This is a genomic window from Halomonas terrestris, assembly GCF_049166755.1.
Classification (GTDB): domain Bacteria; phylum Pseudomonadota; class Gammaproteobacteria; order Pseudomonadales; family Halomonadaceae; genus Halomonas.
In genome coordinates, this window is the sequence record NZ_JBMHFZ010000023.1 from 1 (window position 1) to 53649 (window position 53649).

At 68.7% G+C, this 53649-nt stretch carries 58 protein-coding genes and 1 other RNA gene (1 of these 59 only partly in view); 34 read left to right on the forward strand and 25 right to left on the reverse strand.

All coding sequences use genetic code 11. The annotated features are described in order from the left end of the window. The coding region (locus ACOMD9_RS17865; RefSeq protein WP_421417333.1) for an aldehyde dehydrogenase at positions 1–1283 on the forward strand (1283 nt) is incomplete at its 5' end. A gap of 68 nt (positions 1284–1351) precedes the next feature. On the opposite strand, the gene aguA is transcribed toward ACOMD9_RS17865, so the two are convergent. The 3 genes from aguA to ACOMD9_RS17880 all read right to left on the reverse strand — a co-directional run bounded on the left by aguA (position 1352) and on the right by ACOMD9_RS17880 (position 4321). Beyond that, complete coding sequence (aguA, locus tag ACOMD9_RS17870; RefSeq protein ID WP_421417334.1) at positions 1352–2464, reverse strand: agmatine deiminase; 1113 nt, start codon at positions 2462–2464, stop codon at positions 1352–1354. 419 nt (positions 2465–2883) lie between these two features. Then, the gene (locus ACOMD9_RS17875) at positions 2884–3855 is read right to left on the reverse strand and encodes a helix-turn-helix transcriptional regulator (RefSeq protein ID WP_421417403.1); all 972 of its coding nucleotides are present in this window, start codon (positions 3853–3855) and stop codon (positions 2884–2886) included. A 16-nt stretch (positions 3856–3871) separates the two neighbouring features. Beyond that, positions 3872–4321, reverse strand: a complete 450-nt coding sequence (locus tag ACOMD9_RS17880) for a hypothetical protein (RefSeq protein ID WP_421417335.1) — start codon at positions 4319–4321, stop codon at positions 3872–3874. Positions 4322–4572: 251 nt separating this feature from the next. On the opposite strand from ACOMD9_RS17880, the gene ACOMD9_RS17885 reads away from it, so the two are divergent. Beyond that, positions 4573–4743, forward strand: a complete 171-nt coding sequence (locus ACOMD9_RS17885; protein WP_421417336.1) for a DUF6435 family protein — start codon at positions 4573–4575, stop codon at positions 4741–4743. A 12-nt stretch (positions 4744–4755) separates the two neighbouring features. On the opposite strand, the gene ACOMD9_RS17890 is transcribed toward ACOMD9_RS17885, so the two are convergent. Genes ACOMD9_RS17890 through gatC form a run of 4 tightly spaced genes read right to left on the reverse strand, consistent with a single transcriptional unit; the run spans position 4756 to position 8633 of the window. Continuing rightward, the gene (locus ACOMD9_RS17890) at positions 4756–5307 is read right to left on the reverse strand and encodes a cupin domain-containing protein (RefSeq protein ID WP_421417337.1); all 552 of its coding nucleotides are present in this window, start codon (positions 5305–5307) and stop codon (positions 4756–4758) included. Between the two features lie 42 nt (positions 5308–5349). Beyond that, a complete protein-coding gene (gene gatB, locus ACOMD9_RS17895) occupies positions 5350–6804 on the reverse strand; it encodes an Asp-tRNA(Asn)/Glu-tRNA(Gln) amidotransferase subunit GatB (protein WP_421417338.1) in 1455 nt (484 codons plus the stop codon). Beyond that, positions 6804–8294 carry an Asp-tRNA(Asn)/Glu-tRNA(Gln) amidotransferase subunit GatA gene (gene gatA / locus ACOMD9_RS17900; RefSeq protein WP_421417339.1) on the reverse strand — a complete coding sequence of 497 codons (1491 nt, stop codon included), beginning with the start codon at positions 8292–8294 and terminating at the stop codon, positions 6804–6806. Before gatA ends, gatB begins: the two co-directional genes overlap by 1 nt. Positions 8295–8345: 51 nt before the next feature. Beyond that, positions 8346–8633 carry an Asp-tRNA(Asn)/Glu-tRNA(Gln) amidotransferase subunit GatC gene (gene gatC / locus ACOMD9_RS17905; protein ID WP_421417340.1) on the reverse strand — a complete coding sequence of 96 codons (288 nt, stop codon included), beginning with the start codon at positions 8631–8633 and terminating at the stop codon, positions 8346–8348. 181 nt (positions 8634–8814) lie between these two features. On the opposite strand from gatC, the gene ACOMD9_RS17910 reads away from it, so the two are divergent. From ACOMD9_RS17910 to tldD, 7 genes are all read left to right on the forward strand, one after another. Next, positions 8815–9852 carry a rod shape-determining protein gene (locus ACOMD9_RS17910; protein WP_421417341.1) on the forward strand — a complete coding sequence of 346 codons (1038 nt, stop codon included), beginning with the start codon at positions 8815–8817 and terminating at the stop codon, positions 9850–9852. Positions 9853–9921: 69 nt separating this feature from the next. Further along, the gene (gene mreC / locus ACOMD9_RS17915) at positions 9922–10806 is read left to right on the forward strand and encodes a rod shape-determining protein MreC (protein ID WP_421417342.1); all 885 of its coding nucleotides are present in this window, start codon (positions 9922–9924) and stop codon (positions 10804–10806) included. Further along, complete coding sequence (mreD, locus tag ACOMD9_RS17920) at positions 10806–11294, forward strand: rod shape-determining protein MreD (RefSeq protein WP_421417343.1); 489 nt, start codon at positions 10806–10808, stop codon at positions 11292–11294. The genes mreC and mreD overlap by 1 nt, the downstream gene beginning before the upstream one ends. Before the next feature lie 10 nt (positions 11295–11304). After that, positions 11305–11919, forward strand: a complete 615-nt coding sequence (locus ACOMD9_RS17925; protein ID WP_421417344.1) for a Maf family protein — start codon at positions 11305–11307, stop codon at positions 11917–11919. Between the two features lie 33 nt (positions 11920–11952). Beyond that, on the forward strand, positions 11953–13416 hold the full coding sequence (rng, locus tag ACOMD9_RS17930) for a ribonuclease G (RefSeq protein WP_421417345.1): 1464 nt from the start codon (positions 11953–11955) through the stop codon (positions 13414–13416). A 4-nt stretch (positions 13417–13420) separates the two neighbouring features. Further along, positions 13421–17281, forward strand: a complete 3861-nt coding sequence (locus ACOMD9_RS17935; RefSeq protein WP_421417346.1) for a YhdP family protein — start codon at positions 13421–13423, stop codon at positions 17279–17281. Next, complete coding sequence (gene tldD / locus ACOMD9_RS17940; RefSeq protein ID WP_421417347.1) at positions 17278–18732, forward strand: metalloprotease TldD; 1455 nt, start codon at positions 17278–17280, stop codon at positions 18730–18732. The genes ACOMD9_RS17935 and tldD overlap by 4 nt, the downstream gene beginning before the upstream one ends. 343 nt (positions 18733–19075) lie before the next feature. Here the strand turns inward: tldD and yjgA are convergent, their stop codons facing one another. Beyond that, a complete protein-coding gene (gene yjgA / locus ACOMD9_RS17945; RefSeq protein WP_421417348.1) occupies positions 19076–19606 on the reverse strand; it encodes a ribosome biogenesis factor YjgA in 531 nt (176 codons plus the stop codon). A 117-nt stretch (positions 19607–19723) separates the two neighbouring features. Between yjgA and pmbA the strand changes: the two genes are divergently transcribed. Next, positions 19724–21064 carry a metalloprotease PmbA gene (gene pmbA, locus ACOMD9_RS17950; protein ID WP_421417349.1) on the forward strand — a complete coding sequence of 447 codons (1341 nt, stop codon included), beginning with the start codon at positions 19724–19726 and terminating at the stop codon, positions 21062–21064. On the opposite strand, the gene ACOMD9_RS17955 is transcribed toward pmbA, so the two are convergent. From ACOMD9_RS17955 to ACOMD9_RS18005, 11 genes are all read right to left on the reverse strand, one after another. After that, complete coding sequence (locus ACOMD9_RS17955; protein WP_421417350.1) at positions 21061–21330, reverse strand: HPr family phosphocarrier protein; 270 nt, start codon at positions 21328–21330, stop codon at positions 21061–21063. The two genes, pmbA and ACOMD9_RS17955, sit on opposite strands and share 4 nt — an antisense overlap. A 3-nt stretch (positions 21331–21333) precedes the next feature. After that, positions 21334–22251, reverse strand: a complete 918-nt coding sequence (gene rapZ, locus ACOMD9_RS17960; protein ID WP_421417351.1) for an RNase adapter RapZ — start codon at positions 22249–22251, stop codon at positions 21334–21336. Positions 22252–22300: 49 nt separating this feature from the next. Then, positions 22301–22771 carry a PTS IIA-like nitrogen regulatory protein PtsN gene (gene ptsN, locus ACOMD9_RS17965; protein WP_421417352.1) on the reverse strand — a complete coding sequence of 157 codons (471 nt, stop codon included), beginning with the start codon at positions 22769–22771 and terminating at the stop codon, positions 22301–22303. A 6-nt stretch (positions 22772–22777) separates the two neighbouring features. Next, positions 22778–23086: a ribosome hibernation-promoting factor, HPF/YfiA family gene (gene hpf / locus ACOMD9_RS17970; RefSeq protein WP_102628493.1), complete on the reverse strand. Its 309-nt coding sequence runs from the start codon at positions 23084–23086 to the stop codon at positions 22778–22780. A gap of 157 nt (positions 23087–23243) precedes the next feature. Then, a complete protein-coding gene (locus ACOMD9_RS17975; protein WP_421417353.1) occupies positions 23244–24656 on the reverse strand; it encodes an RNA polymerase factor sigma-54 in 1413 nt (470 codons plus the stop codon). A 148-nt stretch (positions 24657–24804) separates the two neighbouring features. Then, positions 24805–25530, reverse strand: a complete 726-nt coding sequence (gene lptB, locus ACOMD9_RS17980; protein ID WP_421417354.1) for an LPS export ABC transporter ATP-binding protein — start codon at positions 25528–25530, stop codon at positions 24805–24807. 8 nt (positions 25531–25538) lie between these two features. Continuing rightward, positions 25539–26072 carry a lipopolysaccharide transport periplasmic protein LptA gene (lptA, locus tag ACOMD9_RS17985; protein ID WP_421417355.1) on the reverse strand — a complete coding sequence of 178 codons (534 nt, stop codon included), beginning with the start codon at positions 26070–26072 and terminating at the stop codon, positions 25539–25541. Continuing rightward, complete coding sequence (lptC, locus tag ACOMD9_RS17990; protein WP_421417356.1) at positions 26069–26671, reverse strand: LPS export ABC transporter periplasmic protein LptC; 603 nt, start codon at positions 26669–26671, stop codon at positions 26069–26071. Before lptC ends, lptA begins: the two co-directional genes overlap by 4 nt. 4 nt (positions 26672–26675) lie before the next feature. Next, positions 26676–27233, reverse strand: coding sequence for a KdsC family phosphatase (locus tag ACOMD9_RS17995; RefSeq protein WP_421417357.1), 558 nt, complete (start codon positions 27231–27233; stop codon positions 26676–26678). 25 nt (positions 27234–27258) lie between these two features. Then, positions 27259–28251 (reverse strand): KpsF/GutQ family sugar-phosphate isomerase, encoded by a 993-nt coding sequence (locus tag ACOMD9_RS18000; protein WP_421417358.1) that lies wholly within the window; start codon positions 28249–28251, stop codon positions 27259–27261. 52 nt (positions 28252–28303) lie between these two features. Continuing rightward, complete coding sequence (locus ACOMD9_RS18005) at positions 28304–29263, reverse strand: calcium/sodium antiporter (RefSeq protein ID WP_421417359.1); 960 nt, start codon at positions 29261–29263, stop codon at positions 28304–28306. 143 nt (positions 29264–29406) lie between these two features. Between ACOMD9_RS18005 and ACOMD9_RS18010 the strand changes: the two genes are divergently transcribed. The 9 genes from ACOMD9_RS18010 (at position 29407) to hisD (ending at position 36311) form a co-directional block, all read left to right on the forward strand. Beyond that, complete coding sequence (locus ACOMD9_RS18010) at positions 29407–30219, forward strand: ABC transporter ATP-binding protein (protein ID WP_421417404.1); 813 nt, start codon at positions 29407–29409, stop codon at positions 30217–30219. Continuing rightward, the gene (gene mlaE / locus ACOMD9_RS18015) at positions 30216–30998 is read left to right on the forward strand and encodes a lipid asymmetry maintenance ABC transporter permease subunit MlaE (RefSeq protein ID WP_421417360.1); all 783 of its coding nucleotides are present in this window, start codon (positions 30216–30218) and stop codon (positions 30996–30998) included. The genes ACOMD9_RS18010 and mlaE overlap by 4 nt, the downstream gene beginning before the upstream one ends. Before the next feature lie 37 nt (positions 30999–31035). Next, complete coding sequence (mlaD, locus tag ACOMD9_RS18020; RefSeq protein WP_421417361.1) at positions 31036–31500, forward strand: outer membrane lipid asymmetry maintenance protein MlaD; 465 nt, start codon at positions 31036–31038, stop codon at positions 31498–31500. Positions 31501–31547: 47 nt separating this feature from the next. After that, positions 31548–32204: an MlaC/ttg2D family ABC transporter substrate-binding protein gene (locus ACOMD9_RS18025; protein ID WP_421417362.1), complete on the forward strand. Its 657-nt coding sequence runs from the start codon at positions 31548–31550 to the stop codon at positions 32202–32204. Next, complete coding sequence (locus ACOMD9_RS18030) at positions 32201–32533, forward strand: STAS domain-containing protein (protein ID WP_421417363.1); 333 nt, start codon at positions 32201–32203, stop codon at positions 32531–32533. The genes ACOMD9_RS18025 and ACOMD9_RS18030 overlap by 4 nt, the downstream gene beginning before the upstream one ends. A 148-nt stretch (positions 32534–32681) precedes the next feature. Then, positions 32682–32936, forward strand: coding sequence for a BolA family protein (locus ACOMD9_RS18035; RefSeq protein ID WP_421417364.1), 255 nt, complete (start codon positions 32682–32684; stop codon positions 32934–32936). A 12-nt stretch (positions 32937–32948) separates the two neighbouring features. After that, positions 32949–34211: a UDP-N-acetylglucosamine 1-carboxyvinyltransferase gene (gene murA / locus ACOMD9_RS18040; RefSeq protein ID WP_421417365.1), complete on the forward strand. Its 1263-nt coding sequence runs from the start codon at positions 32949–32951 to the stop codon at positions 34209–34211. Positions 34212–34245: 34 nt separating this feature from the next. Then, positions 34246–34908, forward strand: a complete 663-nt coding sequence (gene hisG / locus ACOMD9_RS18045) for an ATP phosphoribosyltransferase (RefSeq protein WP_421417366.1) — start codon at positions 34246–34248, stop codon at positions 34906–34908. 80 nt (positions 34909–34988) lie between these two features. Further along, on the forward strand, positions 34989–36311 hold the full coding sequence (gene hisD / locus ACOMD9_RS18050; RefSeq protein ID WP_421417367.1) for a histidinol dehydrogenase: 1323 nt from the start codon (positions 34989–34991) through the stop codon (positions 36309–36311). A gap of 84 nt (positions 36312–36395) precedes the next feature. On the opposite strand, the gene ACOMD9_RS18055 is transcribed toward hisD, so the two are convergent. Continuing rightward, positions 36396–37616: a Do family serine endopeptidase gene (locus ACOMD9_RS18055; RefSeq protein WP_421417368.1), complete on the reverse strand. Its 1221-nt coding sequence runs from the start codon at positions 37614–37616 to the stop codon at positions 36396–36398. Between the two features lie 101 nt (positions 37617–37717). Between ACOMD9_RS18055 and ACOMD9_RS18060 the strand changes: the two genes are divergently transcribed. Further along, complete coding sequence (locus ACOMD9_RS18060; RefSeq protein ID WP_421417369.1) at positions 37718–38476, forward strand: Nif3-like dinuclear metal center hexameric protein; 759 nt, start codon at positions 37718–37720, stop codon at positions 38474–38476. A gap of 41 nt (positions 38477–38517) precedes the next feature. Here the strand turns inward: ACOMD9_RS18060 and ACOMD9_RS18065 are convergent, their stop codons facing one another. After that, the gene (locus ACOMD9_RS18065; RefSeq protein ID WP_421417370.1) at positions 38518–38961 is read right to left on the reverse strand and encodes a Z-ring associated ZapG family protein; all 444 of its coding nucleotides are present in this window, start codon (positions 38959–38961) and stop codon (positions 38518–38520) included. Positions 38962–39153: 192 nt separating this feature from the next. Between ACOMD9_RS18065 and zapE the strand changes: the two genes are divergently transcribed. From zapE to ACOMD9_RS18105, 8 genes are all read left to right on the forward strand, one after another. Then, positions 39154–40338 (forward strand): cell division protein ZapE, encoded by a 1185-nt coding sequence (zapE, locus tag ACOMD9_RS18070; protein ID WP_421417371.1) that lies wholly within the window; start codon positions 39154–39156, stop codon positions 40336–40338. 248 nt (positions 40339–40586) lie between these two features. Continuing rightward, positions 40587–41015 carry a 50S ribosomal protein L13 gene (rplM, locus tag ACOMD9_RS18075; RefSeq protein WP_421417372.1) on the forward strand — a complete coding sequence of 143 codons (429 nt, stop codon included), beginning with the start codon at positions 40587–40589 and terminating at the stop codon, positions 41013–41015. A 13-nt stretch (positions 41016–41028) separates the two neighbouring features. Continuing rightward, positions 41029–41418 (forward strand): 30S ribosomal protein S9, encoded by a 390-nt coding sequence (gene rpsI / locus ACOMD9_RS18080; protein ID WP_421417373.1) that lies wholly within the window; start codon positions 41029–41031, stop codon positions 41416–41418. Between the two features lie 219 nt (positions 41419–41637). Further along, the gene (gene petA, locus ACOMD9_RS18085) at positions 41638–42228 is read left to right on the forward strand and encodes a ubiquinol-cytochrome c reductase iron-sulfur subunit (protein ID WP_421417374.1); all 591 of its coding nucleotides are present in this window, start codon (positions 41638–41640) and stop codon (positions 42226–42228) included. After that, positions 42228–43487, forward strand: a complete 1260-nt coding sequence (locus ACOMD9_RS18090; RefSeq protein ID WP_421417375.1) for a cytochrome b — start codon at positions 42228–42230, stop codon at positions 43485–43487. Before petA ends, ACOMD9_RS18090 begins: the two co-directional genes overlap by 1 nt. After that, a complete protein-coding gene (locus ACOMD9_RS18095) occupies positions 43487–44254 on the forward strand; it encodes a cytochrome c1 (RefSeq protein WP_421417376.1) in 768 nt (255 codons plus the stop codon). Before ACOMD9_RS18090 ends, ACOMD9_RS18095 begins: the two co-directional genes overlap by 1 nt. Before the next feature lie 182 nt (positions 44255–44436). After that, entirely contained in the window at positions 44437–45063 is a 627-nt protein-coding gene (sspA, locus tag ACOMD9_RS18100) for a stringent starvation protein SspA (RefSeq protein ID WP_421417377.1), read from the forward strand. A gap of 50 nt (positions 45064–45113) precedes the next feature. Next, complete coding sequence (locus tag ACOMD9_RS18105; protein WP_421417378.1) at positions 45114–45611, forward strand: ClpXP protease specificity-enhancing factor; 498 nt, start codon at positions 45114–45116, stop codon at positions 45609–45611. Positions 45612–45694: 83 nt separating this feature from the next. Here the strand turns inward: ACOMD9_RS18105 and ACOMD9_RS18110 are convergent, their stop codons facing one another. Genes ACOMD9_RS18110 through ACOMD9_RS18125 form a run of 4 tightly spaced genes read right to left on the reverse strand, consistent with a single transcriptional unit; the run spans position 45695 to position 49086 of the window. Continuing rightward, a complete protein-coding gene (locus ACOMD9_RS18110; protein ID WP_421417379.1) occupies positions 45695–46273 on the reverse strand; it encodes a BON domain-containing protein in 579 nt (192 codons plus the stop codon). Positions 46274–46278: 5 nt separating this feature from the next. After that, the gene (locus ACOMD9_RS18115) at positions 46279–46872 is read right to left on the reverse strand and encodes a phosphoheptose isomerase (protein ID WP_421417380.1); all 594 of its coding nucleotides are present in this window, start codon (positions 46870–46872) and stop codon (positions 46279–46281) included. 43 nt (positions 46873–46915) lie between these two features. Next, a complete protein-coding gene (locus tag ACOMD9_RS18120) occupies positions 46916–47284 on the reverse strand; it encodes a YraN family protein (protein WP_421417381.1) in 369 nt (122 codons plus the stop codon). Then, the gene (locus tag ACOMD9_RS18125; protein ID WP_421417382.1) at positions 47284–49086 is read right to left on the reverse strand and encodes a penicillin-binding protein activator; all 1803 of its coding nucleotides are present in this window, start codon (positions 49084–49086) and stop codon (positions 47284–47286) included. The genes ACOMD9_RS18120 and ACOMD9_RS18125 overlap by 1 nt, the downstream gene beginning before the upstream one ends. Before the next feature lie 37 nt (positions 49087–49123). On the opposite strand from ACOMD9_RS18125, the gene rsmI reads away from it, so the two are divergent. From rsmI to ACOMD9_RS18155, 6 genes are all read left to right on the forward strand, one after another. Further along, entirely contained in the window at positions 49124–49981 is an 858-nt protein-coding gene (gene rsmI / locus ACOMD9_RS18130) for a 16S rRNA (cytidine(1402)-2'-O)-methyltransferase (protein WP_421417383.1), read from the forward strand. 32 nt (positions 49982–50013) lie between these two features. Continuing rightward, positions 50014–50380: RNase P RNA component class A (rnpB, locus tag ACOMD9_RS18135), an RNA gene on the forward strand. A gap of 52 nt (positions 50381–50432) precedes the next feature. Next, entirely contained in the window at positions 50433–51389 is a 957-nt protein-coding gene (gene rsmH, locus ACOMD9_RS18140; protein ID WP_421417384.1) for a 16S rRNA (cytosine(1402)-N(4))-methyltransferase RsmH, read from the forward strand. A 9-nt stretch (positions 51390–51398) separates the two neighbouring features. Beyond that, complete coding sequence (gene ftsL, locus ACOMD9_RS18145) at positions 51399–51719, forward strand: cell division protein FtsL (protein WP_421417385.1); 321 nt, start codon at positions 51399–51401, stop codon at positions 51717–51719. Beyond that, the gene (locus ACOMD9_RS18150) at positions 51716–53425 is read left to right on the forward strand and encodes a peptidoglycan D,D-transpeptidase FtsI family protein (RefSeq protein ID WP_421417386.1); all 1710 of its coding nucleotides are present in this window, start codon (positions 51716–51718) and stop codon (positions 53423–53425) included. The genes ftsL and ACOMD9_RS18150 overlap by 4 nt, the downstream gene beginning before the upstream one ends. A gap of 36 nt (positions 53426–53461) precedes the next feature. Next, positions 53462–53649, forward strand: partial view of a UDP-N-acetylmuramoyl-L-alanyl-D-glutamate--2,6-diaminopimelate ligase gene (locus ACOMD9_RS18155; protein WP_421417387.1) — the beginning only. 1324 nt of this gene lie beyond the right edge of the window; only the first 188 of its 1512 coding nucleotides appear in the window; it begins with the start codon at positions 53462–53464; its stop codon lies off the right edge, out of view.

Genomic DNA, 53649 nt, shown 5'->3' on the forward strand with positions numbered 1-53649 from the left:
TCGACGGCGGCGCCTGGTCGCGCCTGGCGCCGGGGCGTCGCAAGAAGGTGCTGCTGCGCCTGGCCGACCTGATGGAGGCCAACAAGCATGAGCTGGCGCTGCTCGATACCCTGGACATGGGCAAGCCGGTGGGCAGCTCGCTGGGCGACATGGCCGGGGCCATCGGCTGCATCCGTTACCAGGCCGAGTGCATCGACAAGCTCTACGGCGAGGTGGCGCCCACCGGCGAGGAGAGCCTGGCGCTGGTGCTGCGCGAGCCCCTGGGCGTGGTGGCCTCCATCGTGCCGTGGAACTTCCCGTTGATGATGACCGCCTGGAAGATCGCCCCGGCGCTGGCCGCCGGCAACAGCGTGATCCTCAAGCCCTCGGAGAAGTCGCCGCTCTCGGCGCTGCGCCTGGCGCAGCTGGCCAAGGAGGCGGGCCTGCCGCGGGGCGTCTTCCAGGTGCTGCCCGGCTTCGGCCACACCGTGGGAAAGGCGCTGGCGCTCTCCATGGAGGTCGACTGCCTGGCCTTCACCGGCTCCACCGGCACCGGCAAGCAGCTGATGCAGTACGCCGGGCAGTCCAACCTCAAGCGGCTCTACCTGGAGTGCGGCGGCAAGTCCCCCAATATCGTCTTCGCCGACTGCAGGGACCTGGACCGGGTGGCCAGGCGCGCCGCTGCGGCGATCTTCCACAACCAGGGCGAGGTGTGCATCGCCGGCTCCCGCCTGCTGGTGGAGAACTCGATCCGCGACGCCTTCGTCGAGAAGGTCCTCGAAGCCGCCGAGACCATGCAGCCCGGCGACCCCCTCGACCCGGCCAGCTTCATGGGCGCCATCGTCGACGAGGCCCAGCACCGGCGCATCCTGGACTATATCCGCCAGGGAGTGGAGGAGGGCGCCCGGCTGCGTGCCGGCGGCGCGGCCCTCGAGAGGGGCGGCTACTTCATTCCGCCGACCGTCTTCGACGGGGTGACGCCGCAGATGACCATCGGCCGCGAGGAGATCTTCGGTCCGGTGCTCGCGGTGTTCGGCTTCGACAGCGAGGAGGAGGCGGTGGCCATGGCCAACGACAGCGTGTATGGCCTGGCGGCGGGCCTGTGGAGCCAGGACATCGACCGCATCATGCGCGTGACACGCCGCCTCCACTCCGGCCAGGTGTTCGTCAACAACTGGGCCGGCGGCGACCAGACCATGCCCTTCGGCGGCGTCAAGCAGTCGGGCAACGGCCGCGACAAGTCGCACCACTCCCTGGAGGAGTATTCGGAGCTCAAGAGCGTCTGGATATCGCTGGCGACCTGATCCGGGGGAGCCTGAGCCGCACGACGACGCCGGCCCCCGGGCCGGCGTCGTCGTGCGGAGGCCTGTCGTCAGGGCCGTGGCTGCTGCTGGGTGATGCAGTGGATGTTGCCGCCACCCAGCAGGATCTCCCGGGCCGGCACGCCGATCACCCGCTTGTCGGGGAAGAGCCCCTGGAGGATCGCCTTGGCCGCGTCGTCAAGGGCGGGGTCGAGTAAGGGCATCACCACCACCGCATTGCCGATGTAGAAGTTGACGTAGGAGCCGGCCATGCGGTCGCCGGGGCGACGCGGGTGCGAGTGGCTGAGGCGGTCGATGCCGCTGGCCTCGTCCTCGGCGATATGCAGCGGGCCGGGCTGGGGCAGCTTGTGCACGGTGAGCGGGCGGCCCCGGGCGTCGGTGGCGGCCTCCAGCACGGCCAGGGCCTCCCGGGAGATGGCGGCCTGGGGGTCCGCGTCGTCGCCGCACCAGGTCAGGGCCACCTGACCCGGGGCGACGAAGCAGCAGAGGTTGTCCACATGGCCGTCGGTCTCGTCCAGGTGGCAGCCCCGGGGCAGCCAGATCACCTTCTCGATGCCCAGATAGTCGCGGAGCACCGTTTCCATCGCCTCGCGGCCCATCTCCGGGTTGCGGTTGGCGTTGAGCAGGCACTCCTCGGTGGTGATCAGGGTCCCCTCGCCGTCCACGTGGATGGCGCCGCCCTCCAGCACCACCGGCGCCGCGAAGCGCGGGATGCCCAGCATCTCGGCGATCTTGGTGCGGATGCGCCGGTCCTTGTCCCAGGGGAAGTAGAGCCCGCCCGCGAGGCCGCCCCAGGCATTGAACTCCCAGTCCACCATGGCCAGTCGGCCATCCGGGTGGGTCAGGAAGGTGGGGCCCATGTCGCGCATCCAGGCGTCGTTGCTGGAGAGCTCCACCACGCGGATAGGGGCGGGCAGCTGGTGGCGGGCGTTCTCGTACTGGTCGTCGTTGACGCCGACGAACACCGTCTCGCTCTCGGCGATGGCGCAGGCCACCTCGGCGAAGGCCTGCTGGGCCGGCTTGGCGCCATAGCGCCAGGTGTCGGGACGCTGTGGCCAGAGCATCCAGCAGGCGTCGTGGGGGGCGAACTCGGCGGGCATGGCGAAGCCCAGGGACCGGGGCGTGGCCGCGGCGGCGGCGTGTTCGATCATTGGCTGGTTCATGACGGGTCTCACAGGTGGCCGACCATCAGGAAGATGACGGCGGCGATGGTCGAGGCTAAGGTCTCGTCGAGGATGGCCACTACCCGATCCACGGTGCCGTAACGGCCGGGCGGGGTGAGCGGGGGGCGCTGTCGTTGTCATGGGGCAGCTCCTCTCTGGGTGTTTCGGGGTGACCGACAGGGCCAGCCTAGTCAGGGCGAGGGAGTCGCCGGTATATCCTGATTGGGGTATATCGGCCCACTCGGGGGGGCGTCTAAGGTGGTGACCATTGCGCAGCAAGCAACAAGCACCATTCACAAGGACAACGGAGGCTCCCATGGCGGTTTCCATCGACGGCCAGCGGCTCTGGTCGAACCATGATGGCCATGCTGGAGCGCGCCAACCGCAGCGCCGTCAGCTGACGGGCGATGCTGAGTAGTTCAACCGCTGCACTGGCGCGAGACCAGCGCCACGTGGTCGAGGAACAGCCGGAACAGCTGCGACTGGCTGGAGACCTCGAGGCGCTGGTAGATGTGCTTGCGGTGGACCTTGACGGTGCCGTCGCTGATCTCGAGTTCCCGGGCGGCCGACTTGGTGGAGTGGCCGGCCAGCAGCAGGCGCACGATCTCCTGCTCCCGGGTGGTGAGCACCCCGGCACCGAAGCTGGCGAAGGCGGCCTCCACCGGGGCCTGCGCCTCCAGGCGCTGCTGGAACTGCCCGCCCTGCCATTTCCAGTAGTCGACCAGCAGGGCCTCGATGACCGGCGAGACGTTGCGCAGCGCCTGCAGCGCCCGTCGCTTGAGCGGCATGTCTGTCCGGAAGCCCAGTGACACCACGATCACCACCTCTCCGGTCACCCGGGCGAAGAGCCCGACCTCGTCCACCAGCCCCAGGGCACGGTAGTAGTGGGCATAGTAGTCGCTCGACTCGAAACGGTCCGGTGCCAGCTCCCGCAGCCGGTGGGCGCCGCGGTCGAGGCCCTCGCGCACCGCGGTGAAGAAGGGGTCGAGGAGGTAGGCTTCGCTGAGATAGCGGTCGATTCCCTGTGCGCGATGCTCCGCGGGGTAGTCGTCGTGGATCAGCAGTGGCCGCTGGCGGCCGTGGTAGGTGTTGATCAGGATGGTGTCGAAGGGAACCAGCGCTCTCAGGGTCTGCTCCAGCCGGGTGGGGAGTTCCCGGGTGGCTGCCGCCTGGATCAGGCCGGCCAGGTGTCGGTGCCAGCCGGCACTGCCGCGGCCGGCAAGGAAGTCGCGGTCGAGGTCGCCGGTGGGCGGCGGGGTCGGTTTCATGGGCGGCTCGTGACGGGAGGCACTCGCCAGACGATACCTCACGGGATGGCGATGACCAAGGTGGCGTCCGGGCAGCGACAGCGGAAATGACAAGGCCGGCGCCATGGGCGCCGGCCTCGTCATCGGGGGCGGGGGGCGATCAGCCGCGGCCGCCGCCGGCACCACCGCCGCCGCCGGCACCACCGCCGCCGGCACCACCGCCGCCGGCACCACCGCCGCCGGCACCACCAGCGCCGCCGGCACCACCAGCGCCGCCGGCACCACCGGCGTTACCGCCGCCCATGCCGCCGTCAGCATTGTCGCCGGCCGAGTCACGGGCCTCTGTGCTGCGCCCGTCGCTGGCGGTGCCGCTGACGGCCTGGCCGTCGACGCCACCTTCGGTCACCGCCTCGCTGGCGGTGTCGAGGCCGAACCCGGCCTCCTCGGGAGCGTCTTCCCGTACGCCGTCCAGGCTCTCCTGGGCCTGCTGCGTGGCGGCGGGTTCACTCTCCTCCACGACAACTTCGTCGTCGCCGGCCTCCTGGGCCATCACGGCCAGAGGCAGCAGCCCGATGGCCAGGGCCAGGGGAATCAGGGTACGAATCTTCATGTCATGTCCTCCTTCGGGAAATGCACCGCGTCCGCTGCGATGGGCATGGGATATCGCCCTCGGCAACGCTCTCCCTTCGGAAACCTGCAGATGGCCTCTTGTCTTGTCTGTCGGGCCCTGAGACAAGGATGCGGCACCGACGCGGAACAGGCAAGTACCTCCTATGGATTATACTTATAATATGCATTCGTATAGGAATCGTATAAATATTGGCGTAACCTGTGGAGAGGTTCCCGGACAGGAGGCAGGACATGCTCGGACTCTTCAAGCGTGACCCGACGAAGAAGCTGCAGAAGGTCTACGAGCGCAAGCTCGAGCAGGCGATGCATGCCGCCCGCAACGGCGACATGCGCGCCAACGCCTCGCTCACCGAGGAGGCAGAGGCGCTGCGGGCGGAGATCGAGAAGCTCAAGAAGGGCTGACGCCGTGCGGTGTCAGAACGCCCGGGCCGGGGTGGCGCAGCTCACCAGGCGGCAGGGCTCGCTGCCCGGGTTGCGGAAGCGGTGGGGCACGTTGGTCTCGAAGTAGTACGCCTCGCCGGGGCCCAGCAGGCGGGACTCGGCGCCGATGGTGATCTCGATCTCGCCCTCCAGCACCACGCCGGCCTCCTCGCCCTGGTGGGCGATCATCTCGCGGCCGGTGTCGGCGCCGGGGGGGTAGGTCTCGATCATGAAGGCCAGCGCCCGGTCGCGGCGATCGGCGCCCACCAGCTTGTAGATGACGTCCCCCGATCCCACGTCGGCCAGGTCCTCGGCCGAATAGAACACCCGGCGACCGTTCTCCAGGTCCATGGTGAAGAAGTCCCCGACGCTCATGGGAATGGCGTCGAGGATCTTCTTCAGCGAGCTGACCGAGGGGCTGACCTTGCCCTGCTCGATCAGCGACAGGCTGGAGTGGGTCACCCCGCAGCGCTTGGCCAGCTCCCGCTGGGAGATGCCGCGCAGGGTACGCAGCGCGCGCAGCCGCGCGCCCACATCATCCGACATGCCGGCCTCCCTCTACCTTGGTGCCGCCCGTGCGCCCGGCCATCAGCAGAGCGCGTCCAGCTTCTGCTTGAGCAGGGCGTTGACCTGCTGGGGGTTGGCGGTGCCGCGGGAGGCCTTCATCACCTGGCCGACGAAGTAGCCGATCATCTTGCCGCGCTTGTCGGGCTCGGCGTCGCGGTACTGGGCCACCTGGGCGGGGCTGTCCGCGATCACCTGGTCGATCATCGCCTCGATGGCGCCGCTGTCGGTGACCTGCTTGAGGCCCTTGGCCTCGATCACCTCGTCGGCGGTCTGGCCCTGGCCGTTCCACAGCGCCTGGAACACCTGCTTGGCCGCCTTGCCGTTGATGGTGTCGTCCATCACCCGCGCGACCAGCCCGCCGAGCTGGGCGGCCGAGACCGGGCTGTCCTGGATCGGCAGGCCCTCGCGGTTGAGGGCGCCGGAGAGCTCGCCCTGCACCCAGTTGGCGGCCTGCTTGGCATCGCCGCAGGCCTCCTTGACCGCCTCGAAGTACTCGGCCATCTCGCGGCTGGCCGAGAGCACCCCGGCGTCGTAGGCGGAGAGGCCCAGCTCGCCCTCGAAGCGGGCGCGCTTGTCGGCGGGCAGCTCCGGCAGGTTGTCGCGCAGGTGATCGACGTAGGCCTGGTCGAGCACCACCGGCAGCAGGTCGGGGCAGGGGAAGTAGCGGTAGTCGTTGGCCTCCTCCTTGGTGCGCATGCTGCGGGTCTCGTCGCGCTCGGGATCGTACAGGCGAGTCTCCTGGACCACCTGGCCACCGTCCTCGAGGAGCTCCACCTGGCGCTCAACCTCGAAGGCGATGGCGCGCTCGACGAAGCGGAAGGAGTTGACGTTCTTGATCTCGGCGCGGGTGCCGAACTCGGCCTGGCCCGCCGGGCGCACCGAGACGTTGACGTCGCAGCGCATCGAGCCCTCGGCCATGTTGCCGTCGGAGATCCCCAGGTAGGTGACGATCGAGTGGATCGCCTTGAGGTAGGCGGCCGCCTCCTTGGCCGAGCGCATGTCCGGTTCGGAGACGATCTCCAGCAGCGGCGTGCCGGCCCGGTTGAGGTCGACCCCGGTCATGCCGTGGAAGTCCTCGTGGAGCGACTTGCCGGCATCCTCCTCGAGGTGGGCGTGATGGACCCGGACGCGCTTGGTGCTGCCGTCGTCCAGGGTGATCTCCACCTCGCCGGGGCCGACGATGGGGTGGTACATCTGGCTCGTCTGGTAGCCCTTGGGGAGGTCCGGGTAGAAGTAGTTCTTGCGGTCGAACACCGAGACCTCGGGGATCTCGGCGTGGATCGCCAGGCCGAACTGCACGGCCATGGCCACGGCAGCCTCGTTGAGCACCGGCAGTACCCCGGGCAGCCCCAGGTCGACGGCACAGGCCTGGGTATTGGGCTCGGCGCCAAAGGCGGTGGAGGCCCCGGAGAAGATCTTGGAGCGGGTGGCGAGCTGGACGTGGACTTCCAGTCCGATCACGGTTTCCCATTGCATCAGAGGGTCTCCTCGGCGATGGCCGGGCGGCGGCGGTGCCAGTCGGTGGCCTGCTGGAAGCGGTGGGCGACGTTGAGCAGGCGGGGCTCGGCGAAGTGGGTGCCCAGGATCTGCAGGCCCACGGGGCGGCCTTCCGCGGGGCGGCCGTCCGCGGGGCGCTTGCCCACGAAGCCCGCCGGCACGCTGATGCCGGGGATGCCGGCCAGGTTCACGGCGATGGTGTAGATGTCCTGCAGGTACATGGAGACCGGGTCCTTGTTGGCCCCCAGGTCGAAGGCCGGGGTCGGCGAGGTCGGCCCCATGAGCACGTCCACCTCCTCGAAGGCGTCGAGGAAGTCCTGGCGGATCAGGCGGCGGACCTGCTGGGCCTTCTTGTAGTAGGCGTCGAAGAAGCCCTCGGAGAGGGTGTGGGTGCCGATCAGGATGCGCCGCTTGACCTCCTCGCCGAAGCCCTCGGCGCGGGAGCGCTCGTAGAGGTCGATCAGGTCGCTGGGGTGGTCGCAGCGATGGCCGAAGCGCACCCCGTCGTAGCGCGACAGGTTCGAGGAGGCCTCCGCCGGGGCGATCACGTAGTAGGCCGGGATGGCGTAGTGGGTGTGCGGCAGGCTCACCTCGCGCACGCTGGCGCCCAGCGATTCGTACACCTTGACCGCCTCACGTACCGCGGCTTCCACCTCGGGGTCGAGGCCGTCGCCGAAGTATTCCCGCGGCAGGCCGATCTTCAGCCCGGTCAGGGGCGCCTCGAGCTCCGCGGTGTAGTCGGGTACGCCCCGGGCCACGCTGGTGGAGTCGCGCAGGTCATGGCCGGCGATGGCGCCCAGCAGCCGGGCGCAGTCCTCGGCGGTGCGGGCCATGGGGCCGGCCTGGTCGAGGCTGGAGGCGTAGGCGATGATGCCGTAGCGCGAGACCCGCCCATAGGTGGGCTTGAGGCCGGTGATGCCACAGAAGGCCGCCGGCTGGCGGATCGAGCCGCCGGTGTCGGTCCCCATGGCGGCGGGCACCAGGCCGGCGGCCACCGCGGCGGCACTGCCCCCGGAGGAGCCGCCGGGCACTGCCGAGGCGTCCCAGGGGTTCTTCACCGGCCCGTAGTGGCTGTTCTCGTTGGAGGAGCCCATGGCGAACTCGTCCATGTTGGTCTTGCCCAGGCTCACGGTGCCGGCGGCGGTGAGCTTCTCGACCACGGTGGCGTCGTAGGGGGCGACGAAGTTGTCGAGCATCCTCGAGCCGCAGCTGGTCCTGACACCGTTGGTGCAGAAGATGTCCTTGAGCGCCAGGGGCAGGCCGGTCAGCGGGCCGGCATTGCCGGCGGCGCGGGCGGCGTCGGCCTGGTCGGCGGCGTCGAGGGCCTGCTCGGCGGTCACGGTGATAAAGCTGTTGAGATCGCCGTCGAGGCGGTCGATGCGCGCGAGCAGGGCTTGGGTCAGCTCGCGGCTGGAGAACTCGCCGGCGTCGAGGCCGGCCGCGAGTTCGCTGAGTGTCTTGTCATGCATGAGGCCGTTGGCTCCCTGAAGGCTTGCCGTGAACGGAAGGTGCCGGATGGGTCATTCCACTACCCGGGGAACCAGGTACAGGCCCTTCTCGACTGCCGGGGCGCAACGCTGGAAGTCGTCGCGGCGGTTGGTCTCGGTGACCTCGTCGGCGCGCAGCCGCTGGGTGGCGTCCAGCGGGTGGGCGAGAGGGGCGACGCCCTCGGTGTCCAGGCTCTGCAGCTGGTCGACCATCGCCAGGATACGGCCCAGGTCGTCCACGTAACGGGCCGCCTCGTCGTCGTTCAGGCCGAGTCGGGCCAGCTGGGCGGCCCGCATCACCTCTGCGTGTTCAAGCGCCATGATCAGGATTCCTCGAACGGGGTGGGTCATGGAAATGACCGCAAAATGTACCACATCCGGCGTTCCGCTGGCAGGCCCGCGGGGTGCGCCATGCCACGGCCTTTCGCTTGCCGCTGGGGGGCCGCGGTGATACCGTTTGCATCCGCACAGGGTTCCCGGACTGCACTAGGTAACGACTTCCATGTTCAAACGCTTGAGGGGGCTGTTCTCCAGCGATCTGTCGATCGACCTGGGCACGGCCAATACGCTGATTTACGTGCGCGGTCGCGGTATCGTGCTCGATGAGCCGTCGGTCGTGGCGATACGCCAGTCCGGTAACATGCGCAGCGTCGCCGCGGTCGGTTCCGACGCCAAGCGCATGCTGGGCCGGACCCCCGGCAACATCACCGCCATCCGGCCGATGAAGGATGGCGTGATCGCCGACTTCACCGTGACCGAGCAGATGCTCCAGCACTTCATCCGCAAGGTCCATCAGAGCACCTTCCTGACACCGAGCCCGCGCGTGCTGGTCTGCGTGCCCTGCATGTCGACCCAGGTCGAGCGGCGCGCCATCAAGGAGTCGGCCGAAGGGGCCGGGGCCCGCGAGGTGTTCCTGATCGAGGAGCCCATGGCCGCGGCCATCGGGGCCGGCCTGCCCGTCGAGGAAGCCCAGGGCTCCATGGTGGTGGACATCGGCGGCGGCACCAGCGAGATCGCCATCATCTCGCTCAACGGCATCGTCTACTCGGAATCCATCCGCGTCGGCGGCGACCGCTTCGACGAGGCGATCACCGGCTACGTTCGTCGTCACTACGGCAGCCTGATCGGCGAGGCCACCGCCGAACGCATCAAGGAGGAGATCGGCTGCGCCTACCCGGGCGGCGAGCTGCGCGAGATCGACGTGCGCGGCCGCAACCTGGCGGAGGGCATTCCCCGCAGCTTCACCCTCAACTCCCACGAGATCCTCGATGCCCTGCAGGAGACCCTGGCCTCCATCGTCGCCGCGGTGAAGAACGCCCTGGAGCAGTCGCCCCCGGAACTGGCCTCCGATATCGCCGAGCGTGGCCTGGTGCTCACCGGCGGCGGGGCCCTGCTGCGGGACCTGGACAAGCTGATCGCCGAGGAGACCGGCCTGCCGGTGATCGTCGCCGAGGATCCGCTGACCTGCGTGGCACGGGGCGGCGGCAAGGCCCTGGAGATGATCGACCAGCATACCTTCGAACTGCTGTCCAGCGACTGACGCCGGGGCAACGCGGAGGGATTCTCTATCAAGCCGCTGTTTTCGCACGGACCGCTGCCCGTCTATCGCATGCTGCTGTGCGCACTGGCAGCGGCGGCGCTGATGTTCGTCGATACGCGCTTTACTCGCATGGAGAACGTCCGTGCCCAGCTCTCCACCCTGGTGGCGCCCATCCAGTGGGTGGTCAGCGTGCCCAGTGATGTCCTCAACTGGGGCTCGCTGGCGCTCTCCGACCAGCGGGCGCTGGTGGAAGAGAACCGCCGGCTCCGCGAGCAGATCCTGACGCTCTCCCACCGGGTGCAGCGCATGGCCAGCCTGACGGCCGAGAACGTGCGCCTGCGCGAGCTGCTGTCGGCGGCCGACCGGAACGACGTCCCCTTCATGACGGCCGCACTGCTGTCGCTGGATTCCGACCCCTTTTCCCACCAGATGGTGATCGATCGCGGGCGTCGCAACGGCGTCTACGTCGGTCAGCCGGTGATGGATGCCTCGGGTCTGGTCGGGCAGATCACCGCGGTGTCGGCCTACTCCAGCCGTGTCCTGCTGCTGGCCGACGCCAGCCACGCTCTGCCGGTCCAGGTCAATCGCAATGGCCTGCGCTTCATCGTCCAGGGCGCGGGACGCTACGACGCCTTGAGCGTGCTGCACGTCCCCGATACCGCCGACATCCGCGAGGGCGACCTGCTGGTCACCTCGGGCCTGGCCGGGCGCTTCCCCGCGGGTTATCCGGTGGCGCGGGTCGCCGAGGTGGTCCATGACCCGGGCCAGCCCTTCGCTCGGGTCACCGCCACCCCGGTGGCCCAGCTGCAGCGCTCTCGCCACTTCCTGCTGCTGTTCCCGCCGCCCCCCGCCCCGGTGCCGGGGGAGCAGGGCTGGGACCACGAGCTCTCCACCGAGGCGATGGAGGCGGCTCGCCGGCTGGTCGGTGCAGCCAGTGACGAGGAGGAGCCCTGATGGCCACGTCGTCGCCTGCCAGCCTGCTCTGGATCTGGCTCACCCTGCTGCTGGCGCTCTGCCTGCAGGTGATGCCGCTTGCCGATGGCTGGCAGATCTGGCGCCCGGACTGGCTGGGCCTGATGCTCATCTACTGGTGCATGAAGGCGCCGCTGAGAGTCGGCGTGGTGCACGGCTTCGTGCTGGGCATCCTGCTCGACCTGATCGAGGGGGTGACCCTGGGCCAGAATGCGCTGATCTTCTCGCTGCTGGCTTTCCTCTGTGCGCTGGTCTACCCGCGCTTCCGCGCCTATTCGCTGCTGCAGCAGGCGGTGCTGATCTTCGTCCTGCTCGGCACCGTACAACTCGCCGAGCAGTGGTTGCGCACCCTGCTGGGCCCCTTTTCCATTCACCTGTCGTTCCTGCTGCCCTCGCTGATCGGTGCCGTCTTGTGGCCCTGGCTGACCACGCTCTTCGAGGCCCTGGGACGTCGGATGGCCCGAGACTGATGGAGGCGCCATGACCGCACATCTCCGCCTTGCCTCGGCCTCGCCGCGGCGTCGCGAGCTGCTGGCCTCGATCGGCGTGCCCGTCGAGGTGTGCCCGGTGGACGTGGACGAGACGCCGCTGCCCGGCGAGTCGCCCGCCGACTACGTGACCCGCCTGGCACGGGCCAAGGCCCTGGCCGGAGCGCGTGACGCGACGCTGCCGACCCTCGGCTCGGATACCGCCGTGGTGCGCGACGGCGAGATCCTCGGCAAGCCCCGCGACCGGGAACACGCGGCTGCCATGCTGCGCTCGCTGTCGGGGCGCGACCACGAGGTACTCACCGCGGCGGCAGTGACAGGTCCCGAGGGGCTGCTCGAGGCCTGCGTCACGACAAGGGTGTTCCTGCGCGTGATCGGCGATGCCGAGATCGACGCCTACTGGGACACCGGCGAGCCCGCCGACAAGGCCGGTGGCTATGCCATCCAGGGACTGGCCGCGGTATTCGTCGCGCGCATCGAGGGCAGTCACTCGGCGGTGGTGGGGCTGCCGCTGTTCGAGACCGCCGCGCTGCTGGCGCGCCAGGGCGTGCCGCTCTGGTACCGGGGCGAGTCATCCGGGTCTATGTCGTCCGGGGCTATGTCATAATGTTCTCAAAGACCTCTGGACAAGGATTTCCGCATGAGCGGTGAAGTACTCATCAACCTGACGCCGATGGAAACCCGAGTAGCCGTGGTGGAGAACGGCGTACTGCAGGAGGCCTTCATCGAGCGCTCGCGACGCCGGGGCATCGTCGGCAACATCTACAAGGGCCGGGTGGTCCGCGTGCTGCCGGGCATGCAGGCGGCCTTCGTCGACATCGGCCTGGACCGGGCCGCCTTCATCCACGCCCACGAGGTGATGCCGCCGGGCACCCCGGCCGAGGAGCAGGTCTCCATCGGGGCGCTGCTCCACGAGGGGCAGGCGCTGGTGGTGCAGGTGACCAAGGATCCGATCGGCTCCAAGGGCGCCCGCTTGACCACCCACCTCTCGGTGCCCTCCCGCTACCTGGTCTACATGCCCGACTCGCCCCATCACGGCGTCTCCCAGCGCATCGAGGACGAGCGCGAGCGCGACAGGTTGCGTGGCATGCTGGAGGAGGCCCAGGCCGGACAGCAGCTGGAGGTCAGCGGTGGCTTCATCGTGCGCACCGCCGCCGAGGGGGTGGGAAGCGAGGAACTGGCCAGCGACATGCACTTCCTGCTGCGGCTGTGGCGCAAGGTGAGCGAGCGCAAGGTCACCGCATCGGCTCCCAGCGTGATCTACGATGACCTGCCGCTGTTCATGCGCACCCTGCGTGACGTGATGCGTGACGAGATCGAGAAGGTGCGCATCGACTCCCGCGAGAACCACGTCAAGCTGGTCGAGTTCGCCGAGGAGTTCATGCCCGATGCGGTGAAGCGCATCGAGCACTACGCCGGGGAGCGCCCGATCTTCGACCTCTACAGCGTCGAGGACGAGATCCAGAAGGCGCTGGGTCGCAAGGTGCAGCTCAAGTCGGGCGGCTACCTGGTCATCGATCCCACCGAGGCGATGACCACCATCGACGTCAACACCGGTGGCTACGTGGGGCATCGCAATCTCGAGGAGACCATCTTCAAGACCAACCTCGAGGCCGCCACTTCCATCGCCAGGCAGCTGCGGCTGCGCAACCTTGGCGGCATCATCATCATCGATTTCATCGACATGGAGGAGCCGGAGCACCAGCGCCAGGTGCTGCGGGTGCTGGAAAAGGCGCTGGAGCGGGATCACGCCAAGACCAAGTGCACCGGGGTGACCGAGCTCGGCCTGGTACAGCTGACCCGCAAACGAACCCGCGAGAGCCTCGAGCAGACCCTCTGCGAGCCCTGTGCCACCTGTCACGGGCGGGGTACCCTGAAGACCCCGGAGACCGTCTGCTACGAGATCTTCCGCGAGATCCTGCGCGAGGAGCGTGCCTACGGCCCCGAAACCTACATGGTGCTGGCCTCCCAGTCGGTGGTCGATCGGCTGCTCGACGAGGAATCGGCGGCGGTGGCCGACCTGGAAGCCTTCATCGGCAAGACCATCCGTTTCCAGGTCGAGATCCACTATTCCCAGGAGCAGTACGACATCGTGCTGATGTAAGCCCATGCCCCGGATTCGCCTGCTGTCGCGCTGGGTCCTGACGCTGGCGGCGTTGCTGCTGGCGCTGGTGGCGCTGTTGCTGGTCCTGCTGCGGCTGGCGCTCGGCCTGGCCGATGGGCTCACGCCGCGACTCGAGGCACTGCTCTCGGCACGCTTCGGCGCGGTGGTCCAGATCCGCGAGCTCGATACCCGGCTGGCCCGGCTCGATCCGATGCTCGAGCTCTCCGGGCTCACGGTACGCTCGCGGGAAGGGCTCGGGCACACCCCCCTGATCGAGGTCGAGGCCGGGCGCCTGCGACTGGATACCCTGGCCAGCCTGCGTGAAGGCGTGCCGGTGGTGGAAGATGCCCGCTTGCAGGGCGTGACGTTGCATCTCTACCAGGATGACCAGCGGCGCTGGCACTGGCCCGACCCGGCCCGACTCCCCCCCGAATTCAAGCCAGAGGTGGAGTTCGACCTGGACCGTCTCGATTTCTGGGTCGGGTTGCTTCTGCGCCAGCGCGCCTGGGTCGAGGATCTCCGCCTGGTGCTGCACGGCCAGGAGAAGCGCGAGGTACTGCGGGCGCCACGGCTGCTGATGACCGGGGACGCCCGCCACGCCCACCTGGAGGGCGAGGTGTGGCTCGAAGGGCAGGACGAGGGCCTCGCGGACGAGCTCGCCATGCAGGTGGCGCTGGAGATCTTCCCCGGGCCCACGGGGTTGCGCGATTTCAGCGCCGCCCTGCAGGCCGACATGAAGCTCGACAGCCTGCTGGGGCTGGTCGAGGTGCTGGGGCGCAACGATCCCTTGCGCCTCGAGACCGCCAGGGGGGATGCCAGGGTGTGGGGGCGTTGGCACCGGGGCCGGCTGGCCGATGCGCGCCTCGACCTGGATGTGCCGCTGCTGGCCATGAGTCACGACGACAGCGAGGGGGAGCTGCAAACCGTCGTGCTCGAGGATGTCGTGGCCCGGGGCCAGTGGTTGCGCGGCGACGACGGCTGGGAGGCCTGGCTGGAGGGCGATGCCGGCAGCGCCGACTGGGATGCGCCCGAGGCACTGGCCGAGGCGTCTGGCCCGGCCCTGCCGTCCTATTGGCATCTGCGTCGAACCGACCGGGGGTGGTGGCTCAATACCAGCGAGTTCGAACTGGGCTCGCTGGCCGCCTGGCGCGACCGGCTGCCGCTGCCCGAGGCGCTGTCCCGGGTGGTGGCCACCCTGGATCCCCGGGGACGGGTGGCCGGGCTCGGGCTGGGGCGCGACAACGGCCAGTGGCTGGCCCGGGCGGCGCTGCATGGGGTGGAGGTCTCCCCCTGGGAGCAAGCCCCCGGTGGCGGGCCCCTGGACATGTGGGTCGAGGCCCGGGACCTGAACGGCCGGGTGCGTTTCGCCGGCGGGGAGGGGGCCGAGCTCTACTTCCCCGAGATATTCGCCGCCCCCATGGCGCTCTCCCGCGCCAGCGGCGAGGTGCTCTGGTCCTATGACGGACCGCGCAGCTTCGTCAGCGGTCGCGACCTCAGGGTCACCTGGAACGGGGCCGAGGTGCAGGGCGGCTTTGGCCTCTCGGTGGGGGGCGGGCAGCGGGGCGGTTTCGGGCTGTCGCTCGGCTTCCAGGACGTGGATGCCCTCGATACGCCGCTGATCGACTGGCTGCCGGTGGGGATCCTGGGCGACGAGCTCCTCGACTGGCTGGGAGCGGGGGTGGCCGGCCGCGTGCCCGAGGGCTCGCTGCGCCTGCATGTGCCGCTGGCCGGAGGGGCGTCACGTGTCGAGCCCTCCTTCGGCCTGCAGCTTGCCATCGAGGAGGGCGTGTTGCCCTTCGCACCTGAGTGGCCCGCCCTGGAGCAGCTCGAGGGGCAGCTCACCCTCGAGGACACCACCCTCTCCGGGACGGTGGAGCGGGCATCCAGCCTGGGCGTCGAGGTTCGCGATGGCCGGGTCTCGCTGGTCGATGAACGCCTCCAGGTGGACGGTGCGCTCGAGGCCTCGGCCGAGTCGCTGCGTCGCTACCTGCTGGCGATGCCGGTGGAGGGCATCGAGGCGGTGGAGGCGTGGCAGGGTGAGGGCATGGTCGCCGGCCGGCTCGACCTGGCCCTGCCCCTCGGGGAGCCCGAGGCGCTGGCGCTCGATATCGACACCGAGGCGGCATTCGACCGGCTGGCGTACCGCCCGCTGGAGCTCGTCTTCGGCGACGTCGGCGGCCCCCTGGCGTGGCGCCAGCGCGGCGAGGAGGGGGGGCTCGAGGGACGGCTGGAGGGGCGCCTGCTCGGTGGCCCGGTGCGTGCCGAGATCGACACCCTGGCTGGCGGCCTCGACCTGGCCGGGACCGCCACGGCTGGTGGCCTGGCCCAATGGGCCGGGATGGCCGCGCTCGATGACCTGCTCGAGGGGCAGGCGCCCTGGCACGGCCGCCTGGCGATCGGCGAGCAGGCCAGCACCCTGGCCCTGTCGAGTTCGCTGGAGGGGCTGGGCATCGCCCTCCCGGCGCCACTGGGCAAGTCGCCGGCGCCGCCTCGGCCGTTGCGGCTCGATGCGGACCTGACCACCGGACGCTTCGAGGGCCGGCTTGGCGACCAGTTGCACCTGCGCTGGCGGGAACGGGACGGGTCCGAGGTCGGCCAGGGCCAGGTGTGGCTAGGCCGCCCCCCGGTCACGCCCTGGCCGGACAGCGACGGCTGGTGGGTGGAGGCCTACCAGCCACGCCTCGACCTGGCCGCCTGGGGCGGGGCGCTTGCGGCGCTGGATACCGATCGGACGGGTGACGGCGGGGGCGGCCTCGCCGCTTCCCTGGGCGGCATCGGGCTCGAGACCAGCTGCCTGGAACACCAGGGGCGTTGCCTGGGCTCGCTCTACCTCGACGCACGGCCCCAGCTCGGTGGCGGCTGGCGGGTGGCGCTCGACGGCAGCCTGGTCGAGGGACAGCTGGATTATCGGCCACAGCTCGCCGAGCCCCTGGATATCGCCCTGATGCGCCTCTCCCTCGACGGGTTGCTGCCCCAGGCCGGCCCCGCCGGTTCGCTGCTCGACGAGATCGCCATGCCCCCCGAGCCTGAGCCCCTGCCGGCGTGGGTGGGCGACCTGCCCCACGGCCGACTGCGTATCGCCGACATCGAACGTGAAGGGAGGCGCTTCGGCCCCCTCACGGCGCGCTGGCAGGCCACGCCGGAGCGCCTGACCGTGGCGCCGCTGGGGCTGACGCTGGGCGAGGTCTCGGCCCGAGGCGAACTGGTCTGGGAGGCTGCCGGGCCCGGCGACAGCCTGTCCCGGGCGCGGCTCGACCTGGATGGTCGAGACCTGGGCACCCTGCTGGAGCGGCTCGGCCAGCCGGTGTCGATCCGCAACCGCGAGACGCGGGTCTCGAGCCAGCTGGCCTGGCCGGGGGCGCCCTGGCAGTTCGCCCTCGAGCGTTCCCGCGGCAGCATCGAGGTGCTGCTGCGCGACGGTCGTTTCGTCAATATCGAGTCACCCTCGGCGCGGCTGGTGGGGCTGCTCAACGTCGACAACCTGCTGCGTCGCCTGAGGCTCGACTTCTCCGACGTCACCGGTCAGGGCACCGCCTTCGACAGTGTCACCGGCGCCGCGACCCTGTATGGTGGAATCCTGGAGACCCGCGGGCCGGTGGAGGTCGACGGGCCGGCCACCTTCTTCACCCTGGACGGCAGCGTGGACCTGGCGCGGCGGGAACTCGACCAGCGCCTGGGCGTCACAGTGCCGGTGAGCCGTAACCTGCCGCTGGCCGCCGTGATTGCCGGCGCACCGGTGGTCGGCGGCGCACTGTTCATCGCCGATCGGCTGTTCGGCGACGCCATCGACCGGGTGACCCGAATTCATTACCGAGTGCGGGGTCCCTGGACCTCGCCCCAGATATCCGTGGAAAGTGCCGAATGACATCACGCCATCATACCCTTCTCGAAGACGCCGCCGAGATCCTGCTCGCCCCGGGCGGGCTGGACCTCGATGCCCTGGACTCGGGCCTGGCAGATGCCCTGGGCCAGGGCATCGATTACGCGGATCTCTACTTCCAGCGCAGCTGGCACGAGGGCTGGGTGCTGGAGGACGGTGAGGTCAAGGAGGCCAGCTACAACATCGACGGCGGCGTCGGGGTGCGCTCCATGGCCGGCGAGAAGACCGGCTTCGCCTACTCCAACCAGATCACCCGCGAGGCCCTGGCCGAGACCGGCCGGACTGCGTCCGGCATCGTGCGCAGCGGCAGCCGGCTCGAGGTGGCGCCCCGCGTGGTGGTGGCCAGTGAGGGCCGCTATGGTGGGGTGGACCCGCTCTCGGGCCTGACCGCCGAGGACAAGATCGCCATGCTCAAGCTGGCCGACCGGCTGGCCCGGGGGGCCGATCCCGCCGTCAGCCAGGTCAGTGCCTCGCTCACCGGGGTGCACGAGGTCGTGCTGGTACGGGCCAGCGATGGCACCCTGGCGGCGGACATCCGCCCGCTGGTGCGCTTCAACGTCAGCGTGATCGCGGTGAGGAATGGCCGCCGCGAGCGCGGCAGTGCCGGTGGCGGCGGACGCTACTCCATGGCGCGGCTGCGCGACGACAACGTGGCCGAGCGCTTCGCCAGGGAGGCCGTGCGTCAGGCGCTGGTCAACCTCGAGGCGGTCGATGCCCCGGCCGGCCAGCTGCCGGTGGTGCTGGGCCCGGGCTGGCCGGGCATCCTGCTCCACGAGGCCGTGGGCCACGGCCTGGAGGGTGACTTCAACCGCAAGGGCAGCTCGGCCTTCGCCGGGCGGATGGGACAGCGGGTCGCCTCGCCGGGCGTGACGGTGGTCGATGATGCCACCCTGGCCGATCGTCGCGGCTCCATGAGCGTCGACGACGAGGGCACGCCGGGGCAGTACACGCCGCTGATCGAGGATGGCATCCTCACCGGCTACATGCAGGACAAGCTCAACGCCCGCCTGATGGGCATGGCGCCCACCGGCAACGCCCGCCGCGAGTCCTTCGCCCACCTGCCGATGCCGCGCATGACCAACACCTACATGCTGGCCGGCCAGGACGATCCCGCCGATATCCTCAGGAGCGTCAGGCGTGGGCTCTACGCGGTGAGCTTCGGTGGCGGCCAGGTGGACATCACCTCGGGCAAGTTCGTCTTCTCGGCGAGCGAGGCCTACCTGATCGAGGATGGGCGCATCACCGCCCCGGTGAAGGGGGCGACCCTGATCGGCAACGGCCCCGAGGCCATGGGTCGGGTGTCGATGATCGGCCACGACATGGAACTGGACACCGGGATCGGCGTCTGCGGCAAGGAGGGGCAGGGCGTGCCGGTAGGCGTGGGCCAGCCGACACTCAAGCTCGATGAGCTGACGGTCGGCGGCACCCAGTCCTAAGGCGCTGTAGTAGAGCCGCCGACGTCGGCGGTCCCTATGGGGTCAGACCCCGGCGGGGGTCGGCACGGCGGGAAAGGTGCACTATGCAGGCATGGCGACTTGGCTGGGGTCTGACCCCATAGGGGCCTTGTAGGAGCGAGGGGCGCCGGGGGCGGCCGAAGAGGAGGTCCGATTCCAGGGGTGAGGAGCATTGCTCCGAACGGGCTGGCCATGGATGGCCTGCACCGGTCCTGCAAGCGGAGCAGGATGCGAGAGCGAAGCAGGGAATCGGTAGCGTACAGGGAAGTATTCACAGCGCCTCCTCGCAGGCCTGCCGCCGGATCAGCCCCGAGCGGTGTGAGGCCTACAGCCCCGCCGTATCGCGGACCAGCTTGAACAGGCGGCGGGCATTGGTGGGCGGCTTGCCCTGCTCGCGCTCGCGACGGGCGTTGCGGATCAGCTGGCGCAGGGCCTGCCGGTCCACGTCCGGGTAGTCGGCGATGAAGGCCTCGACGGCGGCGTCGCCCTCCTCGAGGAGACGATCGCGCCACTTCTCGAGGCGATGGAAGGCGTGGTCGCGGCGGAGCTTCTCCTGCTCGATCTCGTCGTACACCGCCTGGATGGCCTCGAGGTTCTCGCGGCGCATGACCTTGCCCACGTACTGCATATGGCGCCGCCGGCCCTCGTGGGAGCGGATGCGCGAGGTCTCCTCCACGGCGGCCAGCATGTCGTCGGAGAGGGGGAAGCGGGCGCGCTCGGCGGGACTCATGGCGATGATCGCCTCGCCCAGCTGCTGCAGCGCATGCATCTCGCGCTTGAGCTGGGACTTGCTGACGGGCTCGTCATCCGACTGGGTGATCTGCGCGAGCAGCTCACGGGGAGATTCCTGGGACATGCCGCTTCCATCGATTTAGGCTGAGAGGATGCCGACAGTATACCAGCCCGCGCCGGCGGGCTGCGCAACGAACATGAAGACCTTCCGGCCTGCGGGCCGGGTGACGAGGAGAATCGCATGACACAGGCTTTCGATGCCGCCACCCAGCAGGCCCTGCTGGAGAGCCGCGCCCAGTCGGCGCTCGAACTGGCCAGGCAACTGGGCGCCGACGCCTGCGAGGTGGGGGCCAGCGTCGATCAGGGGATCGGCGTCAGCGTCCGCGAGGCAGAGGTGGAGACCGTGGAGCTCTCCCGTGACCAGGGCATCGCCGTCACGGTCTATGTGGGCAAGCGCAAGGGCAGTGCCTCCTCCACGGATGCCGGCGAGGCCTCGATCCGTGCGGTGGTGGAGAAGGCAGTGGCCATCGCCTGCCATACCGGGGAGGATCCGGCCGCGGGCCTGGCCGACGCCGAGCTGATGGCCCGTGAACTGCCGGATCTCGATGTCCATCATCCCTGGGAGCTGAGTACCGAGCAGGCCATCGACCTGGCCCTCGCCTGCGAGGCCGCCGGGCGCGGCACGGCCGGTATCCGCAGCTCCGACGGCGCTTCGCTCTCCAGTGGCGAGGGCGTGCGGGTCTATGCCAACAGCCATGGCTTCCTGGGCAGCCAGCGGGGCAGTCGTCACTCGCTCTCCTGCATGCTGATCGCCGAGGACGAGGGGGGCATGCAGCGCGACTACGACTACACCAGTGCGCGGGATCCGCGGGATCTGGCCGCGCCCGAGGCGGTGGGGGCGAGTGCCGCGCGGCGCACCCTGCGCCGGCTCGGCGCCCGGCGTCCCGCGACCGGGCGGCTGCCGGTGCTGTTCGACCCGACCCTGGCCAGCGGGCTGGTCGGACACCTGATGAGCGCCATCGCCGGCGGCGCCCTCTATCGCCAGGCCTCCTTCCTCTGCGACCGTCTGGGCGAGTCGCTCTTCCCCGAGTGGTTCAGCCTGCAGGAGAAGCCCATGGAGCGCGGTGCCATGGCCAGCAGCCCCTTCGACAACGACGGGGTCCAGACCCGTGACAATGTCTTCATCGAGAACGGCCGCCTGGCCAGCTACATGCTCTCGGCCTACAGTGCCCGGCGACTCGGCATGCAGTCCACCGGCAACGCCGGTGGGGCGCGCAACCTGCGCATCTCCGCCCCTCTGGAGAGCCAGGAGGCGCTGCTGCGCCGCATGGGGCGCGGCGTGCTGGTCACCGAGCTGATGGGGCAGGGGGTCAACGGCGTGACCGGCGACTACTCCCGCGGTGCGGCGGGCTTCTGGGTCGAGGACGGCGAGATCCGGTACCCGGTGGAAGAGTTCACCATCGCCGGCAACCTCGAGGGGATGTTCAAGGGGCTGGCGGGGGTCGGTGACGACACCGATACCCGCGGCAGCATCCATACCGGCAGCTGGCTCATCGATGAGATGACCGTCGCCGGCGCCTAGGCGTCCTCCTCGAAGCGGGCCTCGAAGAGCGCCTCGATGGCGTCGAGGGTCGCCTCGGCGTCCTCGCCCTCGGCACTGATGGTCAGCTGGGTACCGCAGGGGGCCGCCAGCATCAGCAGCGACATGATGTTGGCAGCGTCGGCCTCGCGACCGGCGTGGGACACGGTGACCCGTGCCTGGAAGGGCTGGCAGCACTGCACCAGCTTGGTGGCCGCCCGGGCATGCAGGCCGCGCCGATTGGTCAGGGTGAGCTTGCGTTGCGGCACGCCTCAGGTTCCCTCGTCCGCGTTGTCGGCCCTGGACGTCGGGAGCAGGGGGAGGGTGTCGTGGATGCCCAGCTCGCGATGGCGGAGCCGCACGCTGGGGTGACGTTCGGCGAGGTGCCGGGCCAGCCTCTCGGCCAGGTAGACCGAACGGTGCTGGCCGCCGGTGCAGCCGATGGCGACGGTGAGATAGCTGCGATGGCTGGCCTCGTACGCGGGTAGCCACCGCTCGACCCAGGCCAGGATGTCGTCATGCATCTCGCCGACGATGGGGTAGCCGTCGAGGAACTCGATGATCGAGGCGTCACGTCCGGTGTCCTGCCGGAGCCGGGGATCCCAGTAGGGGTTCGGCAGGCAGCGGGCGTCGAAGACGAGGTCGGCGTCGAGCGGCACCCCGCGCTTGAAGCCGAAGGACTCCACCGTCAACGTCAGCTGGTCGGCCCGGTGGCTCCCCACCTGGTCACTGATGCGCCGGCGCAGTTCATGAACCGAGAGGCGCGAGGTGTCGATCACCAGGTCGGCCAGGTCACGGATCTCGGCCAGCGCCGTCTCCTCGGAATCGATCGCCTCGGCCAGGGTCATGTCGCTGCCCCGTGTCAGCGGGTGGCGCCGGCGGGTTTCCGAGTAGCGCTCGAGCAGGATGCGCGCATCGGTGGTGAGGTAGATCACCTGGCCGTCGATGCCGCGGGCGCGGACCTCCTCCAGCAGGCTGGGGAAGCGTTCGAGCGCATGGGGCAGGTTGCGGGCGTCAATGCTCACCGCGATCGAGGTGTGGGGGGAGTGGTCGCTGCTGAGTTCGTCCACCAGCGGGCCGAGCAGCATGGCCGGCAGGTTGTCGATGGCGTAGTAGCCGAGGTCCTCGAGCGCCTGCAGTGCGATCGACTTGCCTGAGCCGGATCGGCCACTGATGATCACGAGCTGCATGGCGGGTCTCCTGGTCGTGTGGCTGGCCGGGTGGCCCGGTGAGGGGCGATCAGCCCGAGGACTGTCGTCGGATCGCCTCGATGAGCCGCTCATGCAGCTCGCGCTGGCTGGCGCTCTTGCGCAGCCGGCCCCGGGTCTCGGCATCGTTCATCACGCCTGCGACCTGGGCCAGCAGCGCGAGATGGGCCTCGTCGGCCTCCTCCGGCACCAGCAGCACGAAGATCAGGTCCACCGGCTCGCCATCGACGGCATCGAAGTCGATGGGCTCGGCCAGCTTCAGGAAGCCGGCGATGGGCGCCTTGCAGTGAGGATCGCGGGCATGGGGGATGGCGACACCATTGCCGATCCCCGTGCTGCCAAGCCGTTCGCGGCCGATCAGGCGGCCGAAGACTTCCTGGCTGTCGAGACTCGGGGTGTTCTGGGCGATGAAGGTGCTGAAGAACTCCAGCACCCGCTTCTTGCTCCCCCCGGGCACCCCGAAGAGGGTGCGCTCGGGGGGCAGGATGGCTTCGAGTGTCATGGTGGATCAGCGGGCGCCGGCGCCCTGGGCGCGGGCCTGGACCTTCTCCTTGTGCTTGACGAGCTGGCGGTCAAGCTTGTCGGCGAGGGCGTCAATGGCGGCGTACATGTCGCCGTCCATGGCCTCGGCATGCAGATCGGCACCGGCGGCATGCAGGGTGCAGGCGGCCTGTTGCCTCTCCTTCTCCACGGAGAGCGTGACCTGCACGGTGGTGATGTTGTCATAGTGGCGTTCCACGCGAGTGAGCTTCTCGTTCACATAGTCACGCAGGGCGTCGGTCAGTTCCACATGATGGCCGGTGATGTTGACTTGCATGACACGCTCCTTCGTCCTTCGGTTGGTGCTTCGATTGTAACCCTTTTTCCTGCCGTGCAAACCCCCTGTGGAGGGCGTTGCACCCGACCGCTGATGCGGGTCATGCAAGGGATCGGAATTCCATCGCTGGAGGGGCGCTCACGCCGGGGTCCGGGAATCATCTCAGCCGCTTGCGCTCGCTGGAGGAGGGGATGCCCATGGCCTCGCGGTACTTGGCCACCGTCCTGCGCGCCACCTTGATGCCGGCCTCGTCGAGCAGGGTCACCAGCTTGCTGTCGGAGAGCGGCTTGCGCGGCGGCTCCTCCTGGATCAGCTTGCGCAGCCGGGCGCGGATCGCCGTGCTCGAGTGGGCATCGCCATCGCCGTTGCCGACCTGGCTGGAGAAGAAGTACTTCAGTTCGAAGACGCCGCGGGGGGTATGGATGAACTTCTGGGTGGTGACCCGCGAGATGGTCGATTCGTGCATCTCCACGGCCTGGGCGATGTCGGCCAGTATCAAGGGCTTCATCGCCTCCTCGCCCTGCTCGAGGAAGTCGAGCTGGCGGGCCATGATCTCGCGCCCCACGCGCAGCAGGGTGTCGTTGCGGCTCGAGAGGCTCTTCATCAGCCAGCGCGCTTCCTGCAGGTGATCCTTGAGGAACTGGTTGTCCTGGCTCTTGTCCGCGCGGCGAATCAGCGCCGCATAGTCGGGCTGGATCCGCAGTCGCGGCAGGGCCTCGGGGTTGAGCTCCACCTGCCAGCCGTGCCGGTCGTGGCGAGCGACCAGGTCGGGAATGACGTAGTCGCTGCCGGATTCCGAATAGCGACTGCCCGGCCTCGGGTCGAGTGAGCGGATCAGGGCGATGACCTCGTCGAGGGCGTCGTCGTCGAGGCCCAGGCGGCGCTTGAGCAGGCGTCGGTCGTCGCCGGCCAGTGCCTCGAGGAACTGGCGGACCAGGCGGCGCGCCTGGGGCAGCAGCGGGGTGTCGTCGGGCAGGACGGCGAGCTGCAGCATCAGGCATTCCCGCAGGTCCCGGGCGAAGATCCCCGTGGGCTCGAATTGCTGCAGCCGCAGCAGTACCTGCTCCACCTCGCGGCCCTTGAGCCCCTCGAGGCCCTGGCTCCTGAGGCCGTCGCGCAGTTCGTCGAGGGACTGGCCCAGGTAGCCGGCACCGTCCACGGCATCGATCAGGCTCTCGGCGATGTGCCGCTGGCGTTCGTTCAGGTCGGTCATCGCCAGTTGCCAGGCGAGATGACCCTGCAGGCTCTGGCCATCGGCCTGGCGCTCGAAGTCGGGGCCCTCGCCGCTGCCGGCGGGCGTGCCCAGGTCCTGGTAGGTGTCGGACCAGTCGCTGTCGACCGAGAGCTCGTCGGGGATCTCGCTGGCCCAGTCGTCGTCGGGCGTCTCGCTTGTCTCCTGCTCGCCGAAGTCATCGTCGAGCTCCAGCATGGGATTGGCTTCCAGCGCCTGCTGGATCTCCTGGCGCAGGTCCAGGGTGGAGAGCTGCAGCAGGGCAATGGCCTGCTGCAACTGGGGGGTCATGGTCAGTTGGGTGCCGACGCGAAGTTGCAGGGATGCTTTCATGGCCACGAGAGGTGTGTACTCATTCGCCGGAAAACCTCACCCTAGCCCGCCGGGGGTCGTGTTGCAAGTCGTTTATTAGCAAAAAGCGTGCCAACGGCAATTTTCATGCCGTCACATAATATCGGCATTCTTGTCATAAGGTTACAATGGTGTTTCAGAGGCGAAAGTCCTCGCCGAGATACACTTCGCGTACCCGCTGGTTGGCGAGGATCGCCTCGGCGTTGCCCTCCGCGATGATCTGCCCGTCGCCGACGATGTAGGCGGTATCGCAGATGTCGAGGGTCTCGCGCACATTGTGGTCGGTGATCAGCACGCCGATGTCGCGTGCCTTGAGCTGGCGGATGATGCCCTTGATCTCGCCCACCGAGATGGGGTCGACCCCGGCGAAGGGCTCGTCGAGCAGGATGAAGGCGGGCTCCATGGCCAGGGCCCTGGCGATCTCCACCCGCCGTCGTTCGCCGCCGGACAGGCTCATGCCGAGATTGTCACGGATGTGGGTGACGTGGAAGTCCGCGAGCAGCTCCTCCAGGCGAGCCTGGCGGCCGGCGCGATCGAGGTCGCGGCGGGTCTCGAGGATCGCCATGATGTTGTCGGCCACCGAGAGCTTGCGGAAGATGGAGGCCTCCTGGGGCAGGTAGCCGATGCCGGCCCGGGCCCGCTCGTGCATGGCCGCCCTCGACAGGTCCTGCCCATCGATGTGGACCTCGCCGGCATCGGCGCGCACCAGTCCGACGATCATGTAGAAGGAGGTGGTCTTGCCGGCGCCGTTGGGTCCGAGCAGGCCGACGATGCTGCCCTGGCCGATGGTCAGGCTGATGTCATGCACCACGCGGCGACGCTTGTAGCTCTTGGCCAGGTGGTTGGCGCGAAGTGTCTTCATGTCGTCCCTTACTGCTCGGGCTGCAGGGTCATGCGTACGCGCTGTCGCTCCTCGACACCCTCTGCCTCGGCGCGGGCCTGGACCACGCGGCGATCGAGGAAGTACTCCAGGTAGCCGCCATCGAAGGTGTCGCCGCCCTGGTGCAGCTCGGCGCGGTCGATGAGCTCCACCCGTCGCTCGGCGACGTAATAGACGATGGTGCGTCCCCAGCCGCGCACCAGCGGCTCGTCCGGCGCGGGCTGCTGCTCGATGTAGGCGCGCTCGCCGGTGGCGATGGCGTGGGAGAGTTCGCCGGCAGCGTTGCGGCGGATCTCGACCCGGTCACCGGTGAGATGCATGCTGCCCTGCCGGATGTCCACGTCACCGGTGTAGATGGCGGTGCCGGCTCGGTCATCGAGATCGAGCCGATCGGCCTCCACCTCGATCGGGGCGCTGGCGTCGCCCTCCAGGGCCAGCGCCGGGGTCGTCGCCAGGGCCATGGCCATGCACGCCAGGCCGAGCAGTGCCGGGAGCAGCGGGGGGGCGTGGGACAGTCGCTTCATGGCTCGGGGTCCTCGTCGGTGTCGGGGTGCGTCTCGGGGGGATGGTGGCCCCGGACATTGTCTGTCAGGCGGGCGCGATTGTCATGGATCCAGGCATCGAAGCGCTCGCCGCTCATGCGCTGGGGAGGCTGGCGCAGCAGTGCCGGGGTATCGCTCCAGGCGTGACCGGTGTCGGCATCGAAGTGGAGGATGTCGGTGTCCAGCTGCCAGCGCTCCTCGGGGGCGTGCAGGCGGGCGTCCCCGGACAGGGTCAGGGGGTTGCCCCCGGCCCCCAGGGTGCCGATCTCGCCATGGCCGAACCAGGTGCGCCCCGAGCTGTCGATCAGTCTCGCCTCCGGGGTCTGCATGCGCGTGACGTCGTCGTGGGGGGTGTGCACCAGGCGTGGCGTGACGAGGCGCTGGTGGGCCCGGCCCTCGGCGTCGAAACGGGTCAGGCGGGCCCCCTCGAGGAAGTAGTCGGGCTCCCCGGCCTCGTCGCGGGGCACCGGGCCGGGTTCGCGCACGCTGCGCTGGTCGAGCAGGGCGAGCACCCCGCCGAGTGCCAGCAGCAACAGCAGCAGCCAGATCCGGAACGAGGGGCGCGGCAGTCGCAGCGCCATGGCGTCAGTCGGCCCCGTGGAGATAGGTGTCGATCACGGCATCCCAGTGCCCCTGGGCCTGCAGCAGGGTGTCGCAGATCTCGCGCACCGCGCCGTGGCCGCCGGCACGCTCGGTGACCCAGTCGGCATGCTTGCGGATATAGGAGGGCGCGCCCGGCACGCTGATGCCCACGCCGGCACGCTTGATGGCACCCACGTCGGGCATGTCGTCGCCGCAGTAGGCCACCTGGTCCAGCTCGAGGTCGAGTTGGCGACACAGTTCACGCAGCCTGGGCAGTTTCTTCTCGACGCCCTGGTAGACATGCTTGACGCCAAGGGCGGCGGCGCGACGGCTCACCATGGGGGAGTCGCGACCGGTGATCAGCGCGACCTCGAGACCGGCGCGCTTGAGCAGCTTGATGCCATGGCCGTCCAGGGTGTGGAAGGCCTTGATCTCGATTCCGTCGGCCTGGAAGTAGAGGCGGCCGTCGGTGAGCACGCCGTCCACGTCCATGGCCAGCAGGCGTACACGGCGCAGGCGGTCCACCAGCTGGGTGTCGAGCAGAGGAGAATCGAGGGTCATGGGGGCTCCTTGGTTGAGAGGGGCGTCAGATCACGCCGCTGGCGAGCAGGTCGTGCATGTGCAGGGCACCGACCGGTCGCCCCGCGTCGTCGACCACGGCCAGGGCGGTGATGCGGTTGTCTTCCATGATGCGCACCGCCTCGGCGGCCAGGATATCGGCGGTGATCCGCTTGCCGGGGCGCGTCATGACGTCGTCGACGGTCAGGTCGGAGAGGTCCGAGTGCTGGTCGAGGGTGCGGCGCAGGTCGCCGTCGGTGTAGACGCCGGCCAGCCGCCCGTCGCCGTCGACCACGCAGGTGAAGCCCAGCCCCTGGCGGGTGATCTCCAGCAGGGCGTCGCGCAGCGGACTGCCCAGCGGCACCGAAGGCAGGCGGCTGCCCTGGTGCATCAGGTCGCCGACCCTCAGCAGCAGGCGCTTGCCCAGGCTGCCGCCGGGATGGGAGCGGGCGAAATCCTCGGCGGTGAAGCCGCGGGACTCCAGCAGCGCCACCGCCAGGGCATCGCCCAGGGCCAGGGACGCGGTGGTCGAGGAGGTGGGGGCCAGGTCCAGCGGGCAGGCCTCGCGTTCGACACCGGCGTCGAGGTGGGCCTCGGCGTGGCGGGCCAGGGTCGAACCCGGGCGGCCGGTCATGCTGATCAGCGGCGTGCCCATGCGCTTGAGGAGCGGCAGCAGGGCGGTGACCTCGGCGGTCTCGCCGGAGTTCGACAGTGCCAGCACCACGTCCCCCGGGGTGATCATCCCCAGGTCGCCGTGGCTGGCCTCGCCCGGATGGACGAAGAAGGCCGGTGTGCCGGTGCTGGCGAGGGTGGCGGCGATCTTGCCGGCGACATGGCCGGACTTGCCCATGCCGGTGACCACTACCCGGCCGGGGCAGGCCAGTATCAGCGAGCAGGCGCGATCGAAGCCCTCGTCGAGGCGCTCGATGAGGGCGGCAATGGCCTGCTGTTCCAGCTGCAGGGTGCGGCGAGCGCTGTCGCGCAGCGGCGAGTTCCCGGTGGGGTCGGTGTGTGTCGTCATGGCGGTGATTGTTGCCCGTTGCTGCGTTTCACTCAAGTTCATGGCCATCCGTTCAGCCTGCCGGCATGCCGGAGCCCTGGCCGGAGGCGGCGAGCCAGGCCAGGTAGCCGACATAGCCGAGTGCCAGCAGGGTGCCCGGCAGGCGGCCGAGCCGGCCGCGGCGCTGCCAGAGCAGCAGCATGCCCAGCGCCAGGGTCAGGGTCAGCATGACCCGATAGTCGCGCTCGCCTGCCGCCGCGTCGATGGGGCCGGGCGCCAGCATGCCCGGTATCGGCAGCACGGCGAGCAGGTTGAACAGGTTGGAGCCGATCACATTGCCGATGGCGATGTCGTGGTGGCGCTTCATGGCGCTGGCCACGCAGGCGGCGAGCTCCGGCAGGCTGGTGCCGATGGCCACCACCGTCAGCCCGATGGTCAGCTCGCTGACCCCGAGGCCGCGGGCGAGTTCGCTGGCCCCCCACACCAGGGCCCGGGAGCCGGCCACCATGACCATCAGGGTCATCACCAGCCACAGCAGGGCGCGGGTGAGGCGCATGTCGGGGATCTCGTTCACCTCGAGCGCGTCGGGAGTATCGGCACGGAACAGCCACCACAGGCTGAACACCAGCAGCAGGACCAGGAAGAGCGCGTCGAAGCGGCCGAGGATGCCATTGGCCAGGGCATAGCCGGCCAGGCCGGTGGCGCCGAGCAGCAGCGGCAGCTCGCGTCGCACCAGCGAGAAGCGCACCGGGATCGGGACCACCAGGGCGGTCACTCCCAGCACCAGGCCGATGTTGGCGATGTTCGAGCCCAGCGCATTGCCGGTGGCGAGGTCGGGGATCCCGTCCAGCGAGGCCATCACCGAGACCACCATCTCCGGTGCCGAGGTGCCCAGGGCGACGATGGTCATGCCCACCAGCAGGGTGCTCATGCCGGCCCTGTGGGCGGTGGCCGCGGCGGCACCGACGAAGCGCTCGGCGCTCCACAGCAGGGCGATGAAACCGAGCAGCACGGCGGTGAGGGGGACGAGCATGGCAGAGTGGGCCCTGGCCAGGTTGGAAGGGCGCCCATTAAACGTTCTCGCCCGGCCCGGTGCAAGCCGGCACCGTCGGTGGTGGCAAAATGGCGCGAGGTTAGGATACGATGTTCGATAATTCTTTCCAGGGACACGAGCCGATGAGCGACATTCCCTTCGTGGTGGTGGAGGGGCTGCATTTCTCGCGAGGCGAGAAGGAGATCTTCCGTGGTGTCGACCTGGAGATTCATCGCGGCAAGATCACCGCCATCATGGGGCCCAGCGGTACCGGCAAGACCACCCTGCTCAAGCTGATCGGGGGGCAGCTCCACCCGGATGCCGGCCGCGTGCGCATCGACGGCGAGGATGTCCATCGCCAGTCGCGCAAGGCGCTGTTCGCCATGCGCCGACGCATGGGCATGCTGTTCCAGAGCGGGGCGCTGTTCACCGACCTCGACGTGTTCGAGAACGTGGCCTTCCCGCTGCGGGTCCACACCGACCTGCCGGAGCCGATGATCCGCGACCTGGTGCTGATGAAGCTCGAGGCGGTGGGGTTGCGCGGTGCCCGCGAGCTGATGCCCTCGGAGCTCTCCGGCGGCATGGCGCGCCGGGTGGCCCTGGCCCGCGCCATCGCCCTGGATCCGGAACTGATCCTCTACGACGAGCCCTTCGTGGGGCAGGACCCGATCTCCATGGGCGTGCTGGTACAGCTGACCAAGCGGCTCAATGAAGCCCTGGGGCTGACGTCGGTGGTCGTGTCCCACGATATCAAGGAGACGCTGACCATCGCCGACTACGTCTACGTGATTTCCGACGGCCAGGTGATGGCCCAGGGCACCCCCCAGGGGCTCGACGTCGACCAGGACCCCCGGGTCAGCCAGTTCGTCCACGGCGAGCCGGACGGGCCGGTACCCTTTCACTATCCCGCGGTGGACTTCTTCACCGACATCCTCGATACGGGGGGGCGGCCATGATCGAGCGAGTCGCTATCCTGGGTCGCCGGGGCTGCGAGCTGCTCGAGGCGCTGGGCCGGGCGGGCGTCTTCCTCTTCCTCTCCGCGGTGGGCGTTCCCTCGCGAGAGGGCTGGTACCTCTGGCTGCGCCAGATGCACTTCGTCGGGGTGCTGTCGCTGGCCATCGTGCTGGTCTCGGGGCTGTTCATCGGCATGGTGCTGGCACTGCAGGGCTATACCCTGCTGGTCGACTTCGGCGCCGAGCAGGCACTGGGCCAGATGGTGGCGCTGTCGCTGCTGCGTGAGCTGGCCCCGGTGGTGGCGGCTCTGCTGTTCGCCGGGCGGGCCGGCTCGGCGCTGACCGCCGAGATCGGCCTGATGAAGGCCACCGAGCAGCTCACCAGCATGGAGATGATCGGTGTCGACCCGCTGCGCCGGGTGGTGGCGCCGCGCCTGTGGGCCGGCTTCGTTGCCCTGCCGCTGCTGACCGTCGGCTTCAGTGTGGTGGGGGTCTACGGTGGCTACCTGGTCGGCGTCGAGTGGCTCGGTGTCTTCGAGGGTTCCTACTGGGGCAACATGCAGGCCAGCGTCGAGTTCGTCGGGGACGTCGGCAACGGCATGGTCAAGAGCCTGGTGTTCGCCCTGGTGGTGACCTGGATCGCGGTCTTCCAGGGGTATGACCTGATACCCACGTCGGAAGGCATCTCGCGGGCCACCACCCGCACCGTGGTCTACTCATCCCTGGCGGTGCTCGGCCTCGATTTCGTGCTGACCGCGGTGATGTTCGGGGGACTTAACTGATGTGTCGCAACACAGAGTCGATGTTCGGAGAGACGGCATGAAGCGCAGCAAGATGATGGAGCTGGGGGTCGGGCTGTTCATGCTCGCCGGCATCCTGGGGCTGGTATTCCTCGGCCTGCGGGTCAGCGGCCTGACCTTCACCCCCCCGGGCGACACCTTTCGCCTCGAGGCCAATTTCGCCAACATCGGCAGCCTCAAGCCGCGTGCCCGGGTCACCATGGCCGGGGTCACGGTGGGTCGGGTCTCGGCCATCGAGCTGGATACCGACTGGTATGACGCCCGGGTGATCCTCGAGCTCGACGCCGGGCTGGAGGGCAGGCTGTCCCGGGACACCACCGCGGCGATCCTCACCGCCGGCCTGCTCGGCGAGCAGTACATCGGGCTGTCGGTAGGGGGCGATCCCGAGACCCTGGCCGATGGCGACACCATCCGCGACACCCAGTCGGCGGTGGTGCTCGAAGAACTCATCCAGCAGTTCGTGTCCAACATGGTCAGCGAGTGAGCCGCACCGCACGCGCGTCGCTGACGGCACTCTTTCCAGGAGATTCGATGATGCCTTTTCTGTCCGCTTCCTTCCGCCTGGTGGTGCTCGGCCTGTGCCTGGCGATCGCCTCGGTGTCGGCCCAGGCGGCCAACGAGCGTGGGCCCGAGCAGCTGATCCGCGACAGCATCGACGACCTGATGGGGCAGATCGAGGGCCGCAAGGACTACTTTGCCGACAACGTCGACGAGCTCAAGGCCCTGGTCGACGACAGCCTCGACGACATCGCCGATTTCCGCTATATCGGCGCCAGCGTCATGGGGCGCTACTTCCGCAATGCCACTCCCCAGCAGCGCTCGCGTTTCGTCAACACCTTTCGCCAGACGCTGATCGACACCTATACCAAGGGGCTGGTGACCTTCGACTATCGTGAGCTGCGGGTGCTCGAGACCCAGCAGCCCCAGCGCCACGAGGACCAGGCCAGCGTGGCCATGGAGGTGGTCGCCATGGACGGTAGCGTCTATCCGGTCAGCTATTCGCTGCGCCTCAGCGATGGCCAGTGGAAGGTGGTCAATGTCATCGTCAACGGCATCAACCTGGGGCTGACCTTCCGCAACCAGTTCGACCAGTCCATGCGTGAGCACAACCGCGACTACGATGCCGTGATCGATGACTGGGCGCCCGAGATCGCCGTCGAGGAGCTGGAGGAGGGCGGCAGCGCATGAGCGTGCTGCTCGACCAGGCCGGCGTCCACCTCTCTGCCGGCCCCGAGGGCCTGGCGGTGAGTGGAGTGGTGGGCTTCGATGTGGCGGCGGTGCTGGCCGCCACCGGCCGTGAGTGGCTCGCCGCCCAGGCGGCCGGCACGGCTGTCGACTTCGACCTGTGTGGCGTCGAGGGGGTGAGCAGTGCGGCGCTGAGCGTGCTTCTGGAGTGGGCCCGGTGCGCGCGCCAGGCGGGCCTGGAGGTGCGCGCCGTGCGCCTCTCGGCGCCGTTGACCCGGTTGACCCGGCTGGCCGGCCTCGACCGCCTGATGCCGTTGGCCGAGGCCGCCTGACCCGCGGGCCATGCCTGCCTTCGCGCGCCGCCGGCATCGCCAAGTGCGGCGCTTTTCTTTACCATGTCGGGATCCCGATCCATGTCGCCGGCCTTCCCGTGGCCGGTGGCCATATACGCTATTGCTTGCATCACAGGAGTTCCGGTTCATGCAACCCAATGAGGTCAAGGCGCTGCTCGAGGCGCGTATCGACGGCTGCGAGTTCCATATCCAGGGTGAGGGCTGCAACTTCCAGGTGGTGGCCGTGGGCGAGGTGTTCGACGGCCTGTCGCCGGTCAAGCGCCAGCAGCTGATCTACGGTGCCCTCGCCGAGGAGATCGCCTCGGGTGAGCTGCATGCGGTGAGCATCAAGACCTATACGCCGGCGCAGTGGCAGGACGCGCCGGAAAACACCAGCGCCTGACGGGCGACCCCCATGGACAAACTGATCATTACCGGCAATGGCCCCACCGACGGAGAGGTGTGGGCCAGCGGTGCCAAGAACGCCGCCCTGCCGATCCTCTGTGCGACCCTGCTCGCCGACGAGCCGGTGACCATCGGCAACCTGCCCCACCTGCAGGACATCACCACCACCCTGGAGCTGCTCGGTCACCTGGGGCTGGAGCCGGTGATGGGCGAGAAAATGACCATCGAGCTCGACGGCGCCCAGGTGCGCCATTGCGATGCCCCCTACGAGCTGGTCAAGAAGATGCGCGCCTCCATCCTGGTGCTGGGGCCGCTGCTGTCCCACTTCGGTCATGCCGATGTCTCGCTGCCCGGTGGCTGTGCCATCGGCTCGCGGCCGGTGGACCTGCATATCCGTGGCCTCGAGGCGATGGGGGCCAGGATCCGGGTGGAGGGCGGCTACATCCGCGCCCGGGTCGACGGCCGTCTCAAGGGGGCCACCATCTTCTTCGACACCGTCACCGTCACCGGTACCGAGAACCTGTTGATGGCGGCGACCCTGGCCGAGGGCACCACGGTGCTGGAGAACGCCGCCCGGGAACCGGAGGTGGTGGACCTTGCCGAGTGCCTGATCGCCATGGGGGCGAAGATCCGTGGCCACGGCAGCGACACCATCACCATCGAGGGTGTCGAGCGGCTGCACGGCTGCTACCACGACGTCATGCCCGATCGGATCGAGACCGGCACCTTCCTGGTGGCCGCGGCGGTGACCCGCGGTCGGGTCAGGGTGCGCAGGACCCGGGCCGATATCCTCGAGGCGGTACTGGCCAAGCTGGAGGAGGCGGGTGCTTCCATCACCACCGGCGATGACTGGATCGAGGCGGACATGGGGGGGCGGCGGCCGCGGGCGGTGAATGTCCGCACCGCGCCCTATCCCGGCTTCCCCACCGACATGCAGGCCCAGTTCGTGGCCCTCAACGCCGTGGCCGAGGGGAACGCTCGGGTGGTGGAGACCATCTTCGAGAACCGTTTCATGCACGTCCAGGAGCTCAATCGCATGGGGGCCAGGATCGCCCTGGAGGGCAACACCGCGGTGATCGAGGGCGTCGAGCGCCTCTCCGGGGCCCCGGTGATGGCCACCGACCTGCGTGCCTCCGCCTCGCTGGTGGTGGCGGCGATGATGGCCGACGGCGAGACCCTGGTCGATCGCATCTACCATATCGATCGCGGCTACGAGTGCATCGAGGAGAAGCTGCAGCTGCTGGGCGCCAATATCCGGCGGATTCCCGGCTAGTGGCCCGACGTTGCTTCCCACTACAGGCGAGAGCATGAGCAAACAACTGGTACTGGCCCTCTCCAAGGGCCGAATTCTTGACGAGACGCTGCCGCTACTGGCCGATGCCGGCATCACCCCGGCCGAGGATCTGGCGGCAAGCCGCAAGCTGCTGTTCGACACCAACCTGCCGGATGTCAAGCTGGTGATCCTGCGGGCCACCGATGTGCCCACCTATGTGCAGCTGGGTGCCGCCGACCTCGGCGTGGCGGGCAAGGACGTGCTGCTCGAGCACGGTGCCGAGGGGCTCTACGAACCCCTCGACCTGGAGATCGCCAGGTGCCGGCTGATGACTGCCGGCATCACCGGCGCCGAGCCGGCCCGGGCGCGGCGCCGGGTGGCCACCAAGTTCGTCAACGTCGCGCGACGCTACTACGCCGAGCAGGGCATCCAGGCCGAGGTGATCAAGCTCTACGGCGCCATGGAGCTGGCCCCCCTGATGAACCTGGCCGACGAGATCGTCGACATCGTCGATACCGGCAACACCCTCCGGGCCAACGGCATGGCCCCCCGGGAGCTGATTGCCGACATCAGCACGCGGCTGGTGGTCAACAAGGCGGCCATGACCATGAAGCATGCCCGGCTCAAGCCGCTGATCGAGCGCCTCGGCGATGCCGTCGCCGCGCGTCACGACAGCCACGCCGTCACAACCCGATAGGCACGGATGCCCGGCCATGTCCTCCGGCCTGGCAACGGACTCGTGCCAACAACCGACAGCCACGGGAGTTGCGATACGCCATGACCAAGACCCTTGCTTCCGCCGCCGGCATCGCTCGACTCGCCACCGGCGATACCGACTTCAACGATCGCCTGGATGCCCTGCTGGCCTGGGAGGGTGTCTCCGATACCGAGGTGCAGCATCGTGTCGACGAGATCATCGCCGCGGTGAAGGCCCGTGGAGATGCGGCGCTGGTCGAGTACAGCAATCGCTTCGACCGGCTGTCGGTGACCTCCATGGCCGAACTGACCCTGGGGCCGGCACGCCTCGAGCAGGCCTATCACGGGCTGCCTGCCGACCAGCGTGACGCCCTGGCGGCCGCCGCGGAACGCATCCGCCACTACCACGAACGGCAGAAGCCCGAGTCCTGGCACTACACCGAGGCCGACGGGACCGTGCTGGGACAGCAGGTGATGCCGCTGGATCGCGCGGGGATCTACGTCCCCGGCGGCAAGGCGGCCTATCCCTCCTCGGTGCTGATGAATGCGATACCCGCCCACGTGGCCGGCGTGCGTGAGATCGTCATGGTGGTGCCGACACCCGATGGCGTGCTCAACGAGCTGGTGCTGGCGGCGGCCCACCTGGCCGGTGTCGATTACGTCTTCACCATCGGCGGGGCCCAGGCGGTGGCTGCCATGGCCCACGGCACCGAGACGGTGCCGCGGGTCGACAAGATCGTCGGTCCCGGCAACATCTACGTGGCGACCGCCAAGCGGGCGGTATTCGGTCAGGTGGGTATCGACATGATCGCCGGCCCCTCGGAGATCCTGGTGGTCTCCGATGGCGGGACCCATGCCGACTGGCTGGCCATGGACCTGTTCTCCCAGGCCGAGCATGACGAGGATGCCCAGTCGATCCTGGTGAGCTGGGATGGCGCCCATCTCGATGCGGTGGAAGCGGCCATCGAGCGCCTGTTGCCGACCCTGGAGCGCGAGGCGATCGTCAGGGAGTCCCTGGCCCGCCGGGGGGCGCTGATCCACTGTCGCGACCGGGCCGAGGCGGTCGAGCTGATCAACCGCATCGCCCCCGAGCACCTGGAGCTCTCCGTGGCCAACCCGGAGGGGTGGCTGTCCGAGGTGCGCCATGCCGGCGCCATCTTCATGGGGCGCTATACCGCCGAGGCGCTGGGCGACTACTGTGCCGGCCCCAACCATGTGCTCCCCACCTCGGGCACGGCACGCTTCTCATCGCCGCTGGGGGTCTACGACTTCCAGAAGCGCTCCTCGATCATCCACTGCTCGGCGCAGGGGGCCTCGGAACTCGGCAAGACGGCTTCGATACTCGCCCGCGGCGAGTCGCTCACCGCCCATGCGCGTTCCGCGGAGTACCGCATCGAGCCGTGAACCCCGCCGCCGCGACGACGAGTGCGGCAACGGACAGGCCCCGCCCATGGCGGGGCCTGCGTCGTCGTGGGCCGGGGGCGAGGGTCAGGGCGCCGGGCGGTGCCATCCCGGGGCCGGGCGTTCGCCCACTTCCAGGGTGACTTCCAGCGACTCGCCGCCCCGTACCACCGTCAGCGGCAGCTCGGCACCGGGCTCGATGGCGGCGATGTCACTCATCGCCACCCGGGCGTCGAGGATCGGGCGACCATCCACCGCCAGCAGCACGTCACCGGGCTGCAGCCCGGCCAGGGCCGCGGGGCCGCCTGGCACCACGCCGGAGATCACCACGCCGCGGGGGGCCTGAAGGCCGAAGGACGCGGCCAGCTCCTGGTTCAGCTCCTGGGCCTCGATGCCCAGCCAGCCGCGGATCACCCGGCCCTGGGTGACCAGTTCCTCGAGGATGTTGCTGGCCAGGTTGGCGGGAATGGCGAAGCCGATGCCCTGGGAGCCGCCGGAGCGCGAGAAGATGGCGGTATTGATCCCCACCAGGGCCCCCTCGGCGTTGATCAGGGCGCCACCGGAGTTGCCGGGGTTGATGGCGGCGTCGGTCTGGATGAAGTCCTCGTAGGCGTTGAGGCCCAGGTGGCTGCGCCCGGTGGCACTGATGATGCCCATGGTCACGGTCTGGCCCACGCCGAAGGGGTTGCCGATGGCCAGCGAGACATCCCCCACCGCTACCTCGGTGGAGTCCGCCAGCTCGATCACCGGGAGCTCGTCCAGGTCGATGCGCAGCACGGCCAGGTCGCTCTCCGGGTCGGTACCCACCACCTCGGCGAGGGTCTCGCGCCCGTCGCGCAGGGCGACCTGGATCTGGTCGGCACCACCGATGACATGATGGTTGGTGAGGACGTAGCCGTCGCCGCTGACGATGACGCCGGAACCCAGGCTCGACAGCATGCGCTGACGGCTGGGCATGTCGTCGCCGAAGAACTGGCGGAAGAAGGGGTCCGACATCAGCGGATGCTGTTCACGCTCCACGACCCTGGACGAGTAGACGTTGACCACCGCTGGTGCGGCGCGGTCCACGGCCTCGGCGTAGCTGACCGGCCCCTGCTGGCGCGCCATGGGGTCGGCATGGCGCAGTTCGGGGGAGGGGCGCGACGGGGCATCGACCGGCGTCGGCGAGACGGGCGCGATCGGGGCTTGCGCGGCGGGCGTCGGCGCCTCGTGGCGCCCGAGCAGCTGCGGGAAGGTATTGAGCAGCACGATGGCCAGCAGCACGCCGATGAGGACGGGCCAGACGTACGGCAGCAGGTTGCGTCGCATGCAGGGTGGTTCCTTGTTGCGGTGCGGTCGCCGCCCGGGGGCGCGGCCGATACAATGGCGACAGTGTAACATTGCCGATTCACCGATGCCCGGAGGTGCCAATGAACCGTGACGACCTGGTCGCCGCCTGCGACCAACTGCTCGATGCCGGCCGCTTCAGGGACTACACCCTCAACGGCCTGCAGGTGGCCGGCCGTGAACGGGTGACCCGGCTGATGACCGGTGTGACCGCCTGCCAGGCACTTCTCGACGAGGCGGTGGCCTGGCAGGCCGACCTCGTGCTGGTCCACCACGGCTATTTCTGGAAGAACGAGCCGGTGGCGATCACCGGCATGAAGCAGCGCCGCCTGCGCACCCTGCTGGTCAACGACATCGGCCTGCTGGCCTATCACCTGCCGCTGGATGCCCACCCTGAGCTGGGCAACAATGCCGAGCTGGCGAGGCGCCTGGACTTTCGTGTCGAGGGCTGTGCCGACGGCGAGCCGGGCGAGGGGTTGCTGTGGCTGGGGGCGCCGCCGCCGGGGCTCGATGCCCGCGGCCTGGCCCGCCACGTGGGCGGGCGGCTGGGCCGGGAGCCGTTGCTGGTCGAGGCGCCGGGCGGCGGCGAGATCCGCCGGGTCGCCTGGTGCACCGGGGGGGCTCAGGACATGATTGCCGACGCCTCCGCCGCCGGGGCCGAGGCGTTCATCTCGGGGGAGATTTCCGAGCGCACGACCCACCTGGCGCGGGAACTGGGTATCCACTATCTGGCAGCGGGCCATCATGCCACCGAGCGCTACGGCGTTCAGGCGCTGGGGGAATGGCTGGCCGGCAGGTACGGTCTCGAGCACCGCTTCGTCGATATCGACAATCCGGCCTGAAGATCGCCGGTTCGCGGTCCGCCTCGCTGGGGGCTCGCCCGTCAGTAGCGGGGAGGCTGGGGGGCGCCGCCCTCCTCGCTCTTCAGTCCGAAGTCCTCGGCGAGGGTGCCGCCGGTGCCGTCGGCATAGTCACGCGGGGCCGCATACGTCTCGTTCGCGGCATTCTCCCCGACCTGCAGCGGCAGCTCCAGCCCCGTACGGCCGGGTGAGTGGCCGCCGAGGGCCTGGGCATCGTGCTCGAGGCGCTGGGCGAGGGCATCGCCCTCGCGGCGCAGGTTCTCGACCAGGCCGGTGATGGCGGCGAAGTGGTCGTCCACCCCGTCCTTCAGGGCGGCCAGCTCGCGGTCGCGCTCCGCGAGGCGCTGGCGCAGCTTCTGCAGGTTGCCGGCGCTGGCATTCAGCAGGTGATAGCCCAGTGCGCCGATGCCGATACCTGCCAGCAGGCTGGCGATGGCCAGTACCCAGTTGATGTTGCTTTCGTCCACGTTTGTCTCCCAGCAGCTGTCGGACGATCCGGTGCGCGAGGCGGATCCGGTGTCGAGGGCCGGTTGTCCGGCGGCCCATTATAGGGCCGAGGCCGCGCGCCGGGTCAACGCGGGGCGACGGCGATGCGAAGCGCTGGCCAGGCGCGTATAATGCGATCCTCATCGAAGCCGCGAACAGGCCACAGACCTTCCATGAGTGCATCGCCAACCCTGCCAGCATCCGGTGACGCGAGCCGTCCCGCCACGCCTCTGGCACGTTACCGTGCCGACCTCGAACGTGATGGCTTCCAGTTTGATCCGGCCCAGCAGCGGGCCGTGGAGCACCTGCAGCGACTCTTCGATGAGCTGGTGGCCAGGCCGCGGGCGCGATCCCGGGCGGTGCCGGGCGGCAAGGGGCTGAAGTCACGCATGGCGAGCCTGCTGGGCAGGCGCGAGGAGAGCCGGGAGCCGGTCCTGCCCGAGGTGACCGGTCTCTACTTCTGGGGTGGCGTGGGTCGCGGCAAGACCTACCTGGTCGATACCTTCCACGAGGCGCTGCCCTTTCCGGACAAGATGCGCACCCATTTCCACCGCTTCATGCAGCGGGTGCACAACGAGCTCGAGCACTACAAGGGCGAGAAGAATCCCTTGAAGCTGGTTGCCGCCAAGTTCGCCGCCGAGGCCCGGGTGATCTGCTTCGACGAGTTCTTCGTCAAGGACATCACCGATGCCATGATCCTCGCCAACCTGCTCGAGGCACTCTTCGAGCACGGCGTGGTACTGGTGGCCACCTCCAACATCGTGCCCGACGATCTCTACAAGGACGGCCTGCAGCGAGCGCGTTTCCTGCCGGCGATCGACCTGCTCAAGCAGCACTGCGAGGTGGTCAACGTCGATTCGGGCATCGACTACCGCCTGCGGGCCCTGGAGCGCGCCGAGATCTTCCACGCTCCCCTCGATGCCGCCGCCGAACGGGAGCTCGCCCGCAGCTTCCGCGAGATCGCCGGCCACGAGGGGGAGGAGGGGGCCCCCATCGAGATCAATCATCGCGTGCTGCACACCCGCCGGCTGCACGACGACGTGGTGTGGTTCGAGTTCGGCGAGCTGTGCGACGGCCCGCGCAGCCAGAACGACTACATCGAGCTGGCCCGCGAGTACCATACCGTGCTGGTCTCCGGCGTCACGCGCATGAGCGGGGCGACGGACGACCGGGCCAGGCGCTTCATCAACATGGTCGACGAGTTCTACGATCGCGGGGTCAAGCTGTTGATGTCCGCCGAGGTGGCGGCGGAACAGCTCTACGCCGATGGCCGCCTCGAGTTCGAGTTCCAGCGCACCCTCTCGCGACTGCAGGAGATGCAGTCCCACGAGTACCTGGCGTTGCCCCACAAGCCCTGACCCGGCTTCGCCGGGGGGGGCAGCCTTGAGCTGTCAGCTGTAAGAAAAATCTTGTTCCAGATGCCGGAGGCAAGAGTCGGGCTTCGGGCTTGAGTGCGGCATTGCCCTGGCGTCGTCTGTTCATGTAGAATGCGCGCTCGCTCGACCGTTGCGCCGTCCTCCGGGCGGGGCAACCAAGAAGAATAGGGACGGTCCCATGTCGGAAGCCCCGGCGGCAGGACCCAATGCATCGATCTGGTGATTCATCCATGAAGACGTTCACTGCCAAACCGCAGTCCGTCCAGCGCGACTGGTACGTCGTCGACGCCTCGGACAAGACGCTCGGCCGTCTGGCCACCGAAATCGCTCGTCGCCTGCGCGGCAAGCACAAGCCGGAATTCACCCCGCACGTCGATACCGGCGATTACATCGTCGTGATCAATGCGGAGAAGGTGAAGGTCACCGGCAACAAGGCCAGCGCCAAGACCTATTACCGCCACACCGGCTATCCGGGTGGCCTGCGCTCCATGAATTTCGAGAAGATGATCGCCCACGCGCCGGAGCGCATCATCGAGTCCGCCGTGAAGGGCATGCTGCCGAAGGGTCCCCTGGGTCGTGCCATGTATTCCAAGCTCAAGGTCTATGCCGGCACCGAGCATCCGCATGCTGCCCAGCAGCCGCAAGAACTGAACATCTGAGGGAGTCTTCGCCATGACACAGCAGTATTACGGTACCGGGCGCCGCAAGACCTCTACCGCCCGCGTCTTCATGAAGCCGGGCACCGGCAAGATCACCGTCAACAGCCGTGAGCTGGACCAGTACTTCGGTCGCGTCACCGGCCGCATGGTGGTCCGTCAGCCGCTGGAGTTGACCGACACCCTGAACCAGTTCGACGTCTTCGTCACCGTCAAGGGGGGTGGTGGCTCTGCCCAGGCCGGCGCCATTCGCCACGGCATCACCCGTGCCCTGATGGAGTACAACGAGGAGTTCCGCAAGTCGCTGCGCGAGGCCGGGTACGTCACCCGCGATGCTCGCCAGGTCGAGCGGAAGAAGGTCGGCCTGCGCAAGGCGCGCCGTCGTCCGCAGTTCTCCAAGCGTTAAGCGGTCGCTACTGCGAGAAAAACGCCCGGGTCCCATGGCCTGGGCGTTTTTTTATGCTTGATCAATGATTTGTCGTCGACTTTCCACCTTGGTCAAGGGTGCTTGTCCTTGTGCGGGGCGACACGATTTCTTAACATAGTGCGCATTTGGTATCCGTGGTCGCGGGACGCTCTACTGCCCGTGATGGAACAACGGGTAAGCTGATGGGAGAAACCTGAAATGGCAGATAACGGCGTGAACAAGGGTCGGCGCCGTTTCCTCGTGGGTGCCACCACCGTAGTGGGTGCGGTGGGTGCCGTCGGGGTAGCGGTCCCCTTTGTGGCTTCCTGGCAGCCCAGTGCCAGGGCGAGAGCGGCAGGTGCGCCGGTAAGAGCTGACATCTCCAAGCTCGAGCCGGGACAGCGCATGACCGTCGAGTGGCGCGGGCGTCCGGTGTGGATCATCAACCGCACCCCGGAAATGCAGGAGCGCACCGAAAGCTTCGACGGCTCGCGCCTGGCCGATCCGGACTCCGAGGTTCCCCAGCAGCCGGGGTACGTCGAGGGGCCACTGCGGTCCATCCGCCCCGATATCGGCGTGCTGATCGGCATCTGCACCCACCTGGGCTGCTCGCCGCTCTACCGTCCCGAGCCGGACGCGGTTGACATGGACGGCTGGCCGGGCGGCTTCTTCTGCCCCTGCCATGGCTCCTTCTTCGATCTGGCGGGAAGGGTGTTCCGCAACGTGCCGGCCCCGACCAACCTCGAGGTGCCGCCGTACCGCTTTGAAGACGATGACATCATCGTCGGTGAAGACGAGGAGACTGCCTGATGGGTAACCCGAATCGCGTCAAGGCGGAACGCGGCCTCATGCGCTGGGTCGACGACCGCTTTCCCGCCACCCAGATGTGGCAGGATCATCTGTCCAGGTACTATGCCCCGAAGAACTTCAACTTCTGGTACTTCTTCGGCTCCCTGGCGCTTCTGGTGCTGGTCAACCAGATCCTCACCGGGGTCTGGCTGACCATGAGCTACAACCCCTCGGCGGAGGGGGCCTTCGCCTCGGTCGAGTACATCATGCGCGACGTGGAGTACGGCTGGCTGATCCGCTACCTGCACTCCACGGGCGCCTCGGCGTTCTTCGTGGTGGTCTACCTGCACATGTTCCGCGGCCTGCTCTACGGCTCCTACAAGGCGCCCCGCGAGCTGGTGTGGATCTTCGGCATGGCGATCTACCTGCTGTTGATGGCCGAGGCCTTCATGGGCTATCTGCTGCCCTGGGGCCAGATGTCCTACTGGGGCGCCCAGGTGATCATCTCGCTGTTCTCGGCGATCCCCTTCATCGGGCCCGACCTGGCCCAGTGGGTTCGCGGCGACTTCCTGATCTCCGGCATCACCCTGAACCGCTTCTTCGCCCTGCACGTGGTGGCGCTGCCCATCGTTATCCTGGCGCTGGTGGTGCTGCACCTGATCGCCCTGCACGAAGTCGGTTCCAACAACCCCGACGGCATCGACATCAAGGCCAAGAAGGACGAGTCCGGCAAGCCGCTGGACGGCATCCCGTTCCATCCCTACTACACGGTCAAGGACCTGGTCGGCGTCGCGGTCTTCCTGTTCGTCTTCGCCGTGGTGGTGTTCTACTTCCCCGAGGGTGGCGGTTACTTCCTCGAACGGCCCAACTTCGAGCCCGCCAACCCCATGGTGACGCCCGATCATATCGCCCCGGTGTGGTACTTCACGCCCTTCTACGCGATCCTGCGGGCCATCACCTTCGATCTCTTCGGGCTCGAAGCCAAGTTCCTGGGCGTGCTGTTCATGGGCGGTGCCATCGCGGTGCTCTTCGTGCTGCCCTGGCTGGACCGCAGCCCGGTGCGCTCCATGCGCTACAAGGGCTGGATGTCCAAGGTGATGCTGGCGCTGTTCGCCGTCAGCTTCGTGATCCTCGGCATCCTCGGCGCCCTGCCGGCGACGCCGCTGCGCACCGCCGTCGCCCAGCTGTGCACGGCCCTGTACTTCGCCTTCTTCCTGCTGATGCCGCTCTACACAAGGCTGGAGAAGACCAAACCCGTACCGGAGAGGGTGACTGGCTAATGAAAAAGCAACTGTTCGCACTGCTCTTCGCGCTGGTGCCCCTGGCGGCGATGGCCGCCCCGGCCGAAGACGTGCCCTATTCCATGACTCCCGACCTGCGCGACGAGGCATCACTGCAGCGCGGCATGCAGCTCTATGTGAACTACTGCATGGGCTGTCACTCCCTGGAGCACCAGCGTTTCGCTCGTGCCGCCGAGGATTTCGGCATGCCGCAGGACCTGGTCGAGCAGAACCTGATCTTCTCCTCCGACCTGGCCTTCAATGACCAGATGCATACGGCCATGTCCCGCGAGGACGGGGACAACTGGTTCGGCGCCGCAGCTCCCGACCTGACCCTGCATGGCCGCCTGCGCGGCGGCGACTGGATCTACTCCTACCTGCTCTCCTTCTACAAGGACCCGAGCCGCCCGACCGGCGTCAACAATGCCGTGTTCGACATGGTCGCCATGCCCAACGTGCTCGAGCCCCTGCAGGGCGTGCAGGAGAAAGTCTGTGCCGAGAGCGACCGTCCCATCGAGGGTGCCGAGCTCGACCCGTTGACGGGCAAGTACCAGTCCTGCGAGGTGATGCAGGTGACGAGTCCGGGTGCCATGGAGCCGGACGAGTTCGAGGCGGCCGTCTATGACCTGACCAACTTCCTGGTCTATGTCGGTGAGCCGTCCAAGCTGCACGCCCAGACCCTGGCCCCCAAGGTGTTGATCTTCATCTTCATCTTCGGTGTCATCGCCTACCTGCTCAAGCGCGAGTACTGGCGCGACATCCACTGATCCGTCCGGGCCGGACATGACGGGGGCGTGTGGCCATGGGCCATGCGCCCCCGTCGGTTCGAAAGGCGGTGGTTCATGACGTGGCTCATGCTCGCTCCCTCCGGGGGCGAGCACGCGACGCCCCCTCAAGACGGGGGCTGTCGTGTTATCATTCCGGTTCGAACTGATGCGAGGATTGTTTCATGGGTGTAGTGGCCAAGCGGTCGTCGATGATCTTCTACTCCGGGGGCGATGACCACTTTAGTCATCGTGTACGCATCGTGCTCGCCGAAAAGGGTGTGGCGGTGGATATCGTCGAGGTCACCGACGAGCAGCACCCCGAGGAACTCGCCGATCTCAACCCCTACAACAGCGTTCCCACGCTGCTGGACCGGGATCTGGTGCTCTATGAATCCAAGGTGATGATGGAGTACCTGGACGAGCGTTTCCCGCATCCGCCGCTGCTGCCGGTCTACCCGGTGGCCCGGGCACAGAGCCGACTGTGGATGCATCGCATCGAGCGCGAATGGTGCCCCCTGGTCGACCAGATCCTCGGCGGCTCCAGGAAGGACGCCGAGAAGGCACGCAAGGAGCTGCGCGAGAGCCTCATCGGCATCTCGCCGATCTTCGAGGACATGCCGTTCTTCATGAGCGAGGAGTTCACCCTGGTCGACTGCTGCCTTGCGCCGATCCTCTGGCGGCTACCGGTGCTGGGCATCGAGCTTCCGGAAATGCAGGTCAAGCCGCTGATCGGTTACATGGAGCGGCTGTTCGACCGAGAGGGTTTCAAGGCAGCGCTGAGCGAAAGCGAGCGCGAGATGCGTTCCTGAATCCGAACCCCCGGCCCGCGGGTCGGGGTTCCCCAATGCAGGAGGGCAAGATGATGCAAGCGAGCCGCCCCTACTCAAGTCGCCCCTACCTGGCCAGAGCCCTGTACCAGTGGCTGCTGGACAACGACCTGACCCCCTACATCGTCGTCGATGCGGAGCAGCCGGGCGTCGAGGTCCCGCGCCAGTTCGTGCAGAATGGCCAGATCGTGCTCAACATGGCGCCCACGGCGGTGCGGGATCTCTTCATGGAAAACGAGGCCCTCGGCTTCAGCGCCCGCTTCGGTGGCCAGCCGATGCGCATCATGGTGCCGATCTCGGCGCTGGTGGCGATCTATGCCCGGGAAAACGGTGTCGGCATGGTATTCGGTCACGAGCCGGTGATGCCGGCGGCAGCCGAATCGACCGATGCCGAGGGGCCTGCGCTGTCCAGCGTCGAGGAAGAGGCCCCGGACGGCGCGCCGTCGGGAGAGGCGCCATCCTCGGGCGAGGGGGGCGATGGCGATGCCCCGCCCCGCAAGGGGCGCCCCTCGCTGCGGGTCATCAAGTGAGCGACTGACGCGAGAGTCGAGCGATACGCGAAGCGGCAGGCCGGATGGCCTGCCGCTTCGCGTCGTGCGGGTGCCTGTCGGGCTCAGTCGAGGTAGTCGAACACCTTGACGATGCGCTGTACGCCGCCGATGCGGGAAACCGCCCCGACGATTCGGTCGGCCTCGGCGCGACTGACGATGCCCATCAGGTAGACGCTGGCATTCTCGGTGATCACGCGGATGCGTCCCGACTCGATGGACTCGTTGCTGGCCAGGTTGGTACGGATACGGGTGTTCAGCCAGGTGTCGGAGAGTCGCTGGCTGGCCGGCAGGTTGCCCGCGACGGTCAGCTCGTTGTGCACCTCGCGCACGTTGCGCACCTCGCCGGCGACCTCGGTGGCCTTGTTCTTCAGCTCCTCGCTGGGCACCTGGCCGGTGAGCAGCACCACGCCGTTGTAGGCGTCGACGTTGATGCGCGCATCGCCCAGGCGGGCATCGGTGCGGCGCAGGTTGTGACCGATCTTGGTCTCGATGCTCTCGTCCTCGACCTGGGTGCCGAGGGTGCGCTTGCCGTAGTTCTCGTCGATGGTGCCGGGGTTGGTGACGCCGGTGACGGTGGTGCAGCCGGCGAGGCCGAGGGTCAGGATGAGCAGGAGGGGGAGGATCAGGGACGTCTTGGTCATGGGAATCACTCGCTTGCGCCGAAGAGTTGTTCGTCGATCAGGTCGCACAGGCAGTGGATCACCAGCAGGTGAACCTCCTGGATGCGGGCGGTGGAGGTGGCGGGGACGCGAATCTCGCAGTCGTCCTGGCCGAGCAGGGACGCCATGTTGCCGCCATCGCGGCCGGTGAGCGCCACCACCGTCATGTCGCGGTCGTGGGCGGCCTGGATCGCCTGGATCACGTTGGCGGAGTTGCCGCTGGTGGAGATCGCCAGCAGGATGTCGCCGGGCTGGCCCAGGGCGCGGACCTGCTTGGAGAAGACCTCGTTGTAGCTGTAGTCGTTGGCGATGGAGGTCAGCGTCGAGGTGTCGGTGGTCAGCGCCAGGGCGGGCAGGCTCGGGCGTTCGCGCTCGAAGCGGTTGAGCAGCTCCGAGGAGAAGTGCTGGCTGTCGCCGGCGCTGCCGCCGTTGCCGCAGGCGAGGATCTTGCCCTCGTTGACCAGGCACTGCACCATCATCTGGCTCGCCACCTCGATGAAGGGCGGCAGTACCTCACTGGCGTAGGTCTTGGTATCGATGCTGGCGTTGAAGTGGCCGAGAATGCGTTGCTGGAAATCCATGCTGGTCCTGGTCCTTGCCTTCTTGACAGTTTGGCTGTGCCGGTCAGAACGCGTCGAAGGCACCCTGCACCCACAGGAAGTCGAGGGCCGGGGCCTGGCCGGTCACGGCCAGCACGTCGAAGCGGCAGGGACATGATAGCCCGTTGCGCTGGAGATAAAAATGCGCCGCCCGGATCAGGCGACGCTGCTTGGTGGCGGTGACGGTCTCGAGCGGGTGGCCATGGCGGGTGTCGGCGCGGTGACGCACCTCGACGAACACCAGGGTATCGCCGTCACGCATCACCAGGTCGATCTCGCCACCCCTGGCGTGCTGGTTGCTCGCCTCGAGGACCAGCCCCCGGTCGGCCAGCCAGGCGGCAGCGGTGCGCTCGATGGCACTGCCGCGGGCCCTGGCATCGCGGGGGCCGGCCATCAGTCGCTGCCGTCGTCCCGGTTGTCGCCGGTGCGGCCGCCCAGGTCGAACAGGCCCGGGATCAGGATGGGCCGCGGCACGCCGTTCTCGAAGCGCGCCCAGGGCAGCTGGCGCTGGATGCGGCCATCCTCGAGCGGGCGCAGGGTGCCGGTGGCACCGAACAGTTCGCCGTCCTGTACGGCCTGGAACTGCGGCAGGCGTCGGGCCAGTTCGTAGGCGTCGACCCCCATGGCCATCAGCCTGAACATCGCCGGGTCCGACTCCTCGCGCAGCTGTCGGTAGCTGGCGGTGAAGGGCAGGGCATCCTCGCCGCCCACGGCGGCATCGGGAATCTGCCAGGGAATGTCGATGAACTGGACGTCGTCGAGGTCGTGGTCGAGGCGTGGCTGGAGGCGCCCCTCGTAGAGGTGCGAGGTGGCGTAGATGGGCAGTTCGCCGGCGTAGTAGTAGTCCAGGGTGGGGGGCACCTGCCGGGCGTAATCGGGCAGCGCGAGCAGGAACAGCATGTCGATGTCGCCCAGGCGTGCCCGCTCGCCGCTCACGCGCAGCGCCGGGCGCACGGCATTGGCGACGTTGCTCTCCGGGTCATAGCGCACGGCGTTGGTGACCTGGCCGCCGCGTTCGCTCCATTCGCTCCAGAAGGCTTCGCCGACGCGGCGGCCCCAGTCGTTGTCCGGCACCATCAGCACGGCCTGTCGATGGCCGTCCTGCCAGGCGCGTCGGGCCGACTGGCGTGCCTCGTCCTCGGCGGAGAGGCCGTACTGGAAGAGCCCGCGAGCGCGGTTGCTCTGGCCATGGCCGTAGTTGAGGGCCAGGGTCGGCAGCGGCACGCTGTCGAGGTTCTCGAGCTCGGTGACCCGGTCCTTGTCCAGCGGACCGATCACCACCTGGGCGCCGCGGTTCTCGGCCTCGCGGTAGAGGGCCATGAGGTCGCCGTGGCTGGAGTCGATGAAGCTCAGCCGGGCGCTGCTGCCACCGTCGGCGGCGTTGAGGTGGTGGGTGCGCATGCCCTCCCGGATGGCGCCGGCGACGCCGGAGAGTGGTCCCGATTCGGGCAGGAAGACGGCGATGTGGTCGACCTCGAGACCACGCAGCTCGCGCAGGGCCAGCAGGTCGGCGGGTACCTGCCGCGCCGCCGGGTGCCGGGGGTGGCGCTCGCGCCAGTCGTCGAGACGGCTGAACAGGCGCTCGAGGTCGCCGGCACTGGCACGGGCGAGCTCGGCCAGGGCCAGCCAGCCGAGGGTGAGGTCGTCGGCCCCGTCACGCAGTGCCGCGAGTTCACGAGCGTCGAGGCGCGACAGCGACTTCCAGATCGGGTCGTTGAGCGCCTCGCGACCGGTGTCGGCCTGGACTCGCAGCAGCGCCTCGGCGGCGGCCATCGGCTCATCGACCTCGAGCAGCGCGAGGCCCAGGCGCTGGCGCAGGGTGGTGGCCTGGTCGCGGGAGAGGTCGAGCGCATCGAGTTCCTGCCCGGCGCGGATCACCGCCCAGGGATCATCCAGTTCCCGCCCCAGCCAGGAGAGCAGGAGTGCCCAGCGCGCCCGGTCCCGGTCGGGCAGCAGGCCGTCGTCGATGTCGGCGGCGATCTCCATCGCCTGGGTACGCTCCCCCTGGCGTGCTAGGATGTCGGCCGCCTCGAGCCGGGTCAGGGCGGCCTGTTCGGGAGCCTGCTGCTGGGCCTGCTCGAGCAGGCGGCCGGGATCGTCGGGCATGCGCTCGACGATGCCGGGCTGATAGGCACAGCCGGCCAGCAGCAGTGCCAGGAGCGCGGCGGCCACGGGGCCGCGGGGCATTTTCCGCATGAATCCATCCTTGTCCTGAAAGCGCCGGGGAGCCGAGATGTCTGACTCGAATATTGGCATATTGTACGTGGTCGCCACGCCGATTGGGAATCTGGAGGATCTGAGCCCCCGCGCCGCCAGGGTGCTGGGGGAGGTCGGGCTGATCGCCGCCGAGGATACGCGACACAGTGCCCGCCTGCTGCGCCACCTCGGGCTCTCCGTGCCGATGCTCTCGCTGCACGAGCACAACGAGGCGACCCGGGTCGCCCAGTTGGACGACCGGCTCGCCGCCGGCGATGCCATCGCCCTGATCAGCGATGCCGGCACGCCGCTGATCAGCGACCCGGGCTTCGTGCTGGTGCGCGAGCTGCGTGCCCGTGGGCGGCGCATCGTGCCGGTGCCCGGCCCCTGCGCCCTGGTGGCCGCGCTCTCCGCGGCGGGGCTGCCCACCGACCGTTTCACCTTCCAGGGGTTCCTGCCGGCGAAGGGGGCGGGTCGCCGAGCGCGTCTGGAGGCCCTGGCCGGGCGCGAGGAGACCCTGGTCTTCTACGAGTCGCCCCATCGCATCCGCGACACCCTGGCCGACCTCGGCACCTGCCTGGGCGACCGGCGGCTGGTACTGGCCAGGGAGCTGACCAAGGCCTTCGAGACCTTCCTCGACGGCAGCGCCGCCGAGTTGCTCGCCCGCATGGACGAGGATCCGGACCAGGCTCGCGGCGAGTTCGTGGTGATGGTGGCCGGCGCGCCGCCGCGCCAGGAGGACGAGGCCGCGGTGGTGGAGGGTGAAGCGTTGCTGGGCGCGCTGCTGGGGGAGGGCGTCGGCGTCAAGCAGGCCGCGGCAGTGGCCTCCCGGGTGCTGGGTGGCGGCAAGAAGACCTGGTATGCCCGGGCCCAGGCGCTCAAGGACGGGGATTGAGGGGGTGGCAAGGCGCTGGTATGCTTGCCGCGGGAGTTGGCCAGGCAGTCGCCGCTGCCGCCGGTCCATGGATCGGTGGCAGGGGAGGAAAGTCCGGGCTCCACAGGGCAGAGTGCCAGGTAATGCCTGGGCGGCGTGAGCCGACGGAAAGTGCAGCAGAGAGCAGACCGCCTACGTCTCCTTCGGGAGGCCGGCAAGGGTGAAAGGGTGCGGTAAGAGCGCACCGCGCGCCTGGCAACAGTGCGTGGCACGGCAAACCCCACTCGGAGCAAGACCAAATAGGAACCCCATGGCGTGGCCCGCGTCGGGTTCGGGTAGGTTGCTCGAGGGTCGCGGTGACGCGGCCCCTAGATGAATGACTGTCCACGACAGAACCCGGCTTATCGGCCGACTCCCACTCGCGAACCCTGGCGTCGCGTCCGCCCCCTCCAGCTTGCCGATCGAGAAGCGCATGCCGTCACCCGCTCCTGAACACGCCACCCGCGGCTATCGTCATGCCAGCGTGCTGCTCGACGGCGCCGTCGATGCGCTGGTCCATGACCCCCGCGGGGCCTATCTGGACGGTACCTTCGGACGCGGCGGCCACTCCCGTGCCATCCTGGCGCGACTGGCCCCGGAAGGGCGCCTGCTGGCGATAGACCGCGATCCCCAGGCGGTGGCCGAGGCCGCCGGCATCGATGATCCGCGTTTCGTCATCGAGCAGGGCGAGTTCGCCCGCCTCGGCGAGATCGCCGACCGGCATGGCCTGCACGGAAGGCTGGACGGCATCCTCCTCGATGTCGGCGTCTCCTCCCCCCAGCTGGACGATCCCGAGCGTGGCTTCAGCTTCCTGCGTGACGGCCCGCTCGACATGCGCATGGATCCCACCCGTGGGGACAGTGCGGCGGACTTCATCGGCCGGGCCAGGGAAGCGGAGATCGCCCGGGTCTTCAAGACCTACGGCGAAGAGCGCTACGCCAGGCGGCTGGCGAAGGCCATCGTGGCACGTCGCACCGAGCGACCCTTCACCCGCACGGCGGATCTCGCCGAGGTGATCAAGACCGCCCATCCCGCCTGGGAAAAGGGCCGGCACCCGGCCACCCGTGCCTTCCAGGCGCTGCGCATCCAGGTCAACGGCGAGCTCGAGCAGCTCGATGCCGCCCTGGAGGCGGCGCTGGAGGCGCTGGCCCCGGGCGGCCATCTGGTGGTGATCAGCTTCCACTCCCTGGAGGATCGCCGGGTCAAGCGCTTCATTCGTCACCATGTGCGTGGCGATACCCACCTGCCGCGCGGCATGCCGGTGCGCGATGACGAGCTCGAGCGCCGGCTGGAGGCCGTGGGCAAGGCGCAGCGCCCGACGCCTGCAGAAGTCGAGAACAACCCCCGTGCCCGCAGTGCGGTGATGCGTGTGGCACGCAAGCGGCACTGAGGAGGCGTCATGGTCCAGGGACGACCCGCGACGGCATCCGCTTTCGTCTGGCTGAAGGCCCGGTCGCGCCTGCTGCTGGTCACCACCCTGCTGGTGGTGGCCTGTCTGGCCAGTGCCCTGGCGGTGATCGCCGCCAGCCACCTGACCCGCGAGCAGTATGGTCGCCTGCAGCAGCTCGAACGCGAGCAGCAGCAGCTGCAGACCGAGTGGGGCCAGCTGCTGCTCGAGGAGAGCGCCTGGTCGTCGCCGGCCCGCATCGAGCGCCTCGCCGTGGAACGCCTGGAGATGCGCCTGCCCGATGTCGACGAGGTCGAGGTGATCCAGCCATGAGCACCGAGGTGCGCAGCGGCGTGACGCCGCGTCGACCGCCCCCCATGTCGCCCATGGGGGGCGTGCGCTATGGCCTGATCCTGCTGCTGGTGGTGATCGGTCTCGGCCTGCTGGCCGGCCGCATCGTCATCCTGCACGTGGTCGATCGCCCCTTCCTGCAGGGGCAGGGCGATGCCCGTACCCTGCGTACCGATACCATCCCCGCCCACCGCGGCATGATCACCGACCGCAACGGCGAACCGCTGGCGATCTCCACGCCGGTGGTCACGCTCTGGGCCAACCCCCAGGACCTGCCGGCCGATGACATCCAGCGCCTGATGCTGGCCCGTGCGCTGGGAATGGAACTCGATGCCCTCAACGAGCGCATCGGGCGCTACAGCGAACGCGAGTTCATGTACCTGCGCCGGCAGATGACACCCGAGGCGGCCCAGCAGGTGCTGGGGCTGCGGATTCCCGGTGTCTATGCCCAGGACGAGTACAAGCGCTACTATCCGGCCGGCGAGGTCACCGCCCAGCTGCTGGGGGTGACCAACGTCGATGATGCCGGCCAGGAGGGGCTGGAGCTGGCCTACCAGCCCCATCTCGCCGGCACCCCCGGTCAGCGCCGGGTGCTCAAGGACCGGCGTGGTCGCCTGGTGCGCGACCTCGAGGTGCTGCGCGACGCCCGGCCCGGCGGCGAGCTGACCCTGTCCATCGACCAGCGGCTGCAGTACATGGCCTATCGTGAGCTCAAGGCCGCGGTGGCCGAGCACGAGGCCGATGGCGGCGTGGTGGTGATGATGGACGCCCGCACCGGCGAGGTGCTGGCCATGGCCAACCAGCCCTCCTACAACCCCAACAATCGCGCGGGCCTCGATCCCCGGGGGCTGCGCAACCAGGCCATCGTCGACGTCTTCGAGCCGGGTTCGGTGATGAAGCCCCTGGCCATGGCAGCGGTCATGGAGAGCGGCCAGTTCGACCGCGACACCGTGGTCGACACCTCGCCGGGCTGGATGCGCATCGACCGTTTCACCATCCGCGACATCCGCGACTACGGTGAGCTGGACATGGCCGGCATCCTGGAGAAGTCCTCCAACATCGGCATGTCCAAGCTGGTCCTCGAGCTCGATGATCCCCTGGTGCCCGAGAAGTATCGTGCGCTGGGGTTCGGCCAGAGTCCGGAAACCGGCTTTCCCGGCGAGTCCACCGGCAGCCTGCCGGCCCCGGTACGCTGGTCGCGCAGCCAGTGGGCCGCGATCTCCTACGGCTATGGGCTCTCCGTGTCGGCGTTGCAACTGGCCAGCGCCTACACCGCCATCGCCAATGACGGCGTCAGGATGCCGCCGTCACTGCTCAGGCTGCCGGCGCCGGCCCCGGGGAGCCCGGCGATCGCCCCCGCCGTGGCTGACGACCTGCTGGGGATCATGGAGGAGTCGGTCCAGCCGGGCACCGGTGGCCGCCGCGCGGCGGTGCCCGGCTATCGCGTGGCCGGCAAGTCCGGCACGGTACGCAAGACCGCGGCCAGCGGTTACCAGCAGAACGTCTACCGCAGCCTGTTCGCCGGCATCGCCCCGGTGTCGGACCCGCGCATCGTCACGGTGGTGATGATCGACCATCCCCGGGGCGGGGAGTACTTCGGCGGAGCCGTGGCGGCACCGGTCTTCTCGCGGGTCACCGGCAACGCCCTGCGGCTGCTCGACGTGCCGCCCGATCAGCGGGCTCGCTGACCCCATCCATCGACCTGCTCCAGGGAGAGCCGTTTCATGCAAGTGAAGGCAACGCGGTTGGCCAGGGTCCTGTGGCGATACTGGCCAGGGATCGAGATTCCCCGGCTCGGCGAGGGCCCGGTACGCCTGGAGATGGACAGCCGTCGACTGGGGGCCGGCGATGTCTTCGTCGCCGTGCCGGGGGTGGCGAGTGATGGCCGGGACTTCATCGACGCCGCGCTCGA

What these genes read in the sequence shown, in the direction of transcription:
- aguA (WP_421417334.1), bottom strand. Translation starts at nt 2,464, where the DNA reads ATGAACCAGCCAATGATCGAACACGCCGCCGCCGCGGCCACGCCCCGG.
- ACOMD9_RS17875 (WP_421417403.1), bottom strand. Translation starts at nt 3,855, where the DNA reads ATGACGAGGCCGGCGCCCATGGCGCCGGCCTTGTCATTTCCGCTGTCG.
- ACOMD9_RS17880 (WP_421417335.1), bottom strand. Translation starts at nt 4,321, where the DNA reads ATGAAGATTCGTACCCTGATTCCCCTGGCCCTGGCCATCGGGCTGCTG.
- ACOMD9_RS17885 (WP_421417336.1), top strand. Translation starts at nt 4,573, where the DNA reads ATGCTCGGACTCTTCAAGCGTGACCCGACGAAGAAGCTGCAGAAGGTC.
- ACOMD9_RS17890 (WP_421417337.1), bottom strand. Translation starts at nt 5,307, where the DNA reads ATGTCGGATGATGTGGGCGCGCGGCTGCGCGCGCTGCGTACCCTGCGC.
- gatB (WP_421417338.1), bottom strand. Translation starts at nt 6,804, where the DNA reads ATGCAATGGGAAACCGTGATCGGACTGGAAGTCCACGTCCAGCTCGCC.
- gatA (WP_421417339.1), bottom strand. Translation starts at nt 8,294, where the DNA reads ATGCATGACAAGACACTCAGCGAACTCGCGGCCGGCCTCGACGCCGGC.
- gatC (WP_421417340.1), bottom strand. Translation starts at nt 8,633, where the DNA reads ATGGCGCTTGAACACGCAGAGGTGATGCGGGCCGCCCAGCTGGCCCGA.
- ACOMD9_RS17910 (WP_421417341.1), top strand. Translation starts at nt 8,815, where the DNA reads ATGTTCAAACGCTTGAGGGGGCTGTTCTCCAGCGATCTGTCGATCGAC.
- mreC (WP_421417342.1), top strand. Translation starts at nt 9,922, where the DNA reads ATGCTGCTGTGCGCACTGGCAGCGGCGGCGCTGATGTTCGTCGATACG.
- mreD (WP_421417343.1), top strand. Translation starts at nt 10,806, where the DNA reads ATGGCCACGTCGTCGCCTGCCAGCCTGCTCTGGATCTGGCTCACCCTG.
- ACOMD9_RS17925 (WP_421417344.1), top strand. Translation starts at nt 11,305, where the DNA reads ATGACCGCACATCTCCGCCTTGCCTCGGCCTCGCCGCGGCGTCGCGAG.
- rng (WP_421417345.1), top strand. Translation starts at nt 11,953, where the DNA reads ATGAGCGGTGAAGTACTCATCAACCTGACGCCGATGGAAACCCGAGTA.
- ACOMD9_RS17935 (WP_421417346.1), top strand. Translation starts at nt 13,421, where the DNA reads ATGCCCCGGATTCGCCTGCTGTCGCGCTGGGTCCTGACGCTGGCGGCG.
- tldD (WP_421417347.1), top strand. Translation starts at nt 17,278, where the DNA reads ATGACATCACGCCATCATACCCTTCTCGAAGACGCCGCCGAGATCCTG.
- yjgA (WP_421417348.1), bottom strand. Translation starts at nt 19,606, where the DNA reads ATGTCCCAGGAATCTCCCCGTGAGCTGCTCGCGCAGATCACCCAGTCG.
- pmbA (WP_421417349.1), top strand. Translation starts at nt 19,724, where the DNA reads ATGACACAGGCTTTCGATGCCGCCACCCAGCAGGCCCTGCTGGAGAGC.
- rapZ (WP_421417351.1), bottom strand. Translation starts at nt 22,251, where the DNA reads ATGCAGCTCGTGATCATCAGTGGCCGATCCGGCTCAGGCAAGTCGATC.
- ptsN (WP_421417352.1), bottom strand. Translation starts at nt 22,771, where the DNA reads ATGACACTCGAAGCCATCCTGCCCCCCGAGCGCACCCTCTTCGGGGTG.
- hpf (WP_102628493.1), bottom strand. Translation starts at nt 23,086, where the DNA reads ATGCAAGTCAACATCACCGGCCATCATGTGGAACTGACCGACGCCCTG.
- lptB (WP_421417354.1), bottom strand. Translation starts at nt 25,530, where the DNA reads ATGAAGACACTTCGCGCCAACCACCTGGCCAAGAGCTACAAGCGTCGC.
- lptA (WP_421417355.1), bottom strand. Translation starts at nt 26,072, where the DNA reads ATGAAGCGACTGTCCCACGCCCCCCCGCTGCTCCCGGCACTGCTCGGC.
- lptC (WP_421417356.1), bottom strand. Translation starts at nt 26,671, where the DNA reads ATGGCGCTGCGACTGCCGCGCCCCTCGTTCCGGATCTGGCTGCTGCTG.
- ACOMD9_RS17995 (WP_421417357.1), bottom strand. Translation starts at nt 27,233, where the DNA reads ATGACCCTCGATTCTCCTCTGCTCGACACCCAGCTGGTGGACCGCCTG.
- ACOMD9_RS18000 (WP_421417358.1), bottom strand. Translation starts at nt 28,251, where the DNA reads ATGACGACACACACCGACCCCACCGGGAACTCGCCGCTGCGCGACAGC.
- ACOMD9_RS18005 (WP_421417359.1), bottom strand. Translation starts at nt 29,263, where the DNA reads ATGCTCGTCCCCCTCACCGCCGTGCTGCTCGGTTTCATCGCCCTGCTG.
- ACOMD9_RS18010 (WP_421417404.1), top strand. Translation starts at nt 29,407, where the DNA reads ATGAGCGACATTCCCTTCGTGGTGGTGGAGGGGCTGCATTTCTCGCGA.
- mlaE (WP_421417360.1), top strand. Translation starts at nt 30,216, where the DNA reads ATGATCGAGCGAGTCGCTATCCTGGGTCGCCGGGGCTGCGAGCTGCTC.
- mlaD (WP_421417361.1), top strand. Translation starts at nt 31,036, where the DNA reads ATGAAGCGCAGCAAGATGATGGAGCTGGGGGTCGGGCTGTTCATGCTC.
- ACOMD9_RS18025 (WP_421417362.1), top strand. Translation starts at nt 31,548, where the DNA reads ATGATGCCTTTTCTGTCCGCTTCCTTCCGCCTGGTGGTGCTCGGCCTG.
- ACOMD9_RS18030 (WP_421417363.1), top strand. Translation starts at nt 32,201, where the DNA reads ATGAGCGTGCTGCTCGACCAGGCCGGCGTCCACCTCTCTGCCGGCCCC.
- ACOMD9_RS18035 (WP_421417364.1), top strand. Translation starts at nt 32,682, where the DNA reads ATGCAACCCAATGAGGTCAAGGCGCTGCTCGAGGCGCGTATCGACGGC.
- murA (WP_421417365.1), top strand. Translation starts at nt 32,949, where the DNA reads ATGGACAAACTGATCATTACCGGCAATGGCCCCACCGACGGAGAGGTG.
- hisG (WP_421417366.1), top strand. Translation starts at nt 34,246, where the DNA reads ATGAGCAAACAACTGGTACTGGCCCTCTCCAAGGGCCGAATTCTTGAC.
- hisD (WP_421417367.1), top strand. Translation starts at nt 34,989, where the DNA reads ATGACCAAGACCCTTGCTTCCGCCGCCGGCATCGCTCGACTCGCCACC.
- ACOMD9_RS18055 (WP_421417368.1), bottom strand. Translation starts at nt 37,616, where the DNA reads ATGCGACGCAACCTGCTGCCGTACGTCTGGCCCGTCCTCATCGGCGTG.
- ACOMD9_RS18060 (WP_421417369.1), top strand. Translation starts at nt 37,718, where the DNA reads ATGAACCGTGACGACCTGGTCGCCGCCTGCGACCAACTGCTCGATGCC.
- zapE (WP_421417371.1), top strand. Translation starts at nt 39,154, where the DNA reads ATGAGTGCATCGCCAACCCTGCCAGCATCCGGTGACGCGAGCCGTCCC.
- rplM (WP_421417372.1), top strand. Translation starts at nt 40,587, where the DNA reads ATGAAGACGTTCACTGCCAAACCGCAGTCCGTCCAGCGCGACTGGTAC.
- rpsI (WP_421417373.1), top strand. Translation starts at nt 41,029, where the DNA reads ATGACACAGCAGTATTACGGTACCGGGCGCCGCAAGACCTCTACCGCC.
- petA (WP_421417374.1), top strand. Translation starts at nt 41,638, where the DNA reads ATGGCAGATAACGGCGTGAACAAGGGTCGGCGCCGTTTCCTCGTGGGT.
- ACOMD9_RS18090 (WP_421417375.1), top strand. Translation starts at nt 42,228, where the DNA reads ATGGGTAACCCGAATCGCGTCAAGGCGGAACGCGGCCTCATGCGCTGG.
- ACOMD9_RS18095 (WP_421417376.1), top strand. Translation starts at nt 43,487, where the DNA reads ATGAAAAAGCAACTGTTCGCACTGCTCTTCGCGCTGGTGCCCCTGGCG.
- sspA (WP_421417377.1), top strand. Translation starts at nt 44,437, where the DNA reads ATGGGTGTAGTGGCCAAGCGGTCGTCGATGATCTTCTACTCCGGGGGC.
- ACOMD9_RS18105 (WP_421417378.1), top strand. Translation starts at nt 45,114, where the DNA reads ATGATGCAAGCGAGCCGCCCCTACTCAAGTCGCCCCTACCTGGCCAGA.
- ACOMD9_RS18110 (WP_421417379.1), bottom strand. Translation starts at nt 46,273, where the DNA reads ATGACCAAGACGTCCCTGATCCTCCCCCTCCTGCTCATCCTGACCCTC.
- ACOMD9_RS18115 (WP_421417380.1), bottom strand. Translation starts at nt 46,872, where the DNA reads ATGGATTTCCAGCAACGCATTCTCGGCCACTTCAACGCCAGCATCGAT.
- ACOMD9_RS18120 (WP_421417381.1), bottom strand. Translation starts at nt 47,284, where the DNA reads ATGGCCGGCCCCCGCGATGCCAGGGCCCGCGGCAGTGCCATCGAGCGC.
- ACOMD9_RS18125 (WP_421417382.1), bottom strand. Translation starts at nt 49,086, where the DNA reads ATGCGGAAAATGCCCCGCGGCCCCGTGGCCGCCGCGCTCCTGGCACTG.
- rsmI (WP_421417383.1), top strand. Translation starts at nt 49,124, where the DNA reads ATGTCTGACTCGAATATTGGCATATTGTACGTGGTCGCCACGCCGATT.
- rsmH (WP_421417384.1), top strand. Translation starts at nt 50,433, where the DNA reads ATGCCGTCACCCGCTCCTGAACACGCCACCCGCGGCTATCGTCATGCC.
- ftsL (WP_421417385.1), top strand. Translation starts at nt 51,399, where the DNA reads ATGGTCCAGGGACGACCCGCGACGGCATCCGCTTTCGTCTGGCTGAAG.
- ACOMD9_RS18150 (WP_421417386.1), top strand. Translation starts at nt 51,716, where the DNA reads ATGAGCACCGAGGTGCGCAGCGGCGTGACGCCGCGTCGACCGCCCCCC.